Here is a 54932-nt window from a genome sequence, read left to right as displayed (position 1 = left end):
CGGGTCGTCGTGGTGCGAGTGGAAGGGCGCGGCCACCTACTGGGACGCCGTCGTCGACGGGACCCGCCGGCCGGCGGTCGCCTGGTCCTACGAGCAGCCCACCGCCGGGTACGAGCACCTGCGCGGCGCGGTGGCGTTCTACCCGAGCCGGGTCGACCGGGCCACCGTCGACGGGGAGCAGGTGCGCGCCCAGGCCGGCGACTTCTACGGCGGCTGGATCACCGACGACGTCGTCGGGCCGTTCAAGGGGGAGCCGGGCACGCTGGGCTGGTGACCCGGGCGCCCCGCGGGCTCAGTTCTCCCGGCTGGCCGCGCCCTCCCGGCGGACCAGCGGGAGGACGACCCGCTCGAGCACGGCGTCGGCGTAGGCGGTGTCCACCGGCTCCCGGGTGACCAGCCAGCGCTGCACCAGCAGCGCCGTGGAGGCCTCGGCCGGGATCGACTGCGGCATGCCCGGACCCACCTCGCCGCGCACCTGCGCCCGGGACCACATGTCGGCGAACGCCCGCCGCCAGACCGCCATCGGGCCCTCGCGGAAGGCCTCGATCAGCGCCGGCTCGTGCTGCATCGCCGCCAGCAGCGAGCGGGTGGCCGCACCGACCGGGCTGGCCATCATCTCGACCATCCGGTGCACCAGCTGGCGCAGGTCGCCCTCCAGCGAGCCGGTGTCGGCGTCGACGGTCCAGGACCGGTTGAGCTCGGAGACGGTGTCGATGACGAGGTCCTGTTTGGTGCGCCACCGGCGGTAGATGGTGGCCTTGCCGACGCCGGCCTCGGCCGCGACCGCGTCCATGGTGAGGGCGCCGTAGCCGACGTCGCCGAGCAGGCGCAGGATCGCGGCCCGGATGACGTCGTCGCGGCTGGGGTCGCGCGGTCGGCCCCCGCGGCCCGTGCGTGCCGGTTGCTCGGTGACGAGGGCAGCTGCCATGGAGGGACCCTAGAACCTCCGGGGCCCCTCGACGGCGCTCCGCTGCGCGGTGCGGCCACCTCTTCGCGCCGCCCGCGCGCCTGCCCGTGCCGTCCGGCCGGGTCGGTCATCCTGCTGCGCGTGGTGAGCACGACCGGCGCGGCCCGCCGGCGCGAGGAGTGGGACCTGCCCGAGGCCGCGACCCGGGTCCTCCTGGCCAGCGCGGCCGAGCACGTCCTGCCGGCGGTGGCGACGGTCGCCCGGGCGGTGGGCCTGTCGGTCTTCACCGCGCCCGGCCTGCTCGACCTGGCCGACGAGCACGACGGCCTGCGGGTGGAGTTGTTCTTCGACCGCATCTCCCGGGCGCTGACCGGCGCGGAGGCCGAGGCGGTGCGGGTCGCCACCGACCCGGCCAACGAGTACACGGCGCTGGTGCGGGCGCTGCTGGCCGCGCCGACCCTCGCCCAGGAGCTGGCCCGGCGGGGCGTCACCGCGGAGGTCGGCGTGCTGGCCGAGGCCGAGCTGTGGTCGGCCTACCAGCCGATCGTCGACCTCGCCGACCGCTCGGTGGTGGCCTACGAGGCGCTGCTGCGCGGCGACTCCGACGGGCGCGCCGTCGACGGCGGCGACCTGTTCTTCGTGGCCGACTCCGCCGGGTGGCTGCCGCGGCTGGACCGGGTCGGCCGCGAGTGCGCGATCGCCGGAACGGCCGGCTGGCTGGGCGACGCCGACCTGTTCGTCAACACCCACCCGACGTCGGTGCTGCGGCCCGACGACGACCTCGCCGGCACGGCCGAGGCGCTGGAGTTGGCCGGACTGCGGCCGCGGCAGCTGGTGCTCGAGGTGGGGGAGCGGGCCGCCGTCGCCGACCGCGGTCACCTGCTCACCGTCCTGGAGGCCTACCGCGCGCGAGGCTGGCGGGTGGCGCTGGACGAGGTGGCCGCCGGGTGGTCGAGCGCCTCGCTGCTCGACGTCGTCCGGCCCGACGTGGTCAAGCTCGGCCGGGCACTGGTCTCCGCGCTGCCCGACGACGGCGCCCGCGCGGTCGTGCGCACCGTCGCGGGGCACGCCCACCGGCTCGGCGCGGTCGTGGTGGCCGAGGGGGTGGAGACCGAGCAGGCCGCCGAGGAGGTCACCGCCCTGGGCGCCGACCTCGGCCAGGGCTGGCTGTTCGGCCGCCCCGAGGCGCCCGCCGGCGTGCCCGAGCCGGCGGAGGTCAGTCCAGGCCCCACCGCGTGAGCACCGGGCGGGCGTGCTCGTGGCCGAGGACGCCGTAGGCCCCGGCGGGCAGGGCGAACAGCGCGCCCGCGGCCGGCTCCAGGCCGAGCCAGCGCGCGGTCAGGACGCGCAGCACGTGACCGTGGGCGACCAGCGCGACGTCGCCGTCGGCCAGCCGCGGCCGGGCCCGCTCCAGGACGCGGTCGACCCGCCGTCCGACGTCCTCCAGGGTCTCGCCGGGGGTCTCCCCGGGCACGACCGGGTCCCGCCAGACCGACCACTGCCGGCCCAGCTCCTCGCTGATCTCCGCGGTGGTGCGGCCCTCGTAGCCGCCGTAGTCGAGCTCGACGAGGTCCTCGTCGACGGCGGTGGGCGTGAGGCCGGCCAGCTCGGCGGTGCGCCGGGCCCGCTGCCGCGGGCTGACCCACACCTCGACCAGGTCCCGCCGGGCGAGCGCCGGCGCGATGTCGCGGGCCCGCTGCTCGCCCTCGGGCAGCAGCGGCAGGTCGGTGACACCGGTGTGCTGGCCGCTGCGGCTCCACTCGGTCGCGCCGTGCCGCAGCACCACGATCTCGCCCATGCCGTCTCCTCCTGACGGGGTGGCCGGTCCCACCGCCAGGAGCATCGTCGGGGACGGCGGCCGCTAGCGCCGACCCTCCGGTACCGGAGGCCTCAGCGCCAGCGGTCGAGCGCGACCGGGGTGACGGGGCGCCCGGCGCCGTCGGGGCCGTGCACCGACGGCGGTTCCGCCCGGGGACGGCGCCGCTCCTCGCGCGCCGGCGGCACCCAGGCCACCGGCGGGGGCTCGCGGTCCGGTCGCGGACGCGGCCGCACGGGGTCCTGCCCGGTGAGCGGGCCGTCGAGCTCGAGCCGGCCGGCGAGGCCCGCCTCGGTGACCTGCCGGCGCACGGCGGCAGGCGCGCCGACCAGTCGGCAGCGGCGGCCGGCCGCGGCGAGGGTGTCGCTGAAACCGGCGAGGGCCTGCAGGGCGGTGCCGTCGGCGAAGCGGGCCCCGGCCACGTCGACGACGACGCTGCCGGTGCCGTGCCCGGCGGCACGGGTCAGCGCCGAGGCCAGGCGGTCGAGGGTCGCGCGCCCGGCGTCGCCGGTGAGACGGACGACGACCTGCGCAGGGGCTGGCACGACGGCGACGGAGAGGTGCACGGCGACTCCGGGGGACAGCGGCGCCGCTGGTTCGGGCGCCGCCCCCGACCGTAGTGCCGCCGCCCCCACCCCACAACGGGGCGTGCTCGAACGGTCGCTCATCGCACCTGCCGGGGCGGCCGGTCCCGGTCGCCGCGCTCTCGTCGCGGACGGCACGATGAGGGTGTGGACGCCGAGGACTTCACCCACGTCAGGGACGCGGTGCGCCGGCTCGTGCGGGAGGTGGTGGTGCCGCGCGAGGAGGAGATCGACCTCGACGACCGCATCCCCGAGGAGCTGCGCGGGGCGGCGGCCGACATGGGGCTGTTCGGCTACGCGCTGCCCGAGGAGTACGGCGGGCTGGGCGTGGACATGCGGGAGGACGTCGAGCTGGCCTTCGAGTTCGGCTACACGACGCCGGCCTTCCGCTCGCTGTTCGGCACCAACAACGGCATCGCCGGGCAGGTGATCGCGCGGTTCGGCAGCGAGGAGCAGAAGAAGGCCTACCTCCCGCGGCTGGCCTCCGGTGAGTTGATCGGCTCGTTCGCGCTCACCGAGGCCGAGGCGGGCTCGGACCCCGCGGGCCTGCGCACCAGCGCCCGCCGTGACGGCGACGGGTGGGTGCTCGACGGCGCCAAGCGCTACATCACCAACGCGCCGCTGGCCGACCTGTTCGTCGTCTTCGCCCGGACGGACCCGGAGGAGAAGGGCGGCCGGGGCATCTCCAGCTTCGTCGTCGACGCGCGGACGCCGGGGGTCACGCTCGGCCCGCGCGACAAGAAGATGGGGCAGTCCGGCGCCTGGACCTCGGAGGTCTTCTTCGACGGCGTCCGCGTGCCCGCCGACGCGCTGGTCGGCGAGGAGGGGCGCGGGTACTCCAAGGCGCTCACCGTGCTCTCCCGCGGCCGGCTGCACATCGCGGCGCTGTGCGTGGGGATGGCGCAGCGGGTGCTCGACGAGTCGGTGGCCTACGCGTCGACGGCCAAGCAGGGAGGTGCCCCGATCGGGCGGTTCCAGCTGGTGCAGGCGCTGATCGCCGACATGCACGCCGAGCTGCTGGCCGGGCGGGCGATGGTGCGCGAGGTCGCCGCCCGGTACGACTCCGGTGAGGACACCTCGATCGGCCCGTCGGCGGCGAAGCTGTGGTGCAGCGAGATGGTGGGGCGGGCCACCGACCGCGCCGTCCAGGTGCACGGCGGGCTGGGGTACCTGCGCACCACCCCGGTCGAGCGCTTCTACCGCGACGCGCGGCTGTACCGGTTGTACGAGGGCACCAGTGAGGTGCAGCGGGTCATCGTCGGTGGAGGGCTGCTGCGCGCGGCCGGCATGCCGCGTGGTTGAGCCGCTGTCCCCGGGGGAGCGGGCCGCGCGGCGGGTGGCGGTCGGGGAGCTGGGCGAGGCGCTGCGCGAGCTGGTCGACGCCGCCGTGCGCACCGAGGTGGGGGAGGAGGAGCTCGCGGCGGCCGCGGTCGCCGCGCGGGAGCTGGCCGCCCGGCTGCGGGCCCGCGGCCGGGAGCTGCACGAGATCGCCCGCGTCGACGACCCCGAGACCGGGGAGCGCTCGTACAGCCCGGTGTACGGACCAGGCAGCCCGGTGGCGCCGCCGCTGGTGGCCTCGGACAGCCCCGACGGGCGGGCCACCGGCCGGGTCACCGTGGGCAAGGCGCACGAGGGGCCGCCCGGGCTGGTGCACGGCGGGGTGGTGGCCACTCTGCTCGACCACGTGCTGGCCCGCGCGCTGCGCGCGGCCGGCCGCGGCGGGCTGACCGCCACGCTGACCGTCCGCTACCGCCGGCCGGTGCACCTCGGCGTGCCGCTGCTGCTCACCGCCGAGATGGGCGACAGCGACGGCCGGCGGACCACCGCGCACGCCCGGCTGGTCGCCGAGGACAGCCCCGAGGTGGTGCTGGCCGAGGCGGAGGGCCTGTTCATCGTGCTGCGCAGCGAGCAGGCCGCCGACGTCTTCGCCGCCACCGGCCGGACCGTCGGTGCCTGGACGAGCCGGGGCTGAGACCTCCGCGGGCGCCCGGTCCGCCCGGCCCTGAGCTCGTCCTGCGTATCCCGGGCGACAGGAGGTAGCGAGCGCTGAGTCGGGCGCCTCCCGCCAGACACCGCCCCGACCTCACCCGAGTTCGCGGACGAGCCGGCGGCACCATCGCCGAGCACGGAGGTCAGACGCTGGGTTGTCTCATGACCGAGCCGGTCGACCGGGGTCTGTGGTCCTGGCGGCGGTCCGGACCGGCGGACGGGGCGACGTCACGCAGGGGCACCGAGCGGCGGGTGCTCGAGCACGCGCGGCTTGTACTCGACCAGCTGGATGCGGCCGTCGGAGGTGCGGTGCTCGATCATCTCGAGGGCGACGTCCGGGTAGCCGTCGTAGCTGCGTTCTGCGCCCGTGGCCCCGGTGATCACCGGGAAGATCCCGACCCGGAAGCGGTCGACGAGTCCGGCTCGGAGCAGGGACCGGCACAGGCCGAGGCTGCCGATCGTGCTGAGGAGCCCCGAGCCGTTCTCCTTCATGGCGCGGACCGTTTCGACGGCGTCGTCGCGGACCAGCGTGGAGTTGGCCCACGTCAGCGGCTCCTCCAGCGAGGAGGAGAACACCACCTTGGCCGCTTGGGTGAGCTCGTCGACGGACGCCTCTTCCTCGGGCCGGAACTCGTCCTGACCATCCGGGACCTCGCCGGCGGCGAAGCCCGACATGAGGCGGTAGGTGTTCGCTCCCATCAGGTAGGTGACTTCGGGCTGCTCACCGAGCCATGCGAGGTCATCGTCGTCAGTCACAACGGGCCGTGCTGGAAGTTCCGCCGGTCGACCTGGGACTGAGCCGGAGCTCCGGTCGCCCGGAGCGGCCGACTTAAGACACACGTCGGTGGAGCGGGAGATCGTCGGGACGCAGGAGTGACGCGATGGGGAACGGCTGTGCCGAGGCGCAGGTGGGTCTCGGCGTTCCTCTACACGGTTCAGGATTCGATGCGTCTCCCATCCTCGCTTCGCCGACCATTGGATGCGCAGGGTGAGAGACGCGCCCCGTTCACCGGGGTGCCGCTGTGACCCGTGTTCCGGGCCGCAGAACGGTGCCAGGGTTGCGTCCTCATGCCAGGTCCTGCGGGACCCCGCGGGGCCGATGCACCGCCCACAAGAAGGTGACCACCATGGCAGCTGGCACCGAAGCCGCGGGGATCCCGGCCTGGATGCGCACCTACGTCGAGGCATGGAACAGCCACGACCCGGCCAAGGTCCTTGCCTGCATGACCGAGGACGTCCTCCGGGACGACAAGGGACTGGGCGAACGCCTGGAAGGGGCCGATGCCGTCCGCCAGTCGATCGTGGACGCGGCGGAGAAGTTCTCCAGCGACTACCGCATCGATCTTGGTGAGCTCATCCTCGCGACTGATGAGATGTACGCCGCCGAGTGGACGATGTCGGGCACCAACGACCGGGAGGACAAGGCACGAGGCCTGCCGAGCACCGGCCGCCAGTTCCGCATCCAGGGGCTGTCGATCGGGCGGCTGCGCGACGGGAAGGTGGCCGAGGAACGCCTGTACTACAACATGGCTGATTACCTCACTCAGGTCGGCCTGATGCCCCAAGCCCCCACGCCGGCCTCCGTCTGACTGCCGCGCGTCGGAGTCGTCCACCTGAGGATCCCTCCCTGGATCAGGCGTCCCCAAAGCCGCCTTCAGAGATGGCGGTCGTGGCGCCTGCGACCGGCAGGACTGGTCTCAGTAGGGCGGTGGGGTGGTGGCGGCGGTGAGCCCGGTGGGTGTGGTGACGGTGAGGGTGCCGTCCGGGGCGAGAACGTGGCGCCAGCCGGGGGCCTGGTGCTTGCCGCGGTGGTGGCCGGTGCAGTAGCCGGTGAGGTTGGCCGCGGTGGTGGGGCCGGCCGGCCAGGGGGTGGCGTGGTCGAGCTCGCCGGCGCGGGGCACGGGGCGGCGGCAGCCGGGGAAGCGGCAGCAGCGGTCGCGGGCGCGGACGTGCCGGTCCAGGGCGGCGCTCGGCCGGTAGCCGGCGGCGGCGGCAGGGGCGCCGAGCCCGGTGCCGGTGCGGGCGGCGCGGTGCAGGGCGGGCAGGTCGGTGAGGGCCAGCAGCGCACCGGTCAGAGCATGGGTGAGCGCGATGCGGGGCCGGTCGGCCAGCCCGCCCCCGGCGGTGGCGGCGAGCGGCGCGGGCGGTGTCGGTGGCCGCGGTGAGCGCGGTCAGCGCGTCGGGGGCGGCGCTCACCCGGCCGGCCGCGCTGCGTGCCCAGGCGGCCTCGTCCGCGGCGTCGGCGCGCTGCGCGGTGGCCACCGTGCGGCGGGCGTGGCCCAGGGCGCGCTGCAGCCCGAGCAGGGCGGTGCTCGCCTGGTCGACGGCGCGGTCGGCCCGCGCCCACCAGCCCTCGGGCACGGGCGCGGCGGAGGTCGAGTCGAACGGTGGTGAGCAGTCGGCCGGCGATGGCCCGGGATCCGGTGGCGGGTCGTCGTCGACGTAGCAGGGTGGCGGCTCGGCGTCGAACTCCCCGGCCAGGATGCGGCGCTCCATCTCCTCCGACCACAGCGCGAAGTCCTCGTCCTCGCTCAGGACCGCGCGCGCCGGCCCGCCGGGAGGAGCCGTGCCGGTCGGCTCGGCGCCGATGGACGCCTCGGCGCCCGGCTCGGTGTCGGTCGCGGTGTCGGTCGCGCTGGTGCCGGCCGCGGCCTCGACCCGGTGGCCGGTGAGGGCGGCCAGCAGCGCCCGGACCAGCTCTGCGGGCACCACCTGCCCGTCGATCTCACACACGGCGTCCCCGCCCAGCAGCGCGCCGACCGGGGCGACCACGGTCAGCGCCACCTGGACCGGCTGCAGGCCGGACTCGCCGGGCCGCAGCACCAGGTCCAGCAGGCAGTCGGCCATCCTCTGCCCCCGGGTGCGGCCATCGGCCGGATCGGCGGGCAGCGCGTCGGCATACGCACCGAGAGCGGCCATGAGCGCGGCGGCCTCGGGGGTGGTCAGCAGCGCCGAGATCACGCTCATCCCGGCGGTGCGATCCGGGCGGACGGTGACGCCGCGCTGCTCGAGTGCCCTGTTCAGGTCGCGGGCGGCGTCGCGGGCGTTGTGCCGGGCGACCACGCGACGCACCCGGTCGCCGAGCTGCGCCGGGGTGGTCACGTGGTGCCGGGTGGCCATCCAGGTGAGCAGTTCGGCCTCGATGCGGGCGCGCAGCGCGTTGTCGGCGATAGGGGCCACGTGCTCGAGCAGGCACCACAGGTGCCCGGCGTGCAGCAGCCCGGACTCCAGCGCATCGAGCACCCGGGGCAACCGGTGCACCAGGGTCAGCGACCGTGCCAGCTCCTCCTCGGCGCGTTGCACGGTGAGGTCCAGCGCGATCGACAACTCGTGCGCGGCCCACTCGCTGACCGGCCGCAGCACCTCGGCCCGGGCCGCCCACCGCTCGGGCGACATGGAGCCGGGCTCCCCGGGCTGCCGGTCGACGGAGGCGGGGCGGGAGGCGGCGAAGGCCGCGATCGCCCGGTGGCGCCGCGCCGCCTGCCGGGACGCCTCCCGGTCGGCGGCCTGCACCTCACCCAGCGGCCCCGACGCCCACCCCACCGTGGGTTCGTCGACCGCCGGCGTTGGCATCACGTGTTCGATCATACGTTCGAACAGGATGTCGCACAAGACGGCCGGTGGAGAAACAGCAGGTCAGTCGCCTGGAAAGCAGACGGCGCTCAGTCCGGACGGCGGTTCGGGACGTTGGCCGGGTCGCCGGCCGGGTCGTGCTCGCGGCCGCCCGTGGGGGACAGCAGCGGTCCCGGCGCGCCCTCACCGCGGCCGAGGGCCGTGACGAACTGGCGCAGCACGTCGTCGCCGCGGTGGGCCGGCTGCCAGTCCAGCTGCGTGCGCGCGCGGGTGGTGTCGAGCACCGGCGACCGGAGGCCCAGGTCGAGCCAGCCGGGCTCGGTGGGGACGACGTGCGCGCGGAAGGCAGCCGTCAGCCCGGTCCGGACCAGCACCGCCGGGACGGGGATCCGTGTGGTGCCCAGCGCGCGGGCGATCCCGTCGGCGTCGAGCGCCGGGTCGGCGGAGACGTTGAACGGCCCGGGGACGCGCCGGTCGAGCATGCGGGTGATCGCGTCGGCGAGGTCGTCGGCGTGGACGAAGCCGACCCGCAGCGACGGCAGGGGCAGGGGCAGGACGGACGCGATCTGCCCGGGCACCAGGCGCACCGCGCCGAACACCAGCGGACCGAGGAAGTAGCGGCCGATCTCGCTGGCCGCCTCAGGCTGGAGCACCAGCGTCGGCCGGACGACGGTCAGCGTGACGTCGGACCGCCGGCCGACGACCTCGCGCACGACCCGCTCCGCCTCGGACTTCTGCCGGCTGTACTGCGAGCTCGGGATGCCGGTCACCGGCCAGTCCTCGGTGACCGGACGGTCGCCGCCGCCCGCCGCGTAGGCGCCCAGCGAGGACATGTGCACCACGTGCTGCACCCCGGCGGCCACCGCGGCGCGCATGACCCGGCGGGTGCCGTCGACGTTGGCCTTCCGCAGCTCGTCGGACCGCCGCCCCGGCTGCAGCACCCAGGCCAGGTGGACGACGGCGTCGACGTCCTCGAGCAGGTTGGTCAGCGCCTGCTCGCTGCCGGTGTCCCCGAGGTCGGCGGTGTACCAGGTGACCGACGAGTACGGCTCGCGGTCCGGCGGCTCCCGGCGGGCCAGCCCGCGGACCTCGGCCACGCCGCTGCCGGGAGCGGTCAGCCGCCGCAGGAGCGCGGTGCCGACGTTGCCGCTCGCGCCGGTGACGGCGACCTTGAGGCCCTGCAGATGCGCCTGGGGGAGCTCAGCCATGTCCCGCCGCTACCCCCGGTGGCCGTGCGCAACCCGACGGGGTGCGTCACATCAGCGCACCGCGGGCGCCGGCACCGCGTCCGGCGCCGCGAGCTCCTCGTCCCGCGGGCGCAGCCCGAGCGAGACCACGGCGATGAGGAGCAGCGCGGCCGCCCCGGCGAGGAACCCGGCCGGCAGGCCGGCGGCGTCGGCCAGGCGGGGCAGTAGCAGGCTGCCGAGGCCGCCACCGACCATGAGCGCGAGCGACTTGGCCGAGACCGTCGTCGACCGCTGGGCGGCGCTCACCTGTTCGTGCAGCAGTGCCTGGCGCAGCGGCCAGCCGGCGCCGTTGGCCAGGTAGAAGACGACGAACGCGGCGGCGGCGACCGCCACGTGCCCGGCCACCGCGACCGCGGCGACGGCGAGCGCGCCGAGCACCGCGGTGACCAGGCTGGCCCAGGCCACCGAGCCCCGGGCGAGCCGGCGGACGGCCGGTGCCAGCAGGGCGCCCAGCCCGGCGGCGGCGAACGAGACGGCCATGACCACCCCGTACACCGCTGCCCCGCGGTCGAGGCCGCCGCCGAGCTCGGCGAACCACAGCGGGCCCAGCACCTCGAGGGTGGTCAGCGCGGTGCCGGTCAGGAACGAGATGGCCAGCAGCCGGCGCAGGACGCGGTGCCGCGCGGCCAGCCGCACGGTGTCGCGGACCACCACGGGCACCTCCCGGACCCCGCCGGCCAGGGCGTGCAGCCCGCCCGACGTCGCCGTCGGCAGGGGGACGACGAGCGCGAGGACGGCGACCACCGACACCGCGACCAGCGCCGCAGCCAGGAGCAGCGGCAGCACGAGCGCGGCGCTGCCCCGGCCCTCGGCCAGCAGCGGCAGCGCCCCGCCGAGCGCGGCGCCCAGGGCCAGCCCCAGGCCGTCGGCGGCGCCGGCTCGCGACAGGCCCGACGCCGGGTCGGCGTCGGGGTCCGCGGCGTGCACGGTGTCGACGTACCAGGCCTCCAGCGGGCCGGAGTCCAGTGCCCGCGACGCGCCCTGCAGCCCCCACGCCAGGGCGAACAGCGGCACGGTGTCCGCGGCGGCCATCGTGAGCAGCGACGCGATGCCCAGCAGCCCGGACAGGACCAGGACCGGCCGGTGCCCGATCGCGTCGGCGAGCCCGCCGGTCGGCAGCTCCAGCAGCAGCGTGACCACCGAGTAGACGGCCAGCACCAGCCCGATGTCGGCGGGGGAGAGCCCGCGCGACGAGGCCAGCAGCACCGTGACCGGCGCCGAGATGCCGACCGGCAGCCAGCGCAGCGCGGTGAGCCCGACGAACCGCCGGCCGGCCGAGCGCACCGACAGCGGGGCCCTCACGCCGGGTCCTCGGTCAGCGGGAACAGGTCGAGCAGGACGTGCACGAGCGGCTCGCCCGGCTCCTCGCGCTCGGCGCGCCAGCGCGCCAGCACCCCGTTGAGCTCCTCGGTCAGCTCCCGGACGGCGGCGGGGGACAGGCGCAGCGCCCAGTCGTTGAGCGAGACGGCGTCGCGCCAGACGTCGTCCAGCGACTCCCGCTGCTCGGCGTGCGCGGCGAGCACACGCCGCTGCCGCCCCAGCGACTGGTGGGTGAGTTCCTCGAGGACCTCGCGGCCGCCGGGCTGGTCGACGAGGTCCTCGGTGCGCCAGCGGGTGCTGCGGTGCCGGGCCCGCCACCAGCGCTCCCGCGCGGTCCCCTCGCCGGCCACCTCCTCGACGAAGCCGAGGGCGGCGAGCTGGCGCAGGTGGTAGCTGGTGGTGCCGCTGCTCTCACCCAGCCGCTGTCCCAGCCGGGAGGCCGTCGACGGGCCCTCCGAGCGCAGCAGGGCGAGCAGGCCGGTGCGCAGCGGGTGGGCCAGCGCGCGCAGCGTCCGCGGGTCGGTGACGTCGACGACGGCTTCGGGCGGGAGCTCGGGCACGCCCCCAGACTAGGATGCAGAGAACTCTTTGCAAAGAGATCTCTGCATCTTGTCGGTCACCCGTCGGAGTCCTCGCCGTCGGTGGCGTCCTCGACCTCCTGCTCGGCCTCGTCCACGCCTTCCTCGACGTTCTGCTCCACCTCGTCGTCGACGACGTCGGAGCCGCAGGCGGCGGTGACCGGCGAGAGGGCGAGCGCGAGGCCGACGGCGGCCAGGCGCCAGCGGCGGCGGGGGGTGGTGGTCGACATGGCTGCTCCTCCTGTTCCGGAACGTTCCCGGGAGGGGTGCCCGCCCGGGCGGTCGTCCATGCCCCGCGCCCCCGGGGTCACCGCATGAGGGGACAGCTCGAGGTCGTGGAGGCGTGGCCGGCGCCCGACCTGAATCGTCGGCCCCGGGTGGTCAGCGGGCGGCGTCGACCGCCGTCCGGACGTGCTCGACCACCAGCTCGGCGGTGCGCTCGGCGGCCAGCTCCGGGATCCAGTGCGGCACGCCGTCGAGCACCTCGAGCCGGTAGGGCCCGGTGACGTGGCGGCGGGTCATGGCGGTGGCGGCCGGCCCGAGGAAGGCGTCGCCGGTGCTCCACACGTGCAGGGTCGGCACGGACACCCGCCCGACGCCGTCCCGCGCGGCGAGCGGGATGGCCCGGTACCAGCCGAGCGCGGCCGAGAGCGCGCCCGGCTCGCGCATCCGGTCGACGTAGCGGGTGACGGCGTCGGCGGGCAGGCCGCCGTTCTCGAGGACGCCGCGCAGCGCGGCGCCGTCGCGGGTGAGCAGCAGCCGCTCGGGCACCACCGGCACCTGGAAGGCGGCCATGTACGACGAGCGCAGCCCCTGGTCGCTGGTGAGCACCGCCCGGCCGGCCGCGGCCGGGTGCGGGGTGGACAGCGCCGTCAGCGTGCGCACCCGGTCGGGGTGCCAGGCGCCCAGCGCCCAGGCCACGGCGCCGCCCCAGTCGTGGCCGACGACGTGTGCGCTCTCCAGCCCGGCGGCGTCGAGCAGCGCCAGGACGTCGCCGGTGACCGCGCGCAGCCGGTAGGAACCGCGCCCGCTCGGCCGGGCGCCGGGGCTGTAGCCGCGCTGGTCGAGCGCGAGGGTGCGCAAGCCGGCGTCGTGCAGCAGCGGCGCCATCCGGTCGAAGGCCGTGCAGTCCTGGGGGAAGCCGTGGAGGAGCACCACGGGCTCGCCGTCGGGCGGGCCGCCGTCCTGGACGTCGAAGGTGAGGCCGTCGTTCTGGAACTGCCGCATGCCCCCTTCCCTGCCCGGGGGAGGTGTGCCGGAACCGCGCACCGGGGGAGGATGGGCCGGTGACGGTGACCGCAGCGGAGCTGATCGTGCTCGTCGACGACGACGGGACGCCCATCGGCACCATGCCCAAGCCGCTGGTGCACCACGGCGAGACGCCGCTGCACCGGGCCTTCTCGGCCTACCTGTTCGCCGACGACGGCCGGCTGCTGGTCACCCGCCGCGCGGCGGACAAGCAGACCTTCCCGGGCATGTGGACCAACACCGTCTGCGGCCACCCCGGCCCCGGGGAGGACGACGCCGCCGCGATCGCCCGCCGGGCGTCCCAGGAGCTCGGGCTGCAGGTGGCCGACCTGCGCCCGGCGCTGCCCGGGTACCGCTACCGCGCCGAGTTCCGCGGCGTGGTGGAGAACGAGGTCTGCCCGGTCTACCTCGGCCGCTACACCGGCACGCCCGACCCCGACCCCCGCGAGGTGGGGGAGTGGGAGCTGCTCGGGTGGGGCGAGTTCCGGCGCCGGCAGGAGGAGTCCGAGCGCGACGCCTGGTCCCCGTGGTGCCGCGAGCAGGCCCGGCTCATCGAGCAGGCGGGCCTCGTCGCGGCGTCGTAGTCGGCGGGCCACGGAGCGTGGCGGGCACGCGAGCGGGCGGGTGTCGCTGACCGGGACGCGCCGGGACCCCCTCCTAGCGTCCGGCGCGTGGACCGCCGGGGCTTCCTGTACCTGCTCGCCGCCGGGCTCACGGGTGCCGCGGTGGGGCGCGGCGCGGCCGGTCTCGACCTCGCGCAGCCCGCTCCCGCGCCCGCGCGGACGCCGGCCCCGGCGACCCCCACCGGCCCGGGCGGCATCGTCGCCGTCCCCGCTCCGCCCGGCGTGGTCGAGGAGCTGCCCGGCACCGGCCCGCAGATCGCGCTGACCATCGACGACGGCAGCAACGGCGAGGTGGTCGCCGCCATGGTCACCCTCTGCCGCGAGACCGGCACCCGGCTGACGTTCTTCCCCAACTGCTCCTACCGGACGTGGGGCGACAACGCCCGCGACCTGTGGCCGCTCATCGAGTCCGGGCAGGTCGCCTTCGGCAACCACACCTGGTCGCACCCGGACCTGACCACCGTCTCCGACGCCGACGTCGCCGAGGAGCTGCGCCGCAACCAGGACGCCATGCGCCGCACCCTCGGCGTCGCGGAGACGCCGTTCTGGCGGCCGCCCTTCGGCTCGCACGACGAGCGGGTCGACGCCATCGCCGCCGACGTCGGCCACCCGACGACGGTCATGTGGAACGGCACCTTCGACGACGGCCAGGTGGTCTCCGCCGAGGGGCTGATGGCCGCCGCTCACCAGTGGTTCGCGGCGCGGGCGATCATCGTCGGCCACGCCAACCAGCCGGCGATCACCACCGTGTTCGACCAGCTGCTGGCCCTCGTCGAGAGCCGGCAGCTGGTGACGGTCACCCTCGCCGACGCCTGGTCCGCCCCGGCCTGACCCGCTCCGACCTGCGGGCGGGGCTGACCTCCGCGAGAGTGGCCGGGGACGCGAGACGTGATCACGGCCGACCGGCCGGAGGACGGAGGAACGGGTGGCAGGGGAGCTCAAGGGCCGCGTGGCGCTGGTCACCGGCGGGGCGAGCGGGCTGGGCCGGGCGACGTGCGTGTCGCTGGCCGAGGCCGGCGCGCACGTCGTCGTCGCCGACATCGACGCCGACGGCAGCGCGCGGACCCGCGAGCTGGTCACCGACGCCGGGGGCAGCGCCGACGTCGTCGCCCTCGACGTGACCGACGACGCCGCCCGCCGGGCGGTGGTGGCGCAGCTGTTCGAGCAGCACGGCGACGCCTTCGACGTGCTGGTCAACGTGGCCGGCATCGACCGTCCGGGCTACGTCACCGACATCGACCTCGACGACTACCGCCGGGTCATGGCCGTCAACTGCGAGGGCCCGGTCTTCCTGACCAGCGAGTTCGTCAAGCGGGTCCAGCACCTGCCCGAGGGCCGCACCGCCGACGTGGTGCACGTCGTGTCGCTGTCGGCGATCACCTCGGGCAGCGGCGCGATCGCCTACAACGGCTCCAAGGCCGGCTTCCTCAACGCCACCCGCTGCATCCAGCGCGAGCTGCGGGAGAAGGCCGTGCAGCTCCCCGACGGCGGCGAGCGGCCCTTCCCGTGCCGGGTGCAGGCGGTCATCCCCGCGGCGATGGACACCCCGATGATGGAGCAGTGGGGGATCCCGGGGCACCTGATGATGCCGCCGTCCGCGGTCGCCGACACGGTGCGCACGCTGCTGCTGCTGCACCCCTCGGCGTTCGTGCCGGAGATGCAGATCGTGCCGCGGCTCGAGCCGAACTTCCCCCGCTGAGGAGGGTCGAGCGATGACCGGACCGGACGACGTCCCCGACAGCGGCATGGCCTCCGGCAGCGACGCCGGCGAGCCCGGGGAGCGCCTCGGCAGGGGCGACCTGCGGCCCGACGAGGAGCAGCTGCTCGCCCAGCTCCAGCGAGGCGTCGACGACGCGGCCCCTGCGGGCGGTGACGCGGAGCTGCGGGCGGCCGAGGACGAGGTCCCGCTGCCCGCCGACGGCGGCACGCAGGACGACGGCCTGGAGGCCCGCTTCTCCGACACCGACGGGGGCTGAACCGGCCCCGGACGTGCACCGTGCACTTCCGCGGAAGTGCGCGTCAGGAGCCGGTCAGGCGGACCGCGACCAGCGCGACGTCGTCCTCGGCGCCCTCGGGCACCAGCCGCTCGAGGACGCCGTCGCAGACCTCCTCGACCGGCCGGCCGCGCAGGTCGGCCAGGGCGTGGGCCAGCCGGTCGACGCCGTCGTCGAAGCCCTCGGCGCGGCGCTCGACCAGCCCGTCGGTGTAGAGCAGCAGCGTCGAGCCGGGCTCGAGGAGCACCTCGGAGTCGGTGCGGGTCGTCCCGGGGTGCACGCCGAGGAGCAGGTCGGCCCGCCCGGCAGCGAGCACGCGGGCGCTGCCGTCGGGGCCGGCGATCAGCGGCGGCAGGTGCCCGGCGCTCGACCAGCGCAGCCGCGCGCCGCCGCCGGCGGGCTCGAGCCGGGCGACGAGCACGGTGGCCATGGCGGCGAGGTCGAGCCCCTCGATCGCGGCGTCGAGCCGGGACAGAACCCGGGCGGGGCTGTCGCCGTTGTCGAACGCGATGCCCCGCAGCAGCCCGCGCAGCTGCGCCATGCAGGCGGCGGCCTGCACGTCGTGGCCGACGACGTCGCCGATGACCAGCATCGTGGCGCCGTCGGGCTGGTTGAACGCGTCGTACCAGTCGCCGCCGACCTGCGCCTCGCGGGTGGCGGGCACGTAGCGCACGCCCACCTCGACGCCGGCGGGCGACGGCGGCTCGGACAGCAGGCTGCGCTGCAGGGTCTCCGCGGCCCGCACGATGCTGCGGGAACGGGCGTAGAGGGCCTCGAGCAGGTGGCCGCGCAGCTCGCGGACCTCGGCGCGCTCCTGCGGTGTCCACGGGAACGAGCGGTCCCGGACGGTCTCCCGCCACCGGTCGAAGCTCTTGCGGGGGCTGAGCCGGACGTCGTCGCCCTCCCGCTGGGCGAGCGCCTTCTCGTGCGGGTCGCCGCCCCAGTCGACGTGCCGCACGGCCTCGCGCCGGTGCCACAGCACGTACTGTCCCTCCGGCAGGGGCAGGACGAGCACGCCGCAGGCGACGTCGACCGGGACGCCGAGTCCGGGCGCCTCCCGCTGCAGGGAGTCGGTGGCCACGACGTCGTCCCCGCGCGCCGCCGCCCAGCCCACCAGCCGCTCGACGACGGCGGCCGGCAGCTCCTCGCCGGCGCTCCCGGTGGCGTCCTGCAGCGCGACGGTGACGCCGTCGGCGGGCAGCACGTCGAGCAGGCTGGGCCTGCCCAGGAGGGTGTCGACGAGGGGGCGGTCCTCGTCGAGCGTCGCCGCGGTCAGCCAGGCCAGCGTGGAGCGCACCCGCAGCGCCCGGTGCACCTCCTCCTCGGCGGTGCGGTCGACCAGTCGCAGCGACAGCGTGGAGCCGAGGAACTCCGCCGCGGCGCGGGTGGCGAACGGCGGCTGGTGCGGGCCGGAGTAGTGGTGGCAGGCGATGAGCCCCCACAGCCGGCCGTCGCGCAGCAGCGAGATCGACATCGAGGCCCGCACGCCCATGTTGTGCAGGTACTCGAGGTGGATCGGGGAGACGCTGCGCAGCGTCGAGTACGTGAGGTCCAGCGGGCGGCCGGTGGCCGGGTGGGCGGCGGGCCGGATCGGGCTGGGGACGTAGTCGACGTCGCTGATCAGCCGCAGCCAGTTCTTCTCGTACAGGGCCCGGGCCTGGGCCGGGATGTCGGAGGCGGGGTAGTGCAGGCCGAGGAACGAGCCGAGGTGCCCCGCCCTGGCCTCGGCGACGACCTCGCCGTTGTAGTCGGCGTCGTAGCGGTAGACCATCACGCGGTCGAAGCCGGTCAGGTCGCGCACCGCCCGCGCGGTGGTGTCGTAGAGCTCCTGCAGCGTCGCCGCCCGGTTCAGCTCGGCGACCGTGCCGCGCACCGCCTGGTAGGTGTTCGGGAAGGAGAACGGCCGCGGCCCGCGCGCCGGCTCCAGCTCCACGACCAGGTTGGTCACCGGCGCGTCCCCGCCGGCCGGCTGCCCGTGCCCGTCGCGGGCGCCGTCCAGCACCGCCCGGTGCAGGATCGCGTCGACCGGCACCGGGTCGCCGTCGACGTCGAGGGTCACCTCCACCGGGTTGCGCTCGCGGAGGTCGCCGAACGCGCTGGCCGAGCGGACGACCGCCTCGGCCGGGGCGACGCCCAGGACGTCGGCCAGCGGCCGTCCGAGGGCGTCGGACCACGCGACCCCGGTCAGCCCGGCGAGGTTCTCGGAGGCCTGGACGACCACCAGGTCGGGCTCGCTCACGGCCAGCAGTGCCCCGCGCGGCTGGACGCTGCCCGGGACGTGGATCGGCTCACGCGCGCAGTTGTCCAGGTCGACCGCCTCGCCGGGCCCCAGCCAGGCGACCTCCTCGCCGGCGGTGGCCTCGACGTCACGGGCGTGGACGTCGCCGGCGCGGGCGCCGACGTCGGTCACGCGGGGACCCCGGGCCGGGCGGCGGGCGCGCACCAGTCGGCCAGGACGGCGAAGGTCCCGCGGGCGGCCGCGACGACGCGGTCGGCGTCCCCGTGGCCGGCCACGTGCCGGCGGGTGGTGCGCCGGAAGGCCGCCCACATCGCGCCGGTGTCCTCGCCGTAGGGGCTGAAGCAGCGCAGTCGGGGCAGCCCGGGCACGCCGGCCAGGTGGCGGTCGATGAACGCGCCGCCGAGCGTGGAGCCCTCCAGGACGTAGAGCCGGCCCAGGGCGGCCCCGGTGTCGGGGACGTCCGGCAGCGCGGGGCGCTCCGCGCCGGGAGCCGCGCCGAGCGCGTGCAGGTCGGCGGCGTAGAGGGCGGCCCGCCGCCGGCGGTCCCAGTCCAGGGCCGCGGCGTCACCGGGGCAGCGGGCGGCCCAGGCGTCGAGTCCGGCCTCGGCGGCGCGCCAGAAGGAGTGCAGCAGCCCCAGCACCTCGACCAGCCGGTCCCGGTCCAGGTGGGGGTCCACCAGCCCGAGCGCGGTCTCCACCCGCTCGTGCTCCACGGCGGTGGCCGTGCGGAGGTCCCGGAGGACGTCGCCGGCGCCGCCCGCGTCTCGAGGCAACGCCTCTCCTCCCGCAGCCATCAGCCACCCGAGGGTAGGTCAGCACCGGTGCGCCGTCGCGGCGGGACGGATGCTCTCTGCAACCTCATCCCAGCCGGGCGCGGCGCAGCGAGGCGTGCACCAGCAGCCGGGTGTCACCGTCGGCGAGGTCCAGCCCCGTCAGGGCGGTGATCCGGCCCAGTCGGGAGTACAGCGTCTGCCGGTGGATCCCCAGCGCGGCCGACGTGCGGGCAGCACTGCCGGCCGCGTCCAGGTAGGCCTCGGCGGTGGCGGCCAGCGTCGGCTCGGCGAGCAGCGGCGCCACGGCGGGGTCCGGTCCGGGCAGCGCCGCGGCGGCCCGCCAGCCGCCGAGCCCGGACCAGGCGGCCACCGGCGCCAGCCGGGGGACGACGGCGGCGACCGCGGCGGCCGCCCGTGCCTGTGCCCAGCGGCCGGGCAGGCCGTCGACCCCCGGCGCCGGGTCGGACACCCCCGCGGTGCTGCCCGCGGGCAGCCGGGCGAGCAGGGGTCCCGCCGCGGCGCAGGCCGCGCGCGCGTCGGCCGCCCGCGGCAGCCGCACGGCGACGGCGACCTCGCTGCGCCCGCCGGCGCCCTCCAGCACCGCCGCGCCCGCGGGGAGGCGGCGGTCCCGCGGCAGCGCGCCGCCGGGCGGGCGCAGCGCCACCAGGGCCACCGCGGCGCCGGCGAACCGGGCGGCCAGCACGGCGCCGGCCTGCTCCCGCCCGGCTCCGGAGCCGGCGCCCAGCACGGCCGCCAGCGCCGTCGCGAGGTCGTCGTCCGCGCGCCGCCGGGCCAGCAGCTCCCCGGCGCGGGCGGCGAGGTCGAGCGCCGCGGCCAGCGCGGGGTCGCCGGTGCCCGCGGGGTCGGTGCGGCCGCCGTCGAGCAGCCACAGGTAGCCCAGGGTGCGGCCCTCGTGCCGGACCGGCAGCAGCAGGCGGGTGAGGATGCCGGCGTCGGGGTCGGCGGGCGTGCGCAGCGGCCCCTGCGCCCGGGCGATGCCGAGGTCCTCGAACCAGCGGCGGGTCGCCGGCGTGGACCCCCGGCCGAGGATCGAGCGGGTGCGGACGGCGTCCATGGCGGTGCCGTCGTCGAGCGGGTGCGCGGCGAAGGCCAGCAGCGTGAAGTCGGTGTCCTCGAGCGTCGCGGGCGCGCCGAGCAGCCGGGCCACCTCGTCGACGACGTCCTGCAGGTCGTCGCGCATCGTACGAATGTATGACGCGGCGACGTACGACTGTCCCTGGCGGCTGGCCCGGGGGGTCCTTAGCGTCGGTACCGGACGCTGGTGTCCGGACGGGACGGAGGTCGGTTCAGGTGCTCTCCACGAAGACCGTGCTGCTGGGGGCCTCGCGGCGCCCGGCGCTGCGCCGCGCCCTGGTGGGCACGCCGGTCACCCGGAAGGTGGTCCAGCGGTTCGTGGCCGGCGAGACGCTGCCGGAGGCGCTGGCCGTCGTCACCCGCCTGACCGGCGAGGGCATCGCGGTGACCCTCGACCACCTCGGCGAGGACGTGACCGACCCGGAGACGGCCCGCGGCACCCGCGACGCCTACCTCGCGCTGCTCGACGGGCTGGCGCCGCTGGGCCTCGGTGCCGACGCGGAGGTGTCGGTCAAGCTCTCCGCCTTCGGGCAGGCGCTGCCCGGCGGCCACGACGTCGCGCTGGAGATGGTCCGGCCGGTGGTCGAGCGGGCCACCGCGATCGGCACGACGGTCACCCTCGACATGGAGGACTCCTCGACCGTCGACTCCACCCTGGCGATCCTGGCCGAGCTGCGTCGCGACCACCCGGGCACCGGTGCGGTGCTGCAGTCGGCGCTGCGCCGCACCGAGGACGACGTCCGGGCGCTGGCGGTGCCCGGCTCGCGGGTGCGGCTGGTCAAGGGCGCCTACGACGAGCCGGCCGCGGTCGCCTTCCGCGACCGCCAGGACGTGGACGCCGCCTACGCCCGCTGCCTGGGCATCCTGATGCGCGGGCCGGGGTACCCGATGGTCGGCAGCCACGACCCGGCGATGGTCGACCTCGCGCAGCGGCTGGCCGCCGAGTACGGCCGGGCCGCCGACTCGTGGGAGGTGCAGATGCTGCACGGCATCCGCGTCGACGAGCAGCGCCGGCTGGCCGCGGCCGGCACCCGCGTGCGCGCCTACGTCCCCTACGGCGTCGACTGGTACGGCTACTTCGTCCGCCGGCTGGCCGAGCGCCCGGCCAACCTGCGCTTCTTCCTCCGCGCCCTCGTCACCCGCTGACCCCTTCTCCCCCCGGAGGCATGCCGTGGACGGCATCACCCGCGTCCCCCCGCCGCACAACGAGCCGGTGCTCACCTACGCCCCCGGCTCCCCGGAGCGCGCCGCGCTCGAGACCCGCCTGGCCGAGCTGGCTGCCGAGCCGCTGGAGCTGACCGCGACCATCGGCGACAAGCAGCGCATGGCCGGCGGCGAACGCTTCGACGTCGTCCAGCCGCACCGGCACGCCGCCGTGCTCGGCACCTCGGCGCACGCCACGCACGCCGACGCCACCGAGGCCGTGGCCGCCGCCAAGGCCGCCGCCCCGGCCTGGCGCGACCTGTCCCTCGACGACCGCGCCGCGGTGTTCCTCAAGGCCGCCGACCTGCTCGCCGGGCCGTGGCGGCAGACGCTGAACGCCGCGACCATGCTCGGCCAGTCGAAGACCGCCTACCAGGCCGAGATCGACAGCGCCTGCGAGCTGGTCGACTTCTGGCGCTGGAACGTGCACTTCGCCCGCGAGGTCGTGTCCGCCCAGCCGGTGTCCTCGCCGGGCGTGTGGAACCGCAGCGACCACCGGCCGCTCGAGGGCTTCGTCTACGCGGTCACGCCGTTCAACTTCACCGCGATCGCCGGCAACCTGCCGACCGCGCCGGCGCTCATGGGCAACACCGTGGTGTGGAAGCCCGCCCCCACCCAGCAGTTCGCCGCCCACTTCGTCATGCGGCTGCTGGAGGAGGCCGGCCTGCCCCCGGGTGTGATCAACATGCTGCCCGGCGACGGCATCCCGGTGTCCGAGGTGGTGCTCGCCGACCGCGACCTCGCCGGCATCCACTTCACCGGGTCGACCCCGGTGTTCCAGCACCTGTGGCGGACGGTGGGCGAGAACATCGCCCACTACCGCGGCTACCCGCGCGTCGTCGGCGAGACCGGCGGCAAGGACTTCGTCGTCGCCCACCCCTCGGCCGACGTCGACGTGCTGCGCACGGCGCTGGTCCGCGGCGCGTTCGAGTACCAGGGGCAGAAGTGCTCCGCCGCCTCGCGCGCCTACGTGCCGCGGTCGGTGTGGACCCGGCTGCGCGACGACCTGGTCGACACCACCGAGTCGCTGTCGATGGGCGACGTCACCGACTTCTCGAACTTCATGGGCGCGGTGATCGACCGGAGGTCGTTCTCGAAGCTGTCCGGCGTCATCGACCGGGTCGACGACGACCCGGCGCTGTCGATCGTCGCCGGTGGCCAGAAGGACGACTCCGAGGGCTTCTTCGTCCGGCCGACGGTCATCGAGGGCACCGACCCGGGGCACGAGGTGTTCACCACCGAGTACTTCGGGCCGATCCTCGCCGTGCACGTCTACGACGACGCCGACTACGACACCGTGCTGACCCAGATGGAGTCGGCGGCGCCCTACGCGCTGACCGGCGCGGTCATCGCCCAGGACCGGGCGGCCATCGCGCACGCCCAGCGGGTGCTGCGGTTCGCGGCCGGCAACTTCTACGTCAACGACAAGCCGACCGGCGCCGTCGTCGGTCAGCAGCCCTTCGGCGGCGGCCGCGCGAGCGGCACCAACGACAAGGCCGGTGCGGCGCAGAACCTGCAGCGCTGGACCTCGACCCGGTCGATCAAGGAGACGTTCGTCCCGCCGACCGACCACCGCTACCCGCACATGGGGTGACCGCGACGATCAGGTGACCTGATCGTCGGGCGTCCTCCCTCACGTCCCACCGTGGGGGAGGACGCCGCACGGTGGGGGAGGACGCCACGCCACCCGCCGGGCACGCCGCTCAGCCCGGCCAGTGCAGCAGGCCGTCGTCGCCGAGGACGGCGCCGGCGGACGGGGTGTGTGGGGCGAGCCGGCCGTCGGGCATGAGGTGGTCCACCGCGACGCCGCGGGCGAGGACGGCGACGTCGGCGACGATCCGCCGGTGGCAGCGCCACCACACGCTCTCGCTGCACATCACCGCGACCGGGCCCGCCGCCGCCTCGGCCAGCACGTCGTCGAGCGCGGCGGCGAACTCGGCCGTGCGGGTGTGGACGGCATAGGCCGCGAACTGCCCGACGGTCCACCAGCCGTCCTCGACCGGCTCGCCCGGGGGCAGCCGGCGCCGCCCGCCCAGCCGTGGCTCCCAGCGGTAGCCGATGCCGGCGGCCGGCAGCCACTCCTCGAACGCCTCCCGCCGCACGTCGGGGTTGCTGCGGCTGCCCGGGAACCGCCGGACGTCGACCACGCACCCGACCCCCGCCGCGGCCAGCCGGGCGCCGAGGCGGGCGCGGTCGTCGGGCCCGTGGCCCACGGTCAGCAGCGGCACCCGCACTGCCTACCCGGTCCGGCGCACCCGCCCGGTGCCGGTCATGCTCGTGGGTCGGGCACCGCGCCCGCGGAAAGGAACGGGATGGCCGAGAGCACGACGCGGGACCGGACGTCGCTGTGGCGGCTGCCGGCGATGCGGGCACTGGTCGGCGCGACGGGACTCGGCTTCGCCGGCTACTGCCTCACGCTGGCCTCCCTCCCGGCCTACGCGGTCGCGGGCGGCGCCTCCGCCGACACCGCCGGCGTGGTCACCGCCGTGTTCCTGCTCGTGACCGTCGCCGGGCAGTCGGTCGTGCCCGCCCTCACCGCCCGCCACGGCCTCGGCCCGGTGCTCGCCGGCGGGCTGCTGCTCCTCGGCGCCCCCTCGCCGCTCTACGTCCTCGACGACGGCGTGCTGTGGCTGTCGGTGGTGTCGGCGGTGCGCGGTGCCGGCTTCGCGGTGCTGACCGTGCTCGGGGCGGTGCTCGCGGCCCAGGTCGCCCCGCCCGGCCGCCGCGGCGAGTCCATCGGCCTGTACGGACTGGCCATCGCGGTGCCCAACCTGCTCGCCGTGCCCGCGGGCGTGGCGCTGGTGCTCGACGGGCACGCCGCCTGGCTGGCCTGGCTGGCCGCCTCCCCGGTGCTCGCCCTGCCGCTGGTGCCCGGGCTCGCCCGCTCCGTGCACTGGGAGGGTGCGGCCGGCGGCTCCTCGCGGGCGGCGGTGCGCGCCGCGCTGGCGCCGTCGGCGGTCCTGCTGCTGGTCACCCTCGCCGGCGGCGGCCTGATGACCTTCCTGCCGATCGAGCGCCCCGACGGCGCCCTCGCCACGACGGGCCTGCTGCTGTTCGGGGTCACCGGCGCGCTGTTCCGCTGGCGCGCGGGCCTGCTCGCCGACCGGGTCGGCACCCGCCGGCTGCTGCCGGTGGCCCTGGTCGTCGGCGCGGCCGGGCTCGGCGCGGTGGCACTGGGCCTGGGCCCGCTGGAGGCCGGCACGGGCGACGCCGTCGTGCTCGCCGGGGCCGCCGTCTTCGGGGCCGGCTACGGCGCGGTGCAGAACCTGACGCTGGTCACCGCCTTCGCCCGCGCGGGGGAGGGCGGGTCGACGGCGGCCAGCGCCCTGTGGAACGCCGCCTTCGACGCCGGCACCGCGGCCGGTGCGCTGGCCCTCGGCCTGGTCGCCGCGGGCCTGGGTCTGCCGGGGACCTACGTGCTGGTCGCCGGCGTGCTGTTCGCCGGACTGCCGCTGGCCCGCGTCGCGACCCGTCCGGCCCGCCCGGCCTGACGGTCAGCGCAGCACGGAGGTCAGCAGCAGGCTGGTCTGGCTGTTGATGATCCCGGGCACCGACCGGATCCGGTTGAGCAGCCGGTCGAAGGCGACCAGGTCGGTGGTGCGGTGCTCGGCCACCAGGTCCCAGGCGCCGTTGGTCGAGTGCATCGACTCGATCTCGGGGAAGCCGCGCAGCCGCCGGATGACCTCGTCGGTGGAGCGGCCCTCCACCTCGACGAGCGACACCGCCCGCACGCCGCCGGCCGCGGCCTCGTCGCGCACCCGCACGGTGAAGCCCACGATCACGTCGTCGGCCACCAGCCGGTCGAGGTGGCTGGTCACCGTCGCGCGGGTGACCCCCAGCCGCCGGGCGAGCTCGGCCACCGGGGCCCGGCCGTCCTCGCGCAGCGCCGAGAGCAGCCGCCGGTCGAGGTCGCTGAGGTCGGCCATGCGCAGACCGTACAGCGGCACCGCTCAGGTCGTATGACCCGCGAGCATGACGCGCGCTCCCTGCTCATTGTGTGTACAGATCGCCAAGTCATACCGTTTCGGTATGACCATGTTCGTCGACGTGCGCAACATGGTCCGCTGGACCGCAGACACCGGCCCCCAGCGGATCATCGACGGGATGTCCCGCTACATCGAGGACGACTTCCGCCGCTGGGAGTCCTTCGACAAGATCGCCCGGGTCGGCAGCCACACGCCCTTCGGTGTGATCGAGCTGATGCCCACGAGCGACGGCGAGACCTACGCCTTCAAGTACGTCAACGGTCACCCGAGCAACCCCGCCCGCGGCTTCCAGACCGTCAGCGCCTTCGGCGCGCTGGCCGACGTGTCCAACGGCTACCCGGTGTTCCTCGCCGAGATGACGCTGCTGACCGCGCTGCGCACCGCCGCGACCTCGGCCATGGTCGCCCGCCACCTCGCCCGGCCCGACTCGACCACGCTCGCGCTCATCGGCGCCGGCAGCCAGTCGGAGTTCCAGGCGCTGGGCATGCGCGCGGCCCTCGGCATCAACGACGTCGCCGTCTGGGACACCGACCCCGCCGCCATGGACAAGCTCGTCCGCAACCTCGAGCCGCTCGGGTTCAGCGTGCGCGTCGCCCGCTCCGCCCAGGACGCCGTCCGCGGCGCCGACGTCGTCACCACCTGCACCGCCGACAAGGCCCGCGCCACCGTGCTGTCCACCGAGTGGGTGGAGCCGGGCATGCACCTCAACGCCATCGGCGGCGACTGCCCCGGCAAGACCGAGCTCGACCCGGCCATCCTGCTGCGCGAGGACACCGACGTCTTCGTCGAGTTCCCCCCGCAGACCTGGGTCGAGGGCGAGATCCAGGCCATGCCGCGGGACTTCCCGGTCATCGAGCTGTGGGAGGTCGTCACCGGCCGCCGGCCGGGGCGGACCTCCGCGGAGCAGGTCACCCTCTTCGACTCGGTCGGCTTCGCGATCGAGGACCTGTCCGCGCTGCGTTACGTGCGCGACGCGGTGCGCGGCACGCCGTGGGTCGACGACATCGACCTCGTGGCCGAGCCCGAGGACCCCAAGGACCTGTTCGGGATGGTCGCGGCGCTCACGCCGATCCCCTCGTGACGGCGCCGGACCTCTCCGGCCAGGCACCCGCCGCGGTCGTCCTGGTCCGGCCCCACGCCTTCCAGCCCAACCCGCAGACGCTGGCCGACAACGCCTTCCAGGCCGCGGAGGTCGGTGGGGACCCCGCCGTCCTCGCCCGCCGCGCGCACGACGAGGTGACCGCGCTGGCCGATGCGCTCACGGGCGTGGGGGTGCGGGTGCACCTGTTCGACGACCCCGAGCCCGACCGGCCCGACAGCGTCTTCCCGAACAACTGGCTGTCGACCCACGCCGACGGGCGGGTCGCGCTGTTCCCGATGTACGCGGCCAACCGCCGCCGGGAGCGGCGCGGCGACGTCGTCGAGTTCCTCAAGGCGGCCTACCGGGTGCACGAGGTGGTCGACCTGTCCGGCCTCGAGCACGACGGCGTCTTCCTCGAGGGCACCGGCGCGATGGTGCTCGACCACGTGCACCGGGTCGCCTACGTCGCGCGCTCGCGGCGGGTCGACCCGGTCGCGCTGGAGCGCTTCTGCCGCGTCTTCGGCTACGAGCCGGTCGTCTTCGACGCCGTGGACGCCGCGGGGCGGCCGATCTACCACACCAACGTGATGATGAGCGTCGGCGGCGAGTACGCGCTGGTGGCCCTGGAGATGCTGCCCTCGGCCGCCGAGCGGGAGCAGCTGTGCACCCGGCTGGCCGCCGGCGGGCGCACCGTCGTGCCGCTGACGGGCCGGCAGATCGGCGAGTTCGCCGGCAACGCCATCGAGGTGCTCGGCAGCGACGGGCCGGTGCTGGCGCTGTCGGCCCGCGCGGCGGCGAGCCTGGACACCGGCCAGCGGCGGCTGATCGAGGCCTCGGCCCGGCTGCTGCCGGTCGCGGTGCCCACCGTCGAGCTGGCCGGCGGGTCGGTGCGCTGCATGATCGCCGGCGTGCACCTCGAGGCCCGGACCGCCGCCGTCGTCCCGGCGCGGTCCCGGGCCGCGGACGACGCGGCGCCGGTCCCCGCCTAGGGGCGGCTCAGCCGGCGATGCGGTCGGCGGCCGCGCGCAGCGACCGCAGCAGCAGGACCTCCTCGGCCGAGCGGCGCAGCCAGGCCCGCAGCGCGGCCGGGTCGTCGCGGGCGGCGTCGCGGACGCCGCCCAGGCGCAGCTGGCGGGTGTTGGCCTGCGCCCGCTGGGCCGGCGGCAGCGCCCGGCCCTCGGTGCGGGCCAGCGAGGTGAGCGCGGCGCCGACGTAGACGAGGTCGCGCACCTCGTCGACGTCGGCGAGGACGGCGTCGGCACCGGGGCCGTCGCCGTCCTCCAGTCGGCTCAGCAGCAGGCCGGCACGCTCGCGGCCGAGGGCGGCGGGATCGGGGGAGGTCACCCCTCCACTGTGCCCGCCCGCCGCCCCCGGCTGCCGGGCGGTCCCTGCTCGGGCGATCTCAGGCGTCGCGGCGGGTGAAGACCAGCGCCCCGACCGCGAGCACGACGGCGACCTCGACGGCGAACACGGCGAACCCGGCCCAGGGCTCGAGCAGCAGCGGGTTGAACGTCTCCGGCGTGGCGATCCGGGAGCCGGCGTTGCCCGGCATGAGCTTGGTCAGCCACTCGCCGAGCGCGCCGGGCAGGAGCATCACCAGGTTGCCGACCAGGAACACCAGCGCGAGCACCACCGACACGACGGCGGCCGTCGAGCGCAGCAGCAGCCCCGCGGCCATCGCGAGCAGGCCGAGCCCGGCCATGTACAGGCCGCTGCCGAGCAGCGAACGCAGCATCCCGTCGTCGCCCAGGGCGATGCCGATGCCCTCGGCGGACAGGAAGGCGTTGCCGCCGAGCCAGCCGAGGAACGCGGTCACGACGCCGGCCACGAACAGCGTGCCGCTGAGCACCAGCGCCTTGGCCACCAGCACCGTGCCGCGGCGCGGGGTGGCGGCCAGGGTCGCGCGGATCATGCCGGTGCCGTACTCGCTGGTGACCGTCAGCGCGCCGAGCACGACGGCGGTCACCTGCGCGAACAGCAGTCCCCAGGTGATGAACGCGCCGACCGGCTCGCCGGTCTGCCCGGCGGCGAGGTCGGGGGCGACCAGGGCGCAGACGAGGGTGGTGAGACCGGCGCCGAGGGCGACCATCGCCGCCACCGACCAGCCGGTCGAGCGCACCGACCACAGCTTGATCCACTCGGCGTGCACGGTGCGGGGCAGCGAGGTGCCGCCCGGGGGGAGCGGGGCGGTGCGGGGAGCGGCCAGGGCGGGAGCGGTCACCGGGTCACCTCGGCGGGGCGGGCGGCGGCGTACTCGACGCTGCCGGCGGTCAGGGTCATGAACGCCTCCTCCAGCGAGGAGGTGACGAGGCCGAGCTCGTGCAGCACGAGACCGGCGCCGGCGGCGAGCTCGCCGGTGGTCGCGGTGTCGACGCCCTGCACGCGCAGGTCGTCGCCGTCGCGGGTGACGTCGGCGCCGGACCGGCGGAGCAGCTCGGCCAGCCGCCCGGCCTGCGGGGAGCGCACCCGGACGAAGGAGGCGGCGTGCTCGGCGATGAACTCGGCGGTCGAGCAGTCGGCCAGCACCCGGCCGCGGCCGACGACGACGAGGTGGTCGGCGGTCAGCGCCATCTCGGCCATCAGGTGGCTGGAGACCAGCACCGTGCGGCCCTCGGCGGCGAGGTCGCGGGCCAGGGTGCGCACCCAGCGGATGCCCTCGGGGTCCAGGCCGTTGACCGGCTCGTCGAGCACCACCACCGGCGGGTCACCGAGCAGCGCCGCCGCGATGCCCAGCCGCTGGCCCATGCCCAGGGAGAACCGGCCGACCCGCTGGCCGGCCACCGCCTCCAGCCCGACCAGGCCCAGCACCTCCTCGACCCGGGCCGCCGGGATGCCGTTGCTGGCGGCCATCCAGCGCAGGTGCGCCCGGGCGGTGCGGCCCGGGTGCAGGGCGCGGGCCTCGAGCAGCGCGCCGACCGCGCGCAGCGGGGCGGGAGAGTCGGCGTAGCGGGCGCCGTCGACGGTGACCGTGCCGGAGGTGGGTCGGTCCAGGCCGATGACCATCCGCATCGTCGTCGACTTGCCCGCGCCGTTGGGGCCGAGGAACCCGGTCACGCGACCCGGGCGGACGGTGAACGAGACGCCGTCGACGGCGACCCGGTCGCCGTAGCGCTTGGTCAGCTCGGTGGCGACGATCACGGGGTCACCGCCGGGAGGGGGAAGGGGAGGAGGTCATGGACCGGAAGGCTCCCGCCGGCGGGGTGCCCGGCACATCCGGGCGTTCCCCCGACCCGACCCTGATCCGCCCCCGACCGAGCGGTGGGGGAGCGCCCGGGGCGGGTCAGGCGGTGCGCGGCAGGTCGTCCGCGGCCAGCAGCCGGCGCAGCGTCACCGCGGCGCCGCGCCCAGCCCGGTTGGCGCCGATCGTGCTGGCCGACGGGCCGTAGCCGACCAGCTGCAGGCGGGGCTCGCCGACGGCGGAGGTGCCCTCGACGGGGATTACGCCGTCGCGGGTGCGCAGCCGCAGCGGCGCGAGGTGGCCGACGGCGGCGCGGAAGCCGGTGGCCCACAGCAGCACGTCGGCGGCGAGGAACCGGCCGTCGTCCCAGGCCACGCCGTCGGGGGTGATCCGGTCGAACACCGGCAGCCGGGTCAGGACGCCGTCGTCGAACGCCCGGCGCACCCAGGGGGTGACCACCAGGCCGGTCACGCCGACGACGCTGCCGGGCATCCGGCCGGCGCGGACGGCGTCGGCCACCCGCGCGACCGCCGCCCGGCCCTGCTCCTCGCCGAAGGGCCCCTCGCGCCAGACCGGGGGCCGGCGGGTCACCCACGTGGTGCGGGCGACCGGGGCGATCTCGCCGAGCAGCTGCACCGCCGACGCGCCGCCACCGACGACCACCACCGACCGCCCGGCGAACTCCGCGGGCCCCCGGTAGCCGACCGTGTGCAGCTGCCGGCCGCGGAAGGTCTCCTGGCCCGGGTAGTGCGGCACGAACGGGCGGGTCCAGGTGCCGGTGGCGTTGACGACGCCGCGCGCCCGCCACGTGCCGGCGTCGGACTCGACGAGGAACCGGCCGTCGCCGGTGCGGCGGACCGCGGACACCCGAACCGGCCGCTGCACGGGCAGGTCGAAGCGCCGCTCGTACTCGGAGAAGTAGGCCGGCACCGCCTCGGCGGCGGGCAGGTCCTCGGACGCCGGCTCGAACGGCAGCCCCGGCAGCTCGTGCACCCGGTGGGTGGTGGCCAGCGTCAGCGAGGGCCAGCGGTGCTGCCAGGCGCCGCCGGGCGCGGCGTCGCCGTCGAGGACGACGAAGCCGCTGCCGGGCGCGAAGCCCTGCCGGGCCAGGTGGTACGCGGCGGACAGGCCGGCCTGCCCCGCCCCGACCACCACGACGTCGACGTCCCGCGGGCTGCTCACACCCGCGGAACGCCGGCCGGTCGGCCGCTATGCCGGGGTCAGCCGCTCCAGGTCCGCGCCGGTCAGGGTCACCGACGCGGGGTCGTAGCCGAACCGGACGACGACGGCGCCGGGCCGGGCCTCCACCAGCCAGGCCGTGCGCGGCTCGCCGCCGTCGGCCGGGCGGTACTCCCACCGCTCGGCCAGCAGCGCCAGCCCGCGGGCGCGCAGGAACGACACCGCCTCCTCGCGCGTGGCGAAGGCCCGCAGCGGCGTGCCGGGGACGGCGTGCGCGGTCCACCCGCCGTCGCACGGCGCGGCGGCCAGGTGGCCGACGAGTTCGCCGTCCTCCGGACGGTGCACCGGCTCGAGCACGGGGGCGGTGGTCATGCCGCCGACGGTAGGGACGGGCTCAACCGGTTTCCGGCCGCCAGGCGTCGGCGTGGTCCTCGACGAACTGCCGCAGCGTGGTGGGCTCCCGGCCGAGCAGCCGCGCGAGGTCGCCGGTGGTGCGCGCGGCCAGGCCCAGCCGGCTGGTCGAGAACAGCAGGGTCATCACCAGGACCATCCCGGGCGGCGTGCCCTCGCCCAGCTTCTCCCGCGCGAAGGCGACCACCCCGGGGTGCGGGTAGACCACCGGGCGGCCCAGCACCGCCGACAGGGTGGCCGCGATCTCGGCGAAGGTCGGGGCCTCCCGGGCGGTCAGCTCGTAGGCGCGTCCCTCGTGTCCCGGCCCGGTGAGCGCCGCGGCGGCCACCTCGGCGAGGTCGCGGACGTCGACGTGCGCGGTCCGCCCGTTGCCCGCCGGCACCGAGATCCGCGACCGGTCCCGGATCTCCTCGCGGTGCACGGTGAGCAGGTTCTGGTAGAAGTTCGCCGGCCGCAGGTGGGTCCAGGCCAGGCCGGTGGCCTCCACCCGCTTCTCCAGGGCCCGGTGGGGCAGCAGCGGGTTGCGCCCGGCCGCCTGCACCGACAGCACGACCACCCGCCGCACCCCGGCGGCGACGACCGCGTCGAGGAAGGGCTGCAGCCGCTCGACCCGGGCGACGTCGGGCGGGCGCAGCACGAACAGCGCCTCGACGCCGTCGAGGGCGGCCGGCCAGCTGCCGGCGTCCTCCAGGTCGAGCCGGACGGTGGACACCCCGGCCGGGAGCGCCGCGGCCGCCCGCTCCGGGTCGCGCGCACCGGCGCGCACGTCGGCGCCGAGCGCGGCCAGCCGGCGGACGACCTCGCCGCCGACCGTGCCGGTGGCGCCGGCGACGAGGACGGTCACCGGTCGCCGGCCACGACGAACGGCGCCGCCGACAGCCACTCGCGCCCCTCGGCCAGCTCGACCATGGCCAGGGCGGCGTCGGCCTTGGCCAGCGGCGCGGCACGCAGCCCGGGCGCCTCCGTGGTCAGGCGGTAGCGGCCGGTGCCGGGGCGATCGGCCAGCCGCGGCGGACGCACCTGCGTCCACTCCAGGTCCGAGGCGGCGAGCAGTCGGTACTCGCCCTCCTTGTCCTCGACGACGTCGCGGGCCAGCCGGTGGGTGAGGCCGGAGACGAACCGCGCCCCGGCGCCCTTGCGGTCACCCGGGAGGTCGCAGCCGGCCCCGGAGACGCCCACGAACCGGCGCGAACCGGCCTCGCCCATGGCGGTCACCAGCCCGGGCAGCGCCGCGCGGCCCACGTCCCCGCCGGAGCCCTTGGTCACGCCGACGCACCACAGGACGGCGTCGGCGTCCTCCACCGCCTTCGCGACCAGGACGGCGTCGCGGACGTCCCCGGTGCGCTCCTCCACCCCCGCGTGCCCTACCGGGCGGCGGGCCACCGCGACCACCGTGTGACCGCGCTCGGCCGCCAGCCGCACCGCGTGCCGGCCCACGCCGCCCGCGGCTCCGAACACCACCACGTGCACGTCCGTCTCCCTCCGTGTCAGGTGCCCTGACCCGATGGTGTCAGGTAACCTGACACCCGTGCAACGGCGGGCGGAGCTGCCGCTGGCCTACCTGCTGCTGCAGGCCGGCCGGGCGTTCGACGCCGCCCTGCGCGAGGAGCTGGCCGCGCGCGGGTGGCCGCGGCTGACGGCCGCGCAGTCGCTGGTCTTCGCCCACCTCGGCCCGGGCGGCACCCCGCCGGCCGAGCTGGCCCGGCGGCTGGGCACCACCCGCCAGGCCCAGCAGGACCTGGTGGCCGGTCTCGTGCGGCTGGGGCTGCTCGAGACCGTGGCCGACCCCGCGCGGCGCCGCGGCCGGCTGGTGCGGCTGACCGGCAGCGGGCGGGACCTCGCCGCCGACGCCGCCGGCGTGCTGGCGCGATACGAGGAGGAGCTCGGCGACCGGGCCGCCGGGCTGCGGGCGCTGCTGGCCGAGGTCACCGCGGTGGCCGGCGGGTGGCGGCGCCCGGACGACGACGTCCCCGGCGGCCCGGGCGCGACGGCCGACTGACGGCGGCCCGTTTCCGTCGTGCGGACCCCGGGCACGGCGCAGGCAGCGGCCGGCCGGACCGGTCCTCGCCGACAGAGGGAGACACCGTGCGCGCGATGGTCTACCGCGGGCCGTACAAGGTCCGGGTCGAGGACAAGGACGTCCCGGCGATCGAGCACTCGAACGACGCGATCGTCCGCGTCACGCTGGCCGCCATCTGCGGCTCGGACCTGCACCTCTACCACGGGCTGATGCCGGACACCCGGGTCGGGCACACCTTCGGCCACGAGTTCATCGGCGTCGTCGAGCAGGTCGGGCCCTCGGTGCAGAACCTGTCGGTCGGCGACCGGGTCATGGTGCCGTTCAACGTCTTCTGCGGGTCGTGCTGGTTCTGCGCCCGCGGCCTGTACTCCAACTGCCACAACGTCAACCCCAACGCGACCGCCGTCGGGGGCATCTACGGCTACTCGCACACGACCGGCGGTTACGACGGCGGCCAGTCGCAGTACGTCCGCGTCCCGTTCGCCGACGTCGGCCCGGTGCGGATCCCCGACTGGTTGCACGACGAGGACGCCGTCGTGATGACCGACGCCGCCGCTACCGGCTACTTCGGCGCCCAGCTCGGCGACATCGCCGAGGGCGACACGGTCGTCGTCCTCGGTGCCGGGCCGGTCGGCCTGGTCGCCGCCCAGTCGGCGTGGCTGATGGGCGCGGGCCGGGTGATCGTCGTCGACCACCTGCAGGAGCGGCTGGAGAAGGCGCGGACCATGGCCCACGCCGAGACGCTGGACTACGACCAGTACGACGACGTCGTCGTCGAGCTCAAGGAGCAGACCGACTTCCTGGGCGCCGACGTCGTCATCGAGGCGGTGGGTGCGGAGGCCGACGGCAACCTCCTGCAGCACGTGACCGGGACCAAGCTCAAGCTGCAGGGCGGGTCGCCGGTCGCGCTCAACTGGGCGATCGACGGGGTGCGCAAAGGCGGCACGGTGGCCGTCGTCGGCGCCTACGGGCCGATCCCCAACGCGGTGAAGTTCGGCGACGCGCTGAACAAGGGGCTCACCCTGCGGATGAACCAGACGCCGGTGAAGCGGCAGTGGCCGCGGATGTTCGAGCACGTGCGCAACGGCCACCTGACGCCGCGTGAGGTGGTCACGCACCGCTTCCCGCTGGAGGAGATCGCCGAGGCCTACCACGTGTTCTCCAGCAAGCTCGACGGCTGCATCAAGCCGGTGATCGTGCCCGACGCGGCCTGAGGAGCCCCCGTGACCGACCCCGACGTCCCCAGCGCCATCCCGAGTGCGTACGTCCGGGACAAGCGCACACCGCCGCCGAGCCGCGAGGAGCTGCGCGCCCGGATCCCCGGCTGGGGCGCCGACCTCGACCCGGCCGTGCGGCCGTCGTACCCGAAGCTGCAGTACCCGGCCGACACCGGCGCCCACTGGGACTTCCCCGAGCGGCAGCCGGGCGGCGAGGGCAGGGAGCGCTCGATCGAGCACGCCTTCGTGACGCCGGTGTTCGGCACCGCGCAGCCGCTGCACGGGCTGTCCGGGGCGATCCGCCGGGTCGCCTACGCCCGGTTCAGCGAGGGCCGGCTGGCGCACTGGCTGCTGCTGATCGCCGGTGACCGGGTCGACGCGTGGGGTGCCCACCTGCGGTCGTTCGCCTCGCTGCGCCCCGACGTGCCCGCCACCGGCCTGCGGACGGAGGTCACCCGCGGCGGGCTGCGGTCGCGGCGGGGTCGCAGCGACGCGCGGCACCAGCTCCTCGACCCGGTGGTCGTCGCCGGGCCGTGGATCGCCGGCGCCGGGGCTGCGGTGCTCGGCGTCCGGAGGGTGGTGCGCGCCGTCCGGAGCTGACCGTCACCGAGCGGCGCTACGGTCCGGGGCGTGACGCCACTGGACGAGCTGCCGCGCATCGGCGCGCCGGCCACCGGAGCCCTGCGCCTGGCCGGCTACACGCGCCTCGACCAACTCGCCGGCGTCCCGCGCACGTCGCTGGCCGCGCTGCACGGCGTGGGCCCGAAGGCGCTGCGGATCCTCGACGAGGCCCTCGCCGAGCACGGGCTGCGGATGAGCTGACCGCCCGTGTACCTGCGGATCTGGCAGTTCGACGTGCTGCCCGCGGCGGTCGACCGGTTCGTCGCGGCCTACGGCCCCGACGGCGACTGGGCACGGCTGTTCGCCCGCGCCGAGGGCTACGCCGGCACGGAGCTGTTCCGCAGCGCCGAGGGCGGGACCCGCTTCGTCACGGTCGACCGCTGGCGGGACGAGCCGGCCTGGGCGGCGTTCCTCGAGCGGGAGGGGGAGGACTACCGGGCCCTCGACGAGCGGCTCGCCGCGCTGACCGTGGCGGAGCTGCCGCTGTGCGAGGGCACGGCGCCCGGGTGAGCGGCGTGACCGCCTGACTACGTTCGGACGCGTGCCGGACCTGCAGCGCCTCGCCCTCCACCACGCCCCCGCTGTGCTCGCCTTCGAGCAGGAGAACCGGGCCTGGTTCGCGCGGTCCGTGCCGGACCGGGGGGACGGGTACTTCGCCTCCTTCCCAGAGCGGCACGCCGCCCTGCTCGCGGAGCAGGCGGCCGGTCACTGCCACTTCCACGTCCTGGTCGAGGACGACGGGCGCGTGGTCGGCCGCGTCAACCTGGTCGACGTCGAGGACGGACAGGCCGAACTCGGCTTCCGGGTGGCCGAACGGGTCGCCGGCCGCGGCGTGGCCACGGGCGGGGTCCGTCGGGTCCTCGGACTCGCCCGGGAGCGCTACGGGCTCCGGCGGCTGGTGGCCGCCGCCGCGCTGGACAACATGGCCTCGCTGGGCGTGCTGCGCAGCGTGGGCTTCGTGCCCGTCGGCGACGTCCGGCTCGAGGGGCGTCCCGGGCGGCTGCACGAGCACCGGCTGACGGGGTGACCCGCGCTGGGCTGCCCCGGGGACGACGAAGCGGCCCCCTCCGGAGGAGGGAGCCGCTGGTCGGGGAGTGGTGCGCCATCAGGGACTCGAACCCCGAACCCGCTGATTAAGAGTCAGCTGCTCTGCCAATTGAGCTAATGGCGCGTGTCGCCCGCCTGCGTGGGCTCCGGGAGGGAACGATACCAGCGCCCGGCCGGCGGTCGCCGCCGGGGGCGGGACCGACGAACCGCCACTCCCCGTTCACGGCGTGGACACTGGGCCGGGTGCAGCCGCGCCCGGCCGGGTCGCGGGCGGGCGGGACCGAAGGGCGGGCAGCAGGCGTGCGACGGACAGCGGCGCTGGTCACGGTGGGGGTGCTGGCGCTGGTCGGCGGGTGCAGCGCGGGCGGCGACGGCGGGTCGGCGTCGGCCTCGTCGTCCTCCTCGTCCGCCTCGGCGACGGCGACCACGCCCGCTGACGCGCCTCCGCCGCAGCTGCGGCTCGCCCCCGCCGACGGCGCGGCCGACGTCGCCCCGGGCGACCCGGTGGAGATCTCGGTCACCGACGGCGAGCTGGCCGAGGTCAGCGTGACCGACGGCGCCGGCACCGACGTGCCCGGGCAGGTGGCCGACGGCGCGACCGACGGCACCGAGCTGTGGACGCCCGACACCCCGCTGGAGTGGGGCACCACCTACACGGTCACGGCCGCCGCGGTGAACGCCGAGGACGAGCGCGCCGAGGCGACCGGCACCTTCACCACCGCCGTCCCCGACGCGCTGGCCACCCCGGCGATCGGCCCGCTCGACGGGCAGACCGTGGGCGTCGGCATGCCCATCCGCGTCTTCTTCGAGCAGCCGGTCACCGACAAGGCCGCCGTCGAGAGCCACCTGCTGGTCACCAGCTCCACCCCGACCGACGGCGTGTGGAGCTGGATCGACGACACCGAGGTGCACTTCCGGCCCTCGCAGTACTGGCCCGCGGACACCGACGTCACCCTCGAGGCCGACCTCTACGGCGTCCCGTTCGGCGACGGCGTGTGGGGCCGGGAGGACCGCACCGTCTCCTTCCGCGTGGGTGCCCGGCACGTCTCGATCGCCGACGCCGCCACCCATCGGCTGCAGGTCCACGACGGCGACCGGCTGGTGCAGGACTTCCCGATGAGCGCAGGCAGCCCGGAGAACCCGAGCTACAACGGCCCGCACGTGGTCACCGAGCTCAACGCCGACCGGGTCATGGACTCGAGCACCTACGGCGTGCCCGTCGACAGCCCCGACGGCTACCGGACGCCGGTCAAGTGGGCCGTGCGGCTGTCCGACAGCGGCGAGTTCGTCCACGGCGCCCCGTGGTCGGTGGCGCAGCAGGGCCGGGAGAACGTCTCCCACGGCTGCATCAACCTCTCCGACGAGAACGCCCGCTGGTTCTACGAGTTCTCCCGGCCGGGGGACGTCGTCGAGATCGTCAACTCCGACGCCGGCACGCTGACCTCGGACATCGCCGACTGGACCATCCCCTGGGACCAGTGGCGGGCCGGCAGCGCCCTGCAGTGATCTCCGTTTCCTGAGCCGCCGCGGAGGGCACCTCACCAGCGGTTCTCGGAGAAGGGGAGGCGTCGTGGACACCTGGGTGATCGTCCTCATCGTGGTGGTGGCGCTGGTGGTGCTGGCGCTGATCGCCCTCGCGCTGGCCAAGCGCAGCAGGGTGGCCGGCGCCCGGCGCCGCGAGCAGCAGCGCCTGCAGGCGCGCGAGCGCCTGGACGAGGCCCGGCTGCGCGGCGCGCAGGCGGAGAAGGAGCAGGCGCTGGCCGAGGAGCAGGCAGCCCGCGCCCGCCGCGAGCGCGCCGAGGTCGAGGAGCGGACCCGCCTGGCGGAGCAGGAGGCCCGCGAGCGGGCGGCCAGCGCCCAGGAACACGCGTCGGCCGCGGAGCGGCTGCGGGCCGAGGCGGAGAAGCTCGCGCCCGGCGTGGCCGATCGCGACGGCCACGCCCCGGCCACCGGCGACGGCCCCGGAGGCGCCACCCGCCGCTGACCCGCGCTCGCACCGCTCAGTTCCGGCCTGCACGGCGGTCTGTCCCTGGTGAGCGGGGCCGGCCGGGCCCCACCGGACACCGGAGGGCGCCGTGACCGACCTGCTCGCCATCGGCACGCGCAAGGGGCTGTGGCTGGCCCGCAGCGACGACGACCGCCGCACCTGGCAGCTGGACGGGCCGCACCTGGTGGCGCAGGAGGTCGCCGCGGTCGGTCTGGACGTGCGCGGCCCGGCGCCGCGTGTGCTCGCCGGGGTGACCTACGGCCACTGGGGTCCCACGGTCACCTGGTCCGACGACCTCGGCCGCACCTGGTCGGAGACCGACGAGGGCGCGATCCGCTTCCCCGCCGACACCGGCGCCGCGCTGGCCCGGGTCTGGCAGCTGCGGCCCGACGTCGCCGGGCGGCCGGGCGTCGTCTGGGCCGGCTGCGAGCCGCACTCGCTGTGGCGCAGCGACGACGGCGGCCGCACGTTCGCGCTGGTCCGCGGGCTGTGGGACCACCCGCACCGGCCCACCTGGGAGCCCGGCGGCGGCGGTGGCGCCGTGCACACCGTGCTGCCGCACCCCACCGGCGACCGCGTCGTCGTGGCGATGAGCACCGGCGGCGTCTACGTCAGCGACGACGGCGGCACCTCGTGGGAGCCGCGCAACTCCGGCATCACCACGTCGTTCCTCCCCGGGCCGCCGCCGGAGTACGGCCAGTGCGTGCACAAGGTCGCCGTCGACGCTGCCGACCCCGACCGGCTCTACGCGCAGAACCACTTCGGCGTCTTCCGCACCGACGACGCCGGCGGGCGCTGGACCTCGATCGCCGACGGGCTGCCCGCCGACTTCGGCTTCCCCGTGGCCGCCTCACCGCGGACGCCGGGCACCGCCTGGGTGGTGCCGCTGGTGGCCGACGCCGACCGGACCCCGCCCGGCGGCCGGCTGCGGGTGCACCGCACCCGGGACGCCGGGGAGAGCTGGACCGAGCTCGGCGACGGGCTGCCCGACGCCTCCTGGACCGCCGTGCTGCGCGACGCGGTCTGCGTCGACGAGGCCGACCCGACCGGGGTGTACGTCGGCACCCGCGACGGCTGCGTCTACGCCAGCCGGGACGAGGGGGACTCGTTCACCCTCGTGGCCGCCCACCTGCCCGACGTCCTCAGCGTGCGCGCGGCGCGGCCGGCATGACCGTCGAGGTGCTCCTGCCCGGGGTGCTCGCCGACCTGGTGGGCGGGCAGCGGCGGCTGCTGGTGGAGCCCGTGCCGGGCACGGTCGCCGGCCTGCTCGACGCGCTCGCCACCGAGCACCCGGTGCTGGAACGGCGGATCCGGGACGAGGCCGGGGCGCTGCGCCGGTTCGTCAACGTCTACGTCGACGGCGACGACGTGCGGTTCGCGGCGGGCGTGGACACCGCCGTCCGCGACGGCGCCGTCGTGCAGGTGCTGCCCTCGGTGGCCGGGGGCTGAGCGGCCGGGTCAGAGGCGGGCGAGCTCGGCGCACTCCTGGCAGAGCTGGTGGTCCTCGTAGCCCTCCGGCGGCCACACGGTCTCGTCGTCGACGGCGACGTAGGCACCGCACAGCGACTTGCGGCTGCGGCCCTGGACCCGGCCGATGGTGGCGTGTGCCGGTCCGATCTGCCGCGGCTGGAGACCCTCCGGCGTGCCGACCGAGCCGACCATCACGACGGCGTGGGCGGTCCCGTAGGAGTAGGCGGTCGTCGTCATGACGCCAGCGTCCGAGCCCGGGCGGGGCCGGAGAAGCACCGGCCGGTGCGTGTCCGGCACGGTCCGCCACAGCAGTCCCGGCCGTCCCACCGGACACCCGGATGCGGCCGTTCCCGTTCCCCGGATCCCGTGCGGGCGTGGACGCGCGCGCCGCGATGAGGTTAGGCTTCCCTTTGCTCTACCCAGGGAGGCTCGATGGGACTGCGGCTACCGCTCGGACAGGTGACCGTGCTGCTCGGACCGGAACGCGTCCGCCGCCACGTGATGGCGGCGCTCGACGAGAGCACGGGTCGCTGCGCCGACGGGCACGGTGCCGTCCCGGCCCGGCGGCTGTCGGCGTCGGCCGCCGAGGGCGTCGGGCCGCGTCTGGAGGCCCTGGCGCAGGCCGGCCGCGACGGAGCCGCGATCGTGCTGGTCGACCGGCTCACCGACGGGCTGACCGCGGCCGACCGACGGACGGTGCTGGCCGCCGTCCGTCCGCTCGCAGGCCCCGGCTGCGCCGTCCTCGTCGACGACGCCGACTCCGTCGCCGCGCTGTCGTTCGCCGACGGCGCGCTGCGCGCCGGTGCCGCCGGGGAGCTGTCCCTCGAGCCGGTGGGGGGCTTCGACTACCTGGCCTCGTAGGTCAGGCAGTCGGCCGCGTCGGCCGCCGGGCCGACCCGGACACCCGGCGCGGTGCACTCGAGCTGCTCGTTGTGCCGGCAGTCGGAGCGGTGACACGCGCCGACCATCCCGGTGCGGTCGAGGCCGGCCCGGAACGAGATCTCGACGAAGGTGCCGCAGTGGGCGTGGTCGCCACTGACCGTGATGGCGCCCGCGTGGCAGGCAGAGTCCGCGTTGTAGGAGCAGCTGCTGACCGAGCAGTCCTGCACCTGGGGGAGTTCCTGCATCGTCGTCATGGCCTCAGGGTGACAGTCCGGCGGGGCCCTCGCCAGCGAGGGAAGGCTGCCCTGACCTGGGCCGACGGCCTCCCGTCCCGGTCCGTCAGGTGGTCGCGGCAGCGTCGGCGACGAGGTGGGTGACCGGGACGTCGCAGCCCCTGCGCAGCCGCCTGGCAGGTCCCGGCGGAGCCACTGGGACAGCCCGAGCGGCAGGGTGGAGACGGGACGGTCGCGAGGCTGCCGCGTGGGCAGGGTGGCCGACGGCGCCCGGGTCGCACGACCGCGGCAACCAACTGTTCATCTTCCACTCGGCATCCGCCGGCGGCGCGGTGCTCGGTGTCCGCGCGCCAACCGGGCGCGGGTCACGGCGCGCGGGCGTACCGTCACCGACGTGCCCGACCTCCAACAGCGGGGGCTGCACGACGCGGTCGCACGGCATCCACTCGCCGACGCCGCCCGCGGCCTCGCCCGTGACCTGCTCACCGACGCGGACGGCCGCTGGGAGCACACCCAGGGCGTCGCCCGCCGTGCCGCCGCGATCGCCACCGCGGTGCCGGAAGCCGACCGCGAGGTGCTGGTCGCCGCCGCCTGGCTGCACGACATCGGCTACGCGCCGCGGCTGCACCGGTCGGGATTCCACCCCCTCGACGGCGCCTGGCACCTGCAGGACCTCGGCTGGCCCGAGTCGCTGGCCGGGCTGGTCGCGCACCACTCGGCGGCCCGGTTCATCGCCGCGGACCGCGGACTGGCCGGCCCGATGCGCGCCTTCCCGGAGCCCCGCTACGCCTGCGGCCCGGTCGCCGACGCACTGACCTACGCCGACCAGACCACCGGCCCCGACGGTCAGGTGATGACCGTGGAGGACCGGCTGGCGGAGATGCTGCGCCGACACGGCCCGGACAGCCCCAACGCCCGGGTGCACCCCCGGCGCGCACCGGCCATCCGGGCGGCGGTGCACCGCACCGACCGGCGTCTGCGCGCCGGGCGCTGATCGACCGCTGGGGCGGCTCGGCTCCGGCTCGGCGGTGTCCGTGGCCCCCCGGGACCTGGACCTGCAGACGACGCCGACCGCGGTCCGACCGCCGTCCGTCGAGCCGCCGGACCTCTCCGTCAGGCGGCTCGTCGGAACCAGTCGAGCGTGAGGTCGGCGACGGCGGCAGGGGCGTCGTCGGTGACGAAGTGCGCCGCGTCCTCGACGTAGGCGAACTCGACGCGGTCGGCGTACCGCTCCGGGCGGCGGCAGATGCGCCCCAGCTGGTCGGCCCACGGGCGGTCCTGGCGGCCGAACACGACGAGGGTCGGCACCGTGAGCCGCCGGCGTCGGTAGACGCCCTGTGCCATGCGCACGGCTTCGGGCAGCACCATGCCCCGGAGGAGCGGACGCACTGCGGCGTCGATGTCGGGGCGGCGCATCGGGGCGAGGTGCGCGTCGACGGTCGTCTCCGACATCGGTCGGGCGACGTACGCCTCGGAGAAGATGCCGCGCAGTGAGGCGCCCGGGCGGTGCCAGACGAACGCGGGCAGGTGCCGGAAGCCCGGGAGGACCCTCGGGCTGAACTCCACGAAGGCCGGCGGCACGGCGAGCTGCACTGCCGTGCGGACCCGCTCGGGGTGGTCGTAGCTCAGCTGCACCGCGGTGAGGGCGCCCATGTCGTGGGAGACGAGGTGGGCGCGCTCGACGTGGAGGACGTCGAGGAGGGCGAGCAGGTCGCGGAGTCTGGTCTCGCGTTCGACCCGTGGACCGTCGGCCACGGTCCAGCCGGCCCCGCGCAGGTCGGGACAGAGGACGCGGTAGCCCCGTGCGGCGATGACCGGGGCGATGGCGTGCCACTGCCACCAGTGCTCGGGGAACCCGTGCAGCAGCACGACCGGCTCCCCCTCGCCGATGGCGGCGACGTGGGTGTGGAGGCCGGGTGTCTCGACGACGAGGTGGTCGAAGCCGGGGGCCGGTGGCAGCGGCGGCGACCACGCCGACGGGTCGACGGGACGGGGGGCGCGGGGCTCGTGCAGGTCCATGCCGATCTCCTTCGCGCGGAGACACTATGTTCGTAGTAGCACTGTTCATGGTGGACCTCGGGAGAGGAAGAGTCCATGCCTGCGGCCACGCGCGAGCGCGCGCTCGAGGCGGCCGTGGAGTTGCTGGGCGCGCGGGGCGTGCGTGCCCTGAGTCACGCGCGGGTCGACCAACGAGCCGGCCTCCCGCCCGGGTCGACCTCCAACTGGTTCCGCACCCGCCGGGCGCTGCTCGGCGGCATCGTGGACTGGATCGCCGAGCGCGAGCGCGCCGACTTCGACCCGGGTGCGATGCCGACGGTCTCGGACGTCGACGAGCTCGTCGAGGGCTTCTGCGCCATGACGGAACTGCAGTCCCGGACGTTCGCCGCCCGCACCCGTGCCCGCTACGCCCTCTTCCTCGAGCTCGCCGACGACCCCGAGCTCGGCGAGCCGCTGCGACGGCAACGCCGCCTGTTCGAGCGGTGGACCGAGGGCATCGTGGCCGCCGTCGGTGTGGCCGACCCCGTGCCCGCCACGAGGGCCCTCATGGCCCTCGCCGACGGTCTGCTGCTGCACCGGCTCACCGTCGACCCCGAGCTCGACATGCGACCGGCCATCGAACGCGCAGTGCGCGCCCTGGCGGGGTGTCCGGGCTCGACGCCGTGATCGGCGGGCGACCGTGCACACCGGCCGGCCCGGTCCGGCCCGGGACGAGGAAGGCCCTGGCCGGCGAACCGACCAGGGCCTCCTCCGTGGGGTGAGTGACGGGGCTCGAACCCGCGACACCCAGGATCACAACCTGGTGCTCTACCAGCTGAGCTACACCCACCGCGTGCACTCCCGGAGCACGCGGCGCCGGGGGCAGGGACGAGGATACCGGAGCCGGTCAGCCCTCCGACGCGGCCGGGGGTGCGGCGTCGGGTGCGGTGGCCGGCGGGGTGGCGTCGGCGGCGGCGAGGACGTCCGCGAAGGACCCGGCCACCTCGCCGGCCGCGCGCTGGGCCTGCGTCGTCGACGGGCCCGGCGCGTCGACGAACAGCGTCCGGCGGTAGTAGGCGAGCTCGCGGACGGACTCGACGATGTCGGCCAGCGCGCGGTGCGCCAGGCCCTTGGACGGCTGGGCGAAGTAGACGCGGGGGAACCAGCGGCGGGCCAGTTCCTTGATCGAGCTGACGTCGACCATCCGGTAGTGCAGGTGGTCGTCGAGCTCGGGCATGTCGCGGGCGAGGAAGCCGCGGTCGGTGCCGATCGAGTTGCCGCACAGGGGAGCGGTGCGCCGCTCGGGCACCCACCGCTTCACGTAGGTGAGCACCTGCTGCTCGGCCTCGGCGACGGTCAGGGTGGAGGCGCGCACCGCCTCGGTCAGCCCGGACCTCGCGTGCATCTCGGTGACGACGTCGGCCATGTCCTCGAGGTCGGCGTCGTCGGCGTGGATCACCAGGTCCAGGCCCGGGTCGAGGACCCGCAGCTCGGAGTCGGTCACCACCACGGCGACCTCGATCAGCTTGTCCTTGGTGAGGTCCAGCCCGGTCATCTCGCAGTCGATCCAGACCAGGTGCCCGCCGCTCTCCGCCACGGCGACCGACCCTACGTCGCGCCCGGCGGTCCCGTCCGTCCCGGCCGTCCGCGCGCCCGCGCCTACCCCACCCGCCACACCGGCGCCAACTCGGGGCGCCGGATCGGCCGTCTCCGCAGGTAGCCTCGCCGCATCCCGTTCCGATACTCCTGGAGCCCTGCCGTGCCCCGATCCGATGCCCCCGCGGCGCCTGCCCGGACGCTGCCGCCGGCACCGGCCTCGCCGGCCGCCGCGCTCCGGCACCCCGTCGCGCTCGTCCGCCGGCTGTGGGCGGCCTACGGGACGCCGGGCCGGCCGGGCCGCCCGACGGGGGAGGCCGAGCTCCGCTGGATCTACACCGCCTGGCTCGGCGCGTTCCTGCTCAAGATGCTCGGCTCGTCCTGGGACGTGTCCTGGCACTTCAAGTGGCTGCGCGACGACCTCGCGCCGCCGCACCTGCTCAACTCCGCGGGCACCGCGGTCGTCATCGCCCTCGTCGCGTTCCACAGCTACACCGGCTACGGCGTCGACCGGCGGGCGCTGCGGCTGATGCAGTGGGGGATCGCGACCTTCCTGGTCGCCATCCCGATCGACATCGTCAACCACCGGGTCAACGGGCTGGACATCACCAGCTGGAGCCCCAGCCACGCGCTGCTCTACATCGGCACGGCGATCATGCTCGCCGGGGCGATCCGGGGGTGGTGGCTCTCCGCCGCCCCCGGCCGCGTCCGCGACCTGGTGTCGCTGGGCCTGTGGCTGTTCTTCGTCGAGAACGCGGTCTTCCCCAACCAGCACCAGGAGTACGGCGTCCTGTCGCTGCGCGCCTACGAGGCCGGGGCGGCGACGGCCGAGCAGCAGCTGCTCGACTTCGCCGCCGCGCAGGGCCAGACGCCGACGATGTTCATGCTCCCGGTGCCGTCCTGGGTGCACCCCGCGTGGCTCCTCTGCGCCGGCCTGCTCTCGCTGGTCGTCGCCCGCCGGGTCGTCGGCCTGCGCTGGACCGCGACCGTCGTCGCCGGCACCTACCTCGCCTACCGCGCCGTGACGTGGGCGGGTCTGGTGGCCATCGGCTTCCCGCCCTCGGTGCTGCCGCTGGTCCTGCTGGTCGGCGCCGTGTGCGTCGACCTCGCGGTCACCCACCGGCTGCCCGGCTGGACCGCCGCTCCCGCCACCGCCGCCGCGGTCTACGCCGCCGCCTGGCTGTGCGACGCGGCGGGGGTCCTGCCGCCGTGGAACTGGTCGTGGTGGTCGATCACGCTGGTCGTCGCGGCGTTCACCGCGCTCTGGGCGGCGGTCGACGTCGTCGCCGGCAGCCGGGCGTACGCCGCCTGGATGCGGCCGGTCGAACCCGGCCGGGCGGCCGAGCCCGTCCTCGCCGGCGCGCCGGCCGACGGCGGCGCGCCGACCCGTTGAGGAACGGGACCGGCCCGTCACGTGTCGGTAGCGTCGGGTCCCGGCCGCCGGCCCGGGCCCGCTCCGCACCCGCCCGTGTGCCCGCCCGTGCGCCCCTGCACCCCACCCGCCCCCGGAGGACCACGTGCTGCCCCTGACCCCGGTGCCGCCGCAGACGGCGGGGGAGCGTGCGCTCTACGCCGAGTTGACCCGCTGGGACCGCGGCGGCGCGATCCGCGGCGCCGTCGTGGCCTCGCTCCCCGTCGTCGACGGGCCGATGGAGCGGCGGTACTCCGACGCCGTCCTCTTGGTCCCGGAGGGCCTGGCAGTGGTGCGTGTCGCCGAGGTGGTCCGCCAGCGCGGCGTGGTCACCGTGACGCCCGAGGGGGCCTGGACGATCGGCCCCGGCGCCGGACCGGGTGAGGTCCTGCAGCTGGCCGGCGGCGGCTCGACCCCGCTCGACGGCCTCATGCGCGCCGGCATGGACACCGCCGTCCGGCTGCGCCGGGCCGGGCTGGAGCCGGGCCGGATCGCTCGGGTCACCGTCCTCGTCGGCGACCTCACCGGGCTGGACCCCGCCGACGGCGACCTCGGCGACGGCGACCAGGTCGCGCTGCTGGAGACGCGCTCGCTGCTGCTGGGCATCTCCCGGGCGGCCCGCTACGCCGGCGTGGACAACCCCCGGCTGTGGACCACCGCCGACGTCCGCGCCGCGCTGACCGCGCTCGGCTACGAGGGGCGGGGACCCACGGTCGAGGAGCTCAACGGCGAGGGCTTCCCGTACTCGCCCTACGTGCTGCGCCGCCGGGAGCTGCTCGCCCCGGCGGCGATGGCCGCCTCGCCGGCCCTGGGCGGGGTGTCCTCCCTTCCCGCGCCGGCCCTGCCGTCGCCACCCCCGCCCGCGCCCGCCGCTCCGGCGGTCCCGCCGGTGCCCGCCCCCGCCGGCCCGCCGGCCGGCCCGCTGGTCGACCCGGTGGCGGCCGCCGCCGTCGCCGCGGCCGCCATCCGGGCCGACGAGGAGGCCGCCGCCCGGGCCGCCGCCGGCCTGGCGGCCGCCGCTCCGGTGATGCCCACGCCGCGCCCGGCCACCGCCCGGTTCGAGGCGCCCGCCGTCGACTCCGGCGCCGGGGCGCCGCCGGTCGGCATCGAGGACACCGGCGGGCTCGGCGGGCTCTTCGGTGGCTCGTCCGGCGGGGACGACCGCTCCGAGGCCGCGTCGTGGCCGCCGGTGGCCCCGGCCCCGGTCGCCGCGCCGGCACCCGAGGCGCCCCTGCTCGCGGCCCCGCCGGCCACCTCCCTGTCCGCCGAGGCGCCGCCCGCCCCGCTCGTGGGACCCCGCCGCCGCACCTCCGCCGCCCACCGCCGGCTGGCCCTGCTCGCCGTCGCGGCCGTGGCCGCGGTCGCCGTCCTCGTGGGGCTGGTCGCCGGGCTCACCGGAGGCGGGGAGGAGGCGGCCTCCGCGCAGGAGCCGCCCGCCGCGGGCAGCGCCCCGGCCGCGCCGCCCGCCGCGGGGCCGACGCCCGGCACGGCCAGCGTGCTCGACGGCCGGACGTTCCTCCTGCAGCAGGTGCAGGTCGACGACACCTGCGTGGGCAACTCCTACGGCGACGTCGCGAGCTCCTTCGAGACCGCCGACTGCACCGGGCTGGCCCGTGCGCTGTGGTCGACCGACGTCGACGGCCGGGCGGTCGTCGTGTCGGTGGCCAAGGTCGACATGGGCGACACCGTCGCCGCGCGGGCCCTGCGGGCGCTGGCCGACACCGACGGCAGCGGCAACGTCAGCGACCTGCTCCGCGAGGGCGTCACCTACCCCGGCGCCCCCGCGCAGCTCTCCGGCGCCGAGTACGCCAGCGCCGTCGGGGGCAGCCTGGTCACCATCGTCGAGACCGCGTGGGCCGACGGCGGCCAGGGCGACCTCGCCGACCTGGACCTGGTCGCCGGCGCCGGCCTCGCCCTGCCGATGCCCGTCCCCGCCGCCGACTGAGGCGCGCTGAGGGAGCCATTATCGCGATAATGGCTCCCTCGCGGGGCCGCGCTCAGGCGGTGACGTCGACCAGCACCTTGCCGACGGCGCCGTCCTCGACCGCGCGGTGGGCCTCGGCGGTCTCGGCCAGCGGGTACACGTGCAGCGGCAGCCCCGCGTCGTCGCCCACCCGGACCGCGCCGTCGAGGACCGCGGCGTTGACGTCCTCGACGCCGATCACCTTGGCGCGCTCGGGCAGGGTGTAGACGTAGACGAAGCTCCACCGTGCGTTGGGCACCATCTGCGCGCGCACCGGGATGGTGACCTCGGCGCCGCCGTCGTCGGCGTACACGGCCACCGCCCCGTGCATCCCGATCACCTGCGCGTCCACGGCGGCGTTGCGGGCCGCCGACACCTCGACGACGACGTCGACCCCCTTGGGCGCGACCTTGCGGACCTCGGCGACGACGTCCTGCTGCCGGTAGTCGACGACGTGCGAGGCGCCGGCGGCCGCTGCCAGCTGCGCCTTGCGCGGGCTGCTCACCGTGGCGACCACCGTGGCGTCGGCCCGGCGGGCCAGCTGGATCGCGGCGTTGCCGACCGCGCCCGCGCCGCCCTGCACCAGCACGGTCCGCCCGGTGAGCGAGCCGGGGCCGATCCGGTCGGGCACCGACTCGCCGAGGGTGAGGCAGCGGTGCGCGGTGAGGAACGGGATGCCCAGCGCCGCGCCCAGCTCGAAGGACCGGTCCGCACCGAGCAGCACCGCCTGCCGCAGCGGGACGACGGTGTACTCGGCGGCGGTGCCCCAGGGGCGCTGCCAGGCCGCCTCCCACACCCACACCCGCTGGCCGGTGACCGCCGGGTCGACGCCCCGGCCGACCGCCTCGACGGTGCCGGCGCCGTCCTGGCCGGGGACCTGGCCCTCCGGCCCGGGTTCTCTCGTGCGGCGGGACTTCCAGTCGGTGGGGTTGACGCCGGCCATCGCGAGGCGCACGAGGACCTCGCCGGGGCCGGGCTCGGGGGTGGGGCGGTCGGTCAGCTCGAGGACCTCGGGTCCGCCGGTCCGGGTGTAGGTGACGGCACGCACGGCACGGGCCTACCCAGGTGCACGGGGGAGTTGTGTACGACGGCGTTCCGCCTGGTCAGGCGGCCGGAGGTGTTCACCCGAGGGGCCTTGTGCGGGCAGTGACGGATGCGTCACGCTCGTGTCTGCCCGCACCGTGGCCGCCGGAGGGGGAGGCGCGGGGGGACGGCTGCGGACGCCCCGGAGGTCGCCGGTGTCTCCTCTCCTGATCCGTCAACTCGCCGTCGAGTTCCTCGGCACCGCCCTGCTGGTCGTCGTCGCGGTCGGCGCGGCCGTCGCCGGCATCGACGACGTCGGCCCGCTGGGCGTGGCCCTGGCGTTCGGTCTGACCCTGCTGGCCCTCGCCTACGCGATCGGGCCGATCTCGGGGTGTCACGTCAACCCGGCGGTCACCCTCGGCGTGCTCCTGTCCCGCGGGATGACCGGCACCGAGGCGGCGTGCTACTGGGCCGCCCAGTTCGCCGGCGGCATCGCGGGTGCCGCGGTGCTCGCGCTGCTGACCAGCGACTTCGGCGAGGTCACCGACCAGACCGGCACCCTGGGCTCGAACGGCTGGGGCGAGACCGTCAGCGGCGGCGGCGCGTTCGTCGTCGAGGTGCTGCTGACCTTCGTCCTGGTGGCGGTCGTCCTGCTGGTCACGGGCAAGGCGGCGGCGCCGGGCTTCGCCGGCCTGGCCATCGGTCTCACGCTCGCCGCGGTGCACGTCGTCGGCATCCCGCTCACCGGCACCTCGGTGAACCCCGCCCGCTCCCTCGGCCCGGCGCTGTTCGCCGGGGGCGAGGCGCTGTCGCAGGTGTGGCTGTTCATCGTGGCGCCGCTGGTGGGCGCCGCCCTCGCGGTGCTGGTCGTCCGCGCGCTGTCGGTGCCGACCCTGACCGTGGAGCAGGCCGGCCCGACGGTCACCCGGGACGAGACCGGCGTCCAGGTGCCCGAGGCCGACACCGACGGCGACGGCACCCCGCTGCCCCGCGCCCGGACCCCGGAGGAGGCCGGGGACCCCGACCGGCGGGACCGCGCGCCCAGCTGAGCCGGCGGCCGATCCGGTGCCCGCGGTCAGGCCGTGGGCACCGGGTCGGCGGCCGTCGCCCGCTCGGCCTGGACGCGGCGCCAGTGGTAGACGTACAGCGGCAGGGCGATCAACAGCGTGGTCGCGGCCCCCACCACGCCGATCACCTCGTAGCGGCGCTGGGAGTCCAGCGACTGCTCGGCGAGCCGCCGCTCCTGCTCGTCGTCGAGCATCGGGTCCCCGACGAAGCCCACGCCGGGGTCGGGGTAGGCGATGCCCACCACACCCTGCACCAGCTGCACGGCCGCGAAGATCGAGATCACCAGCGTGACCAGGCAGACCAGGTACAGGTAGACGTTGCGGAGGGTCAGGCGCTCGGTCACGGGGACTCCGGTCGTCGGCCGGCGTCGGCCGCCGGCGGTCGCCCGTCATCCTGGGGACGGCGACCGCCGCGGCGGGCCCTGACGCGACCCGCCGCGGCCGAACCGTTACCGGTCCCGCCGGGCCGGGGTAGGGGCGCTGCGTGATGAGCGCGTGACGACGGAGGACCCCGCCCGCCTGGCCCGGGTCGTCCCGCGGCTGCACCGTGCCCTGCTCTACCGCCGCCACCACGGGCGGCTGCCGCCGTGGGGTCCGCCGCGGACGTTCACCGAGAAGCTCGACCGGCGGATCACCCGGGACCGCCGCCCGCTGCTCGCGCCCACCTGCGACAAGCTGGCGGTGAAGGAGCACTTCGCCCGTCGCGCGCCCGGGCTGCGCATCCCGCGGACGTACTGGACCGGCACCGACGTCAAGGACCTCGCCGAGGTGGAGCTGCCCGACCGGTGGGTGCTCAAGCCCAACCACTCGTGCCGCCGGGTGCTGCTGGGGGAGGGGCGGCCCGACCCGGCCGACCTCGCCCGGCGTACCGACGGCTGGGTCGCCGAGCGCTACTGGCGCAAGAGCGAGGAGTGGGCCTACCGGCACGCGCGGCCGTGCCTGCTGGTCGAGGAGCACGTGGGCCCGCCGGGGGAGGTGCCGGCCGACCTCAAGGTGCTCGTGTTCGACGGCGTCCCGCGGCTGGTGGGCGTGCACACCGACCGGCGCGACGGGCTCCGGGCGCGCCTCTACACCCCCGACTGGGAGCCGCTGCCGTGGACCTGGGGCTACCCGCCCGGGCCCGGCGTCCCCCGCCCGGCGTGGCTGCCGGACCTGCTGGCCGCGGCCGCGGCGGTCGCCGAGGGCTTCGACATGCTGCGCGTGGACCTCTACCACTCCGGTGGGCGGCTGTGGGGCGGCGAGCTCACCCCCTACCCCGGCGCGGGCCTGAGCCGCCTCGAGCCGGGCCTGGACGCCTGGCTGGGCGGCTGGTGGACCCTGCCGGGGTCGCTGCGGGCGCCCGCGCCGGGCCGCTCACCCCGGGGGGTGGTGCTCTCCGAACCCGGCTGATCCGGAACGGGACCGGTGCCGATTGGGCGGCATGGAACTCGCCGCGCTGGGCCGCCTCGGCCGCCACCTGCCCGAGGGCCGCCTGCTGCCCGACGAGGTGTGGCGGCGCCGGCACGCGGTCCTGCTGCGCCTGGCCGCCGTGCAGGCGCTCGCCATCGGTGTCCTGGCGCTCGCCCGCGGCTGGCCGCCCCTGGCCGCGGTGGGCGCCGCGGCGGTGGCGGCCTACCCGCTGTCCTTCTCGCTGCTGCCGGGCGCCGGGCGCACGCTGCGCTCGGCCGGGACGACGGCGAGCCTGCTCGCCGCGGCGGTGCTGCTCGTGCACGTGTTCGCCGGGCTGACCGAGGCGCACTTCGCCTTCTTCGTGCTCGTCGGCCTGGTGTCGCTGTACCAGGACTGGATCCCCTTCAGCCTGGCCCTGGCCGTCGTCGTGCTGCACCACGGCGTCGTCGGCACGCTGTTCCCGCACTCGGTCTTCGACCACGACGCCGCCCTGCGCGACCCGTGGGTGTGGGCCGCGGTGCACGGCGGGTTCGTGCTGGCCGCGAGCCTGGCCAACCTGGCCTCCTGGCGGCTCAACGAGCGGCAGGGGCTGCACGACCCGCTCACCGGGCTGGCCAACCGCACGCGGCTGGTGCGGGGCATGGCCCGGCTGCTGGAGCGCCGGCCCGCCGGCCGGGTCAGCGTGCTGTTCCTCGACCTCGACGACTTCAAGGACGTCAACGACAGCCGCGGGCACGCCGCCGGCGACCAGCTGCTCACCACGGTCGGCCGCCGGCTGCAGGCGTGCACGCGGGCGGGGGACGAGGTGGGCCGGCTGGGCGGGGACGAGTTCGCCGTCGTGGTCGACGGCGACGCCGACGAGGCCGCGGCGCTCGGTGAGCGGGTGCTCGCGGCGCTCGCCGAGCCGGTCGACGTCGGCGGCCGGCCGCTGTCGGTGCAGGTGAGCATCGGCGTCGCCGACACCGGCACGGCCGCCGACCGCCGGCCCGCGACGCTGCTGCGCAACGCCGACCTGGCGATGTACCAGGCCAAGGCGGCCGGCAAGAACCGGCTGGTGCGCTACGCGCCGGGCATGGCCGAGGCGGCCCGGTGCGAGGCCGACCTGCTCGCCGACCTCGCCGGCGCGACCCGGGCCGGGCAGCTGGAGGTCCACTACCAGCCGACCGTCGACCTGTCCGACGGCCGCACCACTGGCTACGAGGCGCTCCTGCGGTGGTACCACCCCACCCGCGGGCTCGTGCCCCCGGCGGAGTTCGTCCCGCTGGCCGAGCAGAGCGGCTCCATCGTCGAGATCGGCCGCTGGGTGCTCCGGCAGGCGGTGCACCAGGCGGCTGCGTGGACGGCCGACTCCGGCCGCCCGCTCGGCATGGCGGTCAACCTCTCGCCACGGCAGCTGGCCGACGACGACGTCGTGGCGCTGGTCGCCGGCGCCCTCGCCGACTCCGGCCTGCCCGCCGCCCAGCTCACGCTCGAGATCACCGAGGGGGTGCTGCTGCGCGACGTCGACGAGGTCGTCGGCCGGCTCGCCGCGCTGCGGGCGCTGGGTGTGCGGATCGCCATCGACGACTTCGGCACCGGGTACGCGAGCCTGTCCTACCTGCGCCGGCTGCCCGCCGACGTCCTCAAGATCGACCGCAGCTTCGTGCACGAGCTGGGCGCCGGTGGCCGCTCCACCACCCTGGTCGCCTCGATGATCGAGCTGGCCCGCAGCCTCGGCCTGGCGGTGGTGGCCGAGGGCGTGGAGACGGTCCAGCAGCAGGCGGTGCTCGGCGACCTGGCCTGCTCGCACGCGCAGGGGTTCCTCTTCGGCCGCCCGCAGCCCGCGCCCGCGCACGACCCCGCCGACCAGGTGCCGGCGGACGTCGTCCCCGCGCCTCGCGGCGAGGTCACGGCCGTCTGACCGGATCCGGAACCGGGTGGCCCGCAGCGGGACGGGTGCCGCTAGCCTCGTGCCGCACCGTGACACCCGTCACACCGTGCGTCACCCCTCGACGATGAGGACGGTCCGTGCACCCAGCTCCCGCATCGCCCACCCGTCGCCGTCTCGGCGGGATCCTCGCCCTCGCGACGGCGCTCTCCCTGTGCCCGCTCGCCGCCGGGGTCGCGACCGCCGCCCCGCCTCCACCGACGAGCCCGACGGCGCCCGACCTCGGTGTCGACGTCACCGTGTTCGACCCGAGCACGCCGGTCAGCGAGATCCAGGCGACGCTCGACGCCACCTGGGAACGGCAGCGCGACAACGAGATGGGCAGCGAGCGCTACGCCTACCTCTTCCGGCCGGGGACCTACGGCACCGACGAGCAGCCGCTGCAGATCAAGGTGGGCTACTACACCGAGATCAGCGGCCTGGGCGCCGAGCCCTCGGACGTGGTCATCAACGGCAAGGTCGAGACCTACAACCGCTGCCTGACACCGGACAACTGCATCGCGCTGAACAACTTCTGGCGCACCGTCTCGAACCTCACCATCGACGTGAACGCCGCCGGCCAGGACGGCTGCCGGTCCACCGCCAACTTCTGGGCGGTCTCGCAGGCGGTCTCGATGCGCCGCGTGCAGGTCACCGGCGGCACGCTGTCGCTGATGGACTACTGCACCGCCGGGCCGCAGTACGCCAGCGGCGGCTTCATCGCCGACTCGCAGCTGCCGGCCGTCGTCAACGGCTCCCAGCAGCAGTGGCTGACCCGCAACAGCTCGGTGGCCTCCTGGTCCAACGGCGTCTGGAACCAGGTCTTCGCCGGCGTCGAGGGCGCGCCGGACGACGCCGGGTTCCCCACGCCGCCGTACACCACGCTGGAGACCACCCCGGTCAGCCGCGAGAAGCCGTACCTGTTCGTCGACGACGAGGGCCGCTGGAACGTGCGGGTGCCCTCGGCGCAGCGCGACACGGCGGGCACCAGCTGGGACGAGGGGACGACCCCGGGGCGGACCGTCCCGATCACCGAGTTCCTCGTCGCCACGCCGTCGACGCCGGTGCAGCAGGTGAACAACCACCTGGCCCGGGGCGGGCACCTGTTGCTGACCCCCGGCGCCTACGACGTGGCGCGCAGCATCGACGTCAAGCGACCGGGCACCGTGGTCCTGGGCATCGGGCACGCCACGCTGACCGCGGTCGGCGGCGTGGTGCCGCTGACGGTGGCCGACGTGCCCGGCGTCGTCGTCGCCGGCGTGACCGTCGACGCCGGCACCGTCGAGTCGCCGGCGCTGCTCCGGGTAGGGCGGCCGAACGGGAACGGCGGGCGGTCGGACGCGGCCGACCCGACGACGCTGTCGGACGTGTACTTCCGCGTGGGCGGGCCGCACGTCGGCAAGGTCGACACCGCGCTCGAGGTCAACAGCGACGACGTGCTCGTCGACCACACCTGGGTGTGGCGGGCCGACCACGGCGTCGAGCCGTTCACCGAGGGGTACCTCGGCGACACCGACCGCTGGCGCACCAACACCGGCCGCGTGGGCGCCGAGGTCAACGGCGACCGGGTGACCGCGACCGGCCTGTTCGTGGAGCACTTCCAGACGCACAACACCGTCTGGAACGGCGAGGACGGCACCACGGTGCTGTACCAGAACGAGCTGCCCTACGACCCGCCGTCGCAGGCCGACTGGCAGCAGCCCGACGGCACCCTGGGCTGGGCCGGGTACAAGGTCGGCGACGACGTGCAGCGGCACGAGCTGTACGGCGGCGGTGTCTACGGCTACCAGCGCAACGCCGCTCCGGGGATCACCACCGAGCGCGGCTTCGAGGTGCCCGAGGCGCCGGGCGTGCGGCTGGAGCACGTGATGACCGTCCACCTCGACGGCATCGGGGTGATCGAGCACGTGGTGGACGACGTGGGTGGCCGGGCCGACGCCAGCAACCAGGGCCGGCCGCGGTACGTCGTCGAGTACCCGTGACGCGAGGGTGAGGCCGGGGGGGGGGGGGGGGGGGGGGGGGGGGGGGGGGCGGCGGGGGGGGGGGGGGGGGGGGGGGGGGGGGGGGGGGGGGGGGGGGTGGGGGGGGGGGGGGGGGGG

60 protein-coding genes, 2 tRNA genes and 1 pseudogene (1 of these 63 running past the window's edge) are annotated in these 54932 nt (G+C 76.1%); 33 read left to right on the top strand and 30 right to left on the bottom strand.

The window, feature by feature from the left end; all coding sequences use genetic code 11:
- Positions 1 to 274, top strand: the 3' portion of a protein-coding gene (locus tag ACI79V_RS12545; protein WP_456889691.1) for a DUF427 domain-containing protein. Its footprint begins 224 nt before the window's first position; 274 of the gene's 498 nt are visible here — the last part of the coding sequence; the start codon falls outside the window, past its left edge; its stop codon occupies positions 272 to 274.
- Between the two features lie 18 nt (positions 275 to 292).
- On the opposite strand, the gene ACI79V_RS12540 is transcribed toward ACI79V_RS12545, so the two are convergent.
- The gene (locus ACI79V_RS12540; protein WP_456873489.1) at positions 293 to 928 is read right to left on the bottom strand and encodes a TetR/AcrR family transcriptional regulator; all 636 of its coding nucleotides are present in this window, start codon (positions 926 to 928) and stop codon (positions 293 to 295) included.
- Positions 929 to 1048: 120 nt separating this feature from the next.
- Between ACI79V_RS12540 and ACI79V_RS12535 the strand changes: the two genes are divergently transcribed.
- Complete coding sequence (locus ACI79V_RS12535; RefSeq protein ID WP_456889687.1) at positions 1049 to 2146, top strand: EAL domain-containing protein; 1098 nt, start codon at positions 1049 to 1051, stop codon at positions 2144 to 2146.
- Here the strand turns inward: ACI79V_RS12535 and ACI79V_RS12530 are convergent.
- Together ACI79V_RS12530 and ACI79V_RS12525 are read right to left on the bottom strand one after the other, a co-directional pair.
- Positions 2124 to 2705, bottom strand: a complete 582-nt coding sequence (locus tag ACI79V_RS12530; protein WP_456873487.1) for a histidine phosphatase family protein — start codon at positions 2703 to 2705, stop codon at positions 2124 to 2126. The two genes, ACI79V_RS12535 and ACI79V_RS12530, sit on opposite strands and share 23 nt — an antisense overlap.
- Before the next feature lie 92 nt (positions 2706 to 2797).
- Entirely contained in the window at positions 2798 to 3289 is a 492-nt protein-coding gene (locus ACI79V_RS12525; RefSeq protein ID WP_456889683.1) for an STAS domain-containing protein, read from the bottom strand.
- Between the two features lie 165 nt (positions 3290 to 3454).
- On the opposite strand from ACI79V_RS12525, the gene ACI79V_RS12520 reads away from it, so the two are divergent.
- Together ACI79V_RS12520 and ACI79V_RS12515 are read left to right on the top strand one after the other, a co-directional pair.
- Positions 3455 to 4609 carry an acyl-CoA dehydrogenase family protein gene (locus ACI79V_RS12520; RefSeq protein WP_456889678.1) on the top strand — a complete coding sequence of 385 codons (1155 nt, stop codon included), beginning with the start codon at positions 3455 to 3457 and terminating at the stop codon, positions 4607 to 4609.
- Positions 4602 to 5279 carry a PaaI family thioesterase gene (locus ACI79V_RS12515; RefSeq protein WP_456889676.1) on the top strand — a complete coding sequence of 226 codons (678 nt, stop codon included), beginning with the start codon at positions 4602 to 4604 and terminating at the stop codon, positions 5277 to 5279. Before ACI79V_RS12520 ends, ACI79V_RS12515 begins: the two co-directional genes overlap by 8 nt.
- Before the next feature lie 245 nt (positions 5280 to 5524).
- On the opposite strand, the pseudogene ACI79V_RS12510 reads toward ACI79V_RS12515, so the two are convergent.
- Positions 5525 to 6034: pseudogene (locus ACI79V_RS12510) on the bottom strand (dihydrofolate reductase family protein); the annotation flags it as partial.
- A gap of 389 nt (positions 6035 to 6423) precedes the next feature.
- Between ACI79V_RS12510 and ACI79V_RS12505 the strand changes: the two are divergent.
- The gene (locus tag ACI79V_RS12505; RefSeq protein WP_456889674.1) at positions 6424 to 6885 is read left to right on the top strand and encodes an ester cyclase; all 462 of its coding nucleotides are present in this window, start codon (positions 6424 to 6426) and stop codon (positions 6883 to 6885) included.
- Positions 6886 to 6928: 43 nt separating this feature from the next.
- Here ACI79V_RS12505 and ACI79V_RS12500 read toward each other — a convergent pair whose 3' ends face one another.
- The 6 genes from ACI79V_RS12500 to ACI79V_RS12475 form a co-directional block, all read right to left on the bottom strand.
- Entirely contained in the window at positions 6929 to 8869 is a 1941-nt protein-coding gene (locus ACI79V_RS12500; protein ID WP_456889799.1) for a DUF222 domain-containing protein, read from the bottom strand.
- Between the two features lie 89 nt (positions 8870 to 8958).
- Positions 8959 to 10077, bottom strand: a complete 1119-nt coding sequence (locus ACI79V_RS12495) for an NAD-dependent epimerase/dehydratase family protein (RefSeq protein ID WP_456889673.1) — start codon at positions 10075 to 10077, stop codon at positions 8959 to 8961.
- A 51-nt stretch (positions 10078 to 10128) separates the two neighbouring features.
- Positions 10129 to 11418, bottom strand: a complete 1290-nt coding sequence (locus tag ACI79V_RS12490; protein ID WP_456889671.1) for an MFS transporter — start codon at positions 11416 to 11418, stop codon at positions 10129 to 10131.
- The gene (locus ACI79V_RS12485) at positions 11415 to 11996 is read right to left on the bottom strand and encodes a helix-turn-helix domain-containing protein (protein WP_456889669.1); all 582 of its coding nucleotides are present in this window, start codon (positions 11994 to 11996) and stop codon (positions 11415 to 11417) included. The genes ACI79V_RS12490 and ACI79V_RS12485 overlap by 4 nt, the downstream gene beginning before the upstream one ends.
- 56 nt (positions 11997 to 12052) lie before the next feature.
- Positions 12053 to 12244: a hypothetical protein gene (locus ACI79V_RS12480; RefSeq protein ID WP_456889667.1), complete on the bottom strand. Its 192-nt coding sequence runs from the start codon at positions 12242 to 12244 to the stop codon at positions 12053 to 12055.
- A 151-nt stretch (positions 12245 to 12395) separates the two neighbouring features.
- The gene (locus ACI79V_RS12475) at positions 12396 to 13241 is read right to left on the bottom strand and encodes an alpha/beta fold hydrolase (protein WP_456889665.1); all 846 of its coding nucleotides are present in this window, start codon (positions 13239 to 13241) and stop codon (positions 12396 to 12398) included.
- Between the two features lie 59 nt (positions 13242 to 13300).
- Between ACI79V_RS12475 and idi the strand changes: the two genes are divergently transcribed.
- The 4 genes from idi to ACI79V_RS12455 all read left to right on the top strand — a co-directional run bounded on the left by idi (position 13301) and on the right by ACI79V_RS12455 (position 15861).
- Positions 13301 to 13846 (top strand): isopentenyl-diphosphate Delta-isomerase, encoded by a 546-nt coding sequence (idi, locus tag ACI79V_RS12470; protein ID WP_456889664.1) that lies wholly within the window; start codon positions 13301 to 13303, stop codon positions 13844 to 13846.
- An 87-nt stretch (positions 13847 to 13933) separates the two neighbouring features.
- On the top strand, positions 13934 to 14716 hold the full coding sequence (locus ACI79V_RS12465; protein WP_456889662.1) for a polysaccharide deacetylase family protein: 783 nt from the start codon (positions 13934 to 13936) through the stop codon (positions 14714 to 14716).
- A 94-nt stretch (positions 14717 to 14810) separates the two neighbouring features.
- A complete protein-coding gene (locus ACI79V_RS12460) occupies positions 14811 to 15584 on the top strand; it encodes an SDR family NAD(P)-dependent oxidoreductase (RefSeq protein WP_456889661.1) in 774 nt (257 codons plus the stop codon).
- A gap of 13 nt (positions 15585 to 15597) precedes the next feature.
- Positions 15598 to 15861, top strand: coding sequence for a hypothetical protein (locus ACI79V_RS12455; protein WP_456889659.1), 264 nt, complete (start codon positions 15598 to 15600; stop codon positions 15859 to 15861).
- 43 nt (positions 15862 to 15904) lie between these two features.
- Here ACI79V_RS12455 and ACI79V_RS12450 read toward each other — a convergent pair whose 3' ends face one another.
- The 3 genes from ACI79V_RS12450 to ACI79V_RS12440 all read right to left on the bottom strand — a co-directional run bounded on the left by ACI79V_RS12450 (position 15905) and on the right by ACI79V_RS12440 (position 20092).
- The gene (locus ACI79V_RS12450) at positions 15905 to 18289 is read right to left on the bottom strand and encodes a SpoIIE family protein phosphatase (RefSeq protein ID WP_456889657.1); all 2385 of its coding nucleotides are present in this window, start codon (positions 18287 to 18289) and stop codon (positions 15905 to 15907) included.
- Positions 18286 to 18891, bottom strand: coding sequence for a biliverdin-producing heme oxygenase (locus ACI79V_RS12445; protein WP_456889655.1), 606 nt, complete (start codon positions 18889 to 18891; stop codon positions 18286 to 18288). Before ACI79V_RS12445 ends, ACI79V_RS12450 begins: the two co-directional genes overlap by 4 nt.
- A gap of 85 nt (positions 18892 to 18976) precedes the next feature.
- The gene (locus tag ACI79V_RS12440) at positions 18977 to 20092 is read right to left on the bottom strand and encodes a helix-turn-helix domain-containing protein (protein ID WP_456889653.1); all 1116 of its coding nucleotides are present in this window, start codon (positions 20090 to 20092) and stop codon (positions 18977 to 18979) included.
- A 110-nt stretch (positions 20093 to 20202) separates the two neighbouring features.
- On the opposite strand from ACI79V_RS12440, the gene ACI79V_RS12435 reads away from it, so the two are divergent.
- Positions 20203 to 21132, top strand: a complete 930-nt coding sequence (locus ACI79V_RS12435) for a proline dehydrogenase family protein (RefSeq protein ID WP_456889651.1) — start codon at positions 20203 to 20205, stop codon at positions 21130 to 21132.
- Positions 21133 to 21157: 25 nt separating this feature from the next.
- Complete coding sequence (gene pruA, locus ACI79V_RS12430; RefSeq protein WP_456889650.1) at positions 21158 to 22783, top strand: L-glutamate gamma-semialdehyde dehydrogenase; 1626 nt, start codon at positions 21158 to 21160, stop codon at positions 22781 to 22783.
- A gap of 109 nt (positions 22784 to 22892) precedes the next feature.
- On the opposite strand, the gene ACI79V_RS12425 is transcribed toward pruA, so the two are convergent.
- Positions 22893 to 23417, bottom strand: a complete 525-nt coding sequence (locus ACI79V_RS12425; protein ID WP_456889648.1) for a DUF488 domain-containing protein — start codon at positions 23415 to 23417, stop codon at positions 22893 to 22895.
- Positions 23418 to 23501: 84 nt separating this feature from the next.
- Here ACI79V_RS12425 and ACI79V_RS12420 point away from each other — a divergent pair, with 84 nt between their 5' ends.
- The gene (locus ACI79V_RS12420) at positions 23502 to 24680 is read left to right on the top strand and encodes an MFS transporter (protein ID WP_456889646.1); all 1179 of its coding nucleotides are present in this window, start codon (positions 23502 to 23504) and stop codon (positions 24678 to 24680) included.
- Between the two features lie 3 nt (positions 24681 to 24683).
- Here ACI79V_RS12420 and ACI79V_RS12415 read toward each other — a convergent pair whose 3' ends face one another.
- Complete coding sequence (locus ACI79V_RS12415) at positions 24684 to 25115, bottom strand: Lrp/AsnC family transcriptional regulator (RefSeq protein WP_456873465.1); 432 nt, start codon at positions 25113 to 25115, stop codon at positions 24684 to 24686.
- Positions 25116 to 25218: 103 nt separating this feature from the next.
- Between ACI79V_RS12415 and ACI79V_RS12410 the strand changes: the two genes are divergently transcribed.
- Together ACI79V_RS12410 and ctlX are read left to right on the top strand one after the other, a co-directional pair.
- The gene (locus ACI79V_RS12410; RefSeq protein ID WP_456889644.1) at positions 25219 to 26256 is read left to right on the top strand and encodes an ornithine cyclodeaminase; all 1038 of its coding nucleotides are present in this window, start codon (positions 25219 to 25221) and stop codon (positions 26254 to 26256) included.
- Entirely contained in the window at positions 26253 to 27245 is a 993-nt protein-coding gene (gene ctlX, locus ACI79V_RS12405; RefSeq protein ID WP_456889642.1) for a citrulline utilization hydrolase CtlX, read from the top strand. The genes ACI79V_RS12410 and ctlX overlap by 4 nt, the downstream gene beginning before the upstream one ends.
- Before the next feature lie 7 nt (positions 27246 to 27252).
- Here ctlX and ACI79V_RS12400 read toward each other — a convergent pair whose 3' ends face one another.
- The 7 genes from ACI79V_RS12400 to ACI79V_RS12370 form a co-directional block, all read right to left on the bottom strand.
- A complete protein-coding gene (locus tag ACI79V_RS12400) occupies positions 27253 to 27600 on the bottom strand; it encodes a hypothetical protein (RefSeq protein ID WP_456889641.1) in 348 nt (115 codons plus the stop codon).
- A gap of 58 nt (positions 27601 to 27658) precedes the next feature.
- Positions 27659 to 28477, bottom strand: coding sequence for an ABC transporter permease (locus tag ACI79V_RS12395; protein WP_456889639.1), 819 nt, complete (start codon positions 28475 to 28477; stop codon positions 27659 to 27661).
- Positions 28474 to 29394 carry an ABC transporter ATP-binding protein gene (locus ACI79V_RS12390; protein ID WP_456889638.1) on the bottom strand — a complete coding sequence of 307 codons (921 nt, stop codon included), beginning with the start codon at positions 29392 to 29394 and terminating at the stop codon, positions 28474 to 28476. Before ACI79V_RS12390 ends, ACI79V_RS12395 begins: the two co-directional genes overlap by 4 nt.
- A 142-nt stretch (positions 29395 to 29536) precedes the next feature.
- On the bottom strand, positions 29537 to 30616 hold the full coding sequence (locus tag ACI79V_RS12385) for an NAD(P)-binding domain-containing protein (RefSeq protein ID WP_456889637.1): 1080 nt from the start codon (positions 30614 to 30616) through the stop codon (positions 29537 to 29539).
- A gap of 27 nt (positions 30617 to 30643) precedes the next feature.
- Positions 30644 to 30985, bottom strand: coding sequence for a hypothetical protein (locus tag ACI79V_RS12380; RefSeq protein WP_456889635.1), 342 nt, complete (start codon positions 30983 to 30985; stop codon positions 30644 to 30646).
- Between the two features lie 22 nt (positions 30986 to 31007).
- Positions 31008 to 31868, bottom strand: a complete 861-nt coding sequence (locus ACI79V_RS12375) for an NmrA family NAD(P)-binding protein (protein ID WP_456889633.1) — start codon at positions 31866 to 31868, stop codon at positions 31008 to 31010.
- Entirely contained in the window at positions 31865 to 32494 is a 630-nt protein-coding gene (locus tag ACI79V_RS12370; RefSeq protein WP_456889632.1) for an NAD(P)-dependent oxidoreductase, read from the bottom strand. Before ACI79V_RS12370 ends, ACI79V_RS12375 begins: the two co-directional genes overlap by 4 nt.
- A 58-nt stretch (positions 32495 to 32552) precedes the next feature.
- On the opposite strand from ACI79V_RS12370, the gene ACI79V_RS12365 reads away from it, so the two are divergent.
- The 6 genes from ACI79V_RS12365 to ACI79V_RS12340 all read left to right on the top strand — a co-directional run bounded on the left by ACI79V_RS12365 (position 32553) and on the right by ACI79V_RS12340 (position 35909).
- Complete coding sequence (locus ACI79V_RS12365) at positions 32553 to 33023, top strand: MarR family winged helix-turn-helix transcriptional regulator (protein ID WP_456889631.1); 471 nt, start codon at positions 32553 to 32555, stop codon at positions 33021 to 33023.
- Between the two features lie 95 nt (positions 33024 to 33118).
- On the top strand, positions 33119 to 34258 hold the full coding sequence (locus tag ACI79V_RS12360) for a zinc-dependent alcohol dehydrogenase (RefSeq protein ID WP_456889796.1): 1140 nt from the start codon (positions 33119 to 33121) through the stop codon (positions 34256 to 34258).
- Between the two features lie 9 nt (positions 34259 to 34267).
- The gene (locus ACI79V_RS12355; protein ID WP_456889630.1) at positions 34268 to 34861 is read left to right on the top strand and encodes a hypothetical protein; all 594 of its coding nucleotides are present in this window, start codon (positions 34268 to 34270) and stop codon (positions 34859 to 34861) included.
- Positions 34862 to 34891: 30 nt separating this feature from the next.
- Positions 34892 to 35083 carry a DNA-binding protein gene (locus tag ACI79V_RS12350; RefSeq protein WP_456889629.1) on the top strand — a complete coding sequence of 64 codons (192 nt, stop codon included), beginning with the start codon at positions 34892 to 34894 and terminating at the stop codon, positions 35081 to 35083.
- Positions 35084 to 35089: 6 nt separating this feature from the next.
- Positions 35090 to 35392 (top strand): antibiotic biosynthesis monooxygenase family protein, encoded by a 303-nt coding sequence (locus ACI79V_RS12345; RefSeq protein WP_456889628.1) that lies wholly within the window; start codon positions 35090 to 35092, stop codon positions 35390 to 35392.
- A gap of 31 nt (positions 35393 to 35423) precedes the next feature.
- On the top strand, positions 35424 to 35909 hold the full coding sequence (locus ACI79V_RS12340; protein WP_456889627.1) for a GNAT family N-acetyltransferase: 486 nt from the start codon (positions 35424 to 35426) through the stop codon (positions 35907 to 35909).
- 68 nt (positions 35910 to 35977) lie between these two features.
- On the opposite strand, the gene ACI79V_RS12335 is transcribed toward ACI79V_RS12340, so the two are convergent.
- Positions 35978 to 36053, bottom strand: a tRNA-Lys gene (locus ACI79V_RS12335).
- 176 nt (positions 36054 to 36229) lie between these two features.
- Between ACI79V_RS12335 and ACI79V_RS12330 the strand changes: the two genes are divergently transcribed.
- From ACI79V_RS12330 to ACI79V_RS12315, 4 genes are all read left to right on the top strand, one after another.
- Complete coding sequence (locus tag ACI79V_RS12330) at positions 36230 to 37435, top strand: L,D-transpeptidase (protein ID WP_456889626.1); 1206 nt, start codon at positions 36230 to 36232, stop codon at positions 37433 to 37435.
- Between the two features lie 64 nt (positions 37436 to 37499).
- Complete coding sequence (locus tag ACI79V_RS12325) at positions 37500 to 37913, top strand: hypothetical protein (protein WP_456889625.1); 414 nt, start codon at positions 37500 to 37502, stop codon at positions 37911 to 37913.
- 91 nt (positions 37914 to 38004) lie between these two features.
- Positions 38005 to 39087 carry a WD40/YVTN/BNR-like repeat-containing protein gene (locus ACI79V_RS12320; RefSeq protein ID WP_456889622.1) on the top strand — a complete coding sequence of 361 codons (1083 nt, stop codon included), beginning with the start codon at positions 38005 to 38007 and terminating at the stop codon, positions 39085 to 39087.
- Positions 39084 to 39365: a MoaD/ThiS family protein gene (locus ACI79V_RS12315; protein WP_456889620.1), complete on the top strand. Its 282-nt coding sequence runs from the start codon at positions 39084 to 39086 to the stop codon at positions 39363 to 39365. The genes ACI79V_RS12320 and ACI79V_RS12315 overlap by 4 nt, the downstream gene beginning before the upstream one ends.
- 9 nt (positions 39366 to 39374) lie before the next feature.
- Here ACI79V_RS12315 and ACI79V_RS12310 read toward each other — a convergent pair whose 3' ends face one another.
- The gene (locus ACI79V_RS12310; protein WP_456873442.1) at positions 39375 to 39623 is read right to left on the bottom strand and encodes a hypothetical protein; all 249 of its coding nucleotides are present in this window, start codon (positions 39621 to 39623) and stop codon (positions 39375 to 39377) included.
- Between the two features lie 195 nt (positions 39624 to 39818).
- On the opposite strand from ACI79V_RS12310, the gene ACI79V_RS12305 reads away from it, so the two are divergent.
- Positions 39819 to 40247 carry a hypothetical protein gene (locus ACI79V_RS12305; RefSeq protein WP_456889618.1) on the top strand — a complete coding sequence of 143 codons (429 nt, stop codon included), beginning with the start codon at positions 39819 to 39821 and terminating at the stop codon, positions 40245 to 40247.
- Here ACI79V_RS12305 and ACI79V_RS12300 read toward each other — a convergent pair.
- Positions 40232 to 40522, bottom strand: a complete 291-nt coding sequence (locus tag ACI79V_RS12300; protein ID WP_456873440.1) for a DUF1540 domain-containing protein — start codon at positions 40520 to 40522, stop codon at positions 40232 to 40234. The genes ACI79V_RS12305 and ACI79V_RS12300 overlap by 16 nt on opposite strands.
- Positions 40523 to 40895: 373 nt before the next feature.
- On the opposite strand from ACI79V_RS12300, the gene ACI79V_RS12295 reads away from it, so the two are divergent.
- A complete protein-coding gene (locus ACI79V_RS12295) occupies positions 40896 to 41495 on the top strand; it encodes an HD domain-containing protein (protein WP_456889616.1) in 600 nt (199 codons plus the stop codon).
- 119 nt (positions 41496 to 41614) lie between these two features.
- Here ACI79V_RS12295 and ACI79V_RS12290 read toward each other — a convergent pair whose 3' ends face one another.
- Positions 41615 to 42520, bottom strand: a complete 906-nt coding sequence (locus ACI79V_RS12290; RefSeq protein ID WP_456889614.1) for an alpha/beta fold hydrolase — start codon at positions 42518 to 42520, stop codon at positions 41615 to 41617.
- Between the two features lie 75 nt (positions 42521 to 42595).
- Between ACI79V_RS12290 and ACI79V_RS12285 the strand changes: the two genes are divergently transcribed.
- Positions 42596 to 43165: a TetR/AcrR family transcriptional regulator gene (locus ACI79V_RS12285; RefSeq protein ID WP_456889611.1), complete on the top strand. Its 570-nt coding sequence runs from the start codon at positions 42596 to 42598 to the stop codon at positions 43163 to 43165.
- Positions 43166 to 43252: 87 nt separating this feature from the next.
- On the opposite strand, the gene ACI79V_RS12280 is transcribed toward ACI79V_RS12285, so the two are convergent.
- Positions 43253 to 43328: transfer RNA gene (locus ACI79V_RS12280), tRNA-His, on the bottom strand.
- 57 nt (positions 43329 to 43385) lie between these two features.
- Entirely contained in the window at positions 43386 to 44075 is a 690-nt protein-coding gene (orn, locus tag ACI79V_RS12275; RefSeq protein WP_456889609.1) for an oligoribonuclease, read from the bottom strand.
- A 162-nt stretch (positions 44076 to 44237) separates the two neighbouring features.
- Between orn and ACI79V_RS12270 the strand changes: the two genes are divergently transcribed.
- Positions 44238 to 45467, top strand: coding sequence for a hypothetical protein (locus ACI79V_RS12270; protein WP_456889607.1), 1230 nt, complete (start codon positions 44238 to 44240; stop codon positions 45465 to 45467).
- 124 nt (positions 45468 to 45591) lie between these two features.
- On the top strand, positions 45592 to 47430 hold the full coding sequence (locus ACI79V_RS12265) for a hypothetical protein (RefSeq protein WP_456889606.1): 1839 nt from the start codon (positions 45592 to 45594) through the stop codon (positions 47428 to 47430).
- Between the two features lie 52 nt (positions 47431 to 47482).
- Here ACI79V_RS12265 and ACI79V_RS12260 read toward each other — a convergent pair whose 3' ends face one another.
- Complete coding sequence (locus tag ACI79V_RS12260; protein ID WP_456889604.1) at positions 47483 to 48496, bottom strand: NADPH:quinone reductase; 1014 nt, start codon at positions 48494 to 48496, stop codon at positions 47483 to 47485.
- A 190-nt stretch (positions 48497 to 48686) separates the two neighbouring features.
- Between ACI79V_RS12260 and ACI79V_RS12255 the strand changes: the two genes are divergently transcribed.
- The gene (locus ACI79V_RS12255) at positions 48687 to 49520 is read left to right on the top strand and encodes an aquaporin (RefSeq protein WP_456889602.1); all 834 of its coding nucleotides are present in this window, start codon (positions 48687 to 48689) and stop codon (positions 49518 to 49520) included.
- Positions 49521 to 49546: 26 nt separating this feature from the next.
- Here the strand turns inward: ACI79V_RS12255 and ACI79V_RS12250 are convergent, their stop codons facing one another.
- Entirely contained in the window at positions 49547 to 49882 is a 336-nt protein-coding gene (locus ACI79V_RS12250; RefSeq protein WP_456889600.1) for a hypothetical protein, read from the bottom strand.
- 151 nt (positions 49883 to 50033) lie between these two features.
- On the opposite strand from ACI79V_RS12250, the gene ACI79V_RS12245 reads away from it, so the two are divergent.
- The 3 genes from ACI79V_RS12245 to ACI79V_RS12235 all read left to right on the top strand — a co-directional run bounded on the left by ACI79V_RS12245 (position 50034) and on the right by ACI79V_RS12235 (position 54815).
- Positions 50034 to 50927 (top strand): ATP-grasp fold amidoligase family protein, encoded by an 894-nt coding sequence (locus tag ACI79V_RS12245; RefSeq protein WP_456889598.1) that lies wholly within the window; start codon positions 50034 to 50036, stop codon positions 50925 to 50927.
- Positions 50928 to 50958: 31 nt separating this feature from the next.
- On the top strand, positions 50959 to 52827 hold the full coding sequence (locus ACI79V_RS12240) for a putative bifunctional diguanylate cyclase/phosphodiesterase (RefSeq protein WP_456889597.1): 1869 nt from the start codon (positions 50959 to 50961) through the stop codon (positions 52825 to 52827).
- A 107-nt stretch (positions 52828 to 52934) separates the two neighbouring features.
- Complete coding sequence (locus ACI79V_RS12235; RefSeq protein ID WP_456889596.1) at positions 52935 to 54815, top strand: glycosyl hydrolase family 28-related protein; 1881 nt, start codon at positions 52935 to 52937, stop codon at positions 54813 to 54815.
- Positions 54816 to 54932 lie beyond the last annotated feature (117 nt).

Source organism: Geodermatophilus sp. SYSU D00700 (assembly GCF_054050255.1).
The sequence above is the reverse complement of the archived record's forward strand: the minus strand, read 5'-3'. Positions and strand labels throughout refer to the sequence as shown.

Bases quoted from the DNA above. Each gene is read 5' to 3' on its own strand.
- ACI79V_RS12540 (WP_456873489.1), bottom strand. From the start codon at position 928: ATGGCAGCTGCCCTCGTCACCGAGCAACCGGCACGCACGGGCCGCGGG.
- ACI79V_RS12530 (WP_456873487.1), bottom strand. From the start codon at position 2,705: ATGGGCGAGATCGTGGTGCTGCGGCACGGCGCGACCGAGTGGAGCCGC.
- ACI79V_RS12505 (WP_456889674.1), top strand. From the start codon at position 6,424: ATGGCAGCTGGCACCGAAGCCGCGGGGATCCCGGCCTGGATGCGCACC.
- ACI79V_RS12500 (WP_456889799.1), bottom strand. From the start codon at position 8,869: ATGCCAACGCCGGCGGTCGACGAACCCACGGTGGGGTGGGCGTCGGGG.
- ACI79V_RS12495 (WP_456889673.1), bottom strand. From the start codon at position 10,077: ATGGCTGAGCTCCCCCAGGCGCATCTGCAGGGCCTCAAGGTCGCCGTC.
- ACI79V_RS12480 (WP_456889667.1), bottom strand. From the start codon at position 12,244: ATGTCGACCACCACCCCCCGCCGCCGCTGGCGCCTGGCCGCCGTCGGC.
- ACI79V_RS12475 (WP_456889665.1), bottom strand. From the start codon at position 13,241: ATGCGGCAGTTCCAGAACGACGGCCTCACCTTCGACGTCCAGGACGGC.
- ACI79V_RS12455 (WP_456889659.1), top strand. From the start codon at position 15,598: ATGACCGGACCGGACGACGTCCCCGACAGCGGCATGGCCTCCGGCAGC.
- ACI79V_RS12440 (WP_456889653.1), bottom strand. From the start codon at position 20,092: ATGCGCGACGACCTGCAGGACGTCGTCGACGAGGTGGCCCGGCTGCTC.
- ACI79V_RS12420 (WP_456889646.1), top strand. From the start codon at position 23,502: ATGGCCGAGAGCACGACGCGGGACCGGACGTCGCTGTGGCGGCTGCCG.
- ACI79V_RS12415 (WP_456873465.1), bottom strand. From the start codon at position 25,115: ATGGCCGACCTCAGCGACCTCGACCGGCGGCTGCTCTCGGCGCTGCGC.
- ACI79V_RS12410 (WP_456889644.1), top strand. From the start codon at position 25,219: ATGACCATGTTCGTCGACGTGCGCAACATGGTCCGCTGGACCGCAGAC.
- ACI79V_RS12380 (WP_456889635.1), bottom strand. From the start codon at position 30,985: ATGACCACCGCCCCCGTGCTCGAGCCGGTGCACCGTCCGGAGGACGGC.
- ACI79V_RS12360 (WP_456889796.1), top strand. From the start codon at position 33,119: ATGGTCTACCGCGGGCCGTACAAGGTCCGGGTCGAGGACAAGGACGTC.
- ACI79V_RS12315 (WP_456889620.1), top strand. From the start codon at position 39,084: ATGACCGTCGAGGTGCTCCTGCCCGGGGTGCTCGCCGACCTGGTGGGC.
- ACI79V_RS12310 (WP_456873442.1), bottom strand. From the start codon at position 39,623: ATGACGACGACCGCCTACTCCTACGGGACCGCCCACGCCGTCGTGATG.
- ACI79V_RS12305 (WP_456889618.1), top strand. From the start codon at position 39,819: ATGGGACTGCGGCTACCGCTCGGACAGGTGACCGTGCTGCTCGGACCG.
- ACI79V_RS12300 (WP_456873440.1), bottom strand. From the start codon at position 40,522: ATGACGACGATGCAGGAACTCCCCCAGGTGCAGGACTGCTCGGTCAGC.
- ACI79V_RS12290 (WP_456889614.1), bottom strand. From the start codon at position 42,520: ATGGACCTGCACGAGCCCCGCGCCCCCCGTCCCGTCGACCCGTCGGCG.
- ACI79V_RS12285 (WP_456889611.1), top strand. From the start codon at position 42,596: ATGCCTGCGGCCACGCGCGAGCGCGCGCTCGAGGCGGCCGTGGAGTTG.
- ACI79V_RS12240 (WP_456889597.1), top strand. From the start codon at position 50,959: ATGGAACTCGCCGCGCTGGGCCGCCTCGGCCGCCACCTGCCCGAGGGC.